Here is a 54984-nt window from a genome sequence, read left to right on the forward strand (position 1 = left end):
GCCGGGAGTATTTCCGGCGCATCAAGCTGGTGTTTGACCGGGAACAAGTGGAAATTCCCTTCCCGCAAATGACCCTGCACCGCGCCTGAATACTGACTAAATCCCGTTGGGCAGCACAATGATGAAACGCAAGCCGCTGGGTTGAACCAACTCAGCGGACAGGGTACCGCGATGCCGCTCAATACCCCGCTTGGCAATGGCCAGACCCAAGCCCTGGCCTGCCTTGTCACCGTGCTTGAAGAAGGGATCAAAAATCTTCGAAAGCAACTCAGAGGGTACACCTGGCCCACGGTCTTCTATGGACACCGTCAAGCCTGTTGGATGGGCCGCAACGGCCACCAGAATGGTTTGACCAGCACAGCTGTGTTTGATGGCATTGCGTAAAATGTTGTCAAAACTGCGCATGAGCAGCTCCGGTTCACACGGGGCAGTCCAGTGTTCAACCGCGTTGTTGTACAGCACTTCCACGCCATGGGACCCCGCCTCAAACCGGGCATCTTCCACCACCTGGGTCAGCAGCTCCATCACATCCTGCTCTGCTTCGGGCTCACCCTGTGAGCCTGAATCCAGTCGAGACAAGCGCAGCAATTCATCAATCAAGTTGTCCAACCGCTCTGCCTCCAACTCAATGCGGCTCAAGCTTTGTTCCAGTTGTGCCGGGTTTTGCCGAGCCAAACCAGTGGCCAAATTCAGGCGGGCCAGTGGCGAACGCAACTCATGCGACACATCATGCAGCAGTGCCTTTTGTTGATTGATGCGCAACTGCAGTTCATGGGCCATCAAATCGAAGCCTTGCAGGAGTTGCCCAACCTCGTCGCCTTTGCCAGCGCTGTGTTTGCCATCGGTCAGCCGAACACCGAGGTCACCGGCCGATGCGGCACGAAACGCTTTTCGCAGTCGGGTTAATGGTCGACTGAAGTAATACGCCAATACCCCAGCAAACAACATGCTGGCCACAAACACCACCAGCCAATTCACCCACGGCATGGGTGGCAACAAGGGGGGCTCTGGTTTTTTTCGAGGCTTGGCCACATCGCCTGGCACGGGTGGCTTGGGTTTGGGAATGAACAACACCCAGCGTGTTTGATCGGGGTCGGTGGTGACCACGATGCCCGATTCCTCCAAGTCACCGGCGTCCAGCGCCTTTTGTACGCGCGCCTGCAACTCGGCGGGTACGGCCCGGTCCAGCAGTTCCTCACCATCTTCACTCACCGCGTACACCGGCACTGGGCCGCCGGTGCGATGGTGGTTGCGGGTCAGCAATTCTTTCAGCGCATCGGGCCCTTTGCCCTCCAGCACTGCCTGGGTGGACTCCAACAAAAACTGGGCGCGTGGACCTTCGGCCAGATCACGAAGGGATGGATCTTCCCGCAAGGCATGCAACACCACGCCGGTAAGCCCGGCGGCCACAAACAGACACAACCAGAAGGCAAGAAAAAATTTCCAGAACAGGGTGCGCATGGGGGGTGCTGTGCCTTTAGCGCAAGCTGAGCTGGTAACCTTGCCCGCGAATGGTGTGCAGCGCCAACACGCTGTCAGTGGCATTCAGGTTCAGCTTGTTTCGCAGCGCGCTCATGTGTACGTCAATGCTGCGGTCAAAACGCTCCAGCTTGCGGCCCAACCCTTGCTCGCACAGCAGGGCTTTGCTGACCACTTCGCCAGCGTGACTCATCAGCACCTCGAGTACATTGAACTCGGCACTGGTCAACTCCACGGGCTCTTCATTCAGGCTGGCTTTCCGTTTGCTGGAATCCAGGCTCAAGGGGCCAAGCGTGCGGGCAACCCGTGCAGTGGTGCTGTTGGACGACTCGGCAGTTCGGCGCAAAATGGCCCGAATGCGGGCCACAATTTCCCGGGGCATGCAGGGTTTGGGCACATAATCGTCAGCCCCCAGCTCCAGCCCCACAATTCGATCGATATTGTCGCCGCGGGCGGTCAGCATCAACACCGGTACTTCACTGCTTTGACGCAAGGTTTTCAGGGTGTCCAAACCATTTTGCTCACGCATCATGACATCCAGCACCACCAGGTCAACGCCGCCTTGCTGAATCCGGTTCAACCCATCCAGTGGGTTAGCACAATGTTCCGCATCAAACCCTTCACCACGCAGGTATTCACACAGCAATGTGCCCAGTTCAATGTCGTCGTCAATGTGGAGAATGCAAGTCATGGGGCTTCAAACGCGTCAACCAATGCCCACAGTGTACCGTTGGAAAGGAAGTGGCCCCAAGCTGCACCCTGGCGGGTTTACTTTTCTTTACCCGCTTGATGGCCTGCTTTACAGGCCTGGTGTGCAAGATGGGCACCGTGATGCAGTTGCATCCATTGCATGAACAACACAAGGAGTAATGCACATGACCACACGCGTTGAACACACCAACACTCGCCATGTATACCGATGGCTGGCCGCCAGTGCGTTCGCCCTGGCTTTGCCCTGGGGAGCAGCCCAGGCAGCAACTCCCAACGCTGGAGACGCCACTGCTGCCCCTCCACCGCCCCACGAGATGCGGGGTGGCCCTGGGCATGGACCAGAGCGACGTGAACACGGCCCCATGGCCATGCTCAAAAAGCTGAACCTGACCCCGGAGCAAGATACACAGGTTAAGCAGATTCTGGACAAACAGCATGCCCGGATGGAGGGACGACGCGAAGCCCACAAAGCCCACCATGCTGAGATGCGGGCCTTGGTGGAAAGCGACACCTTCGACCAAGCCAAAGCGACCCGACTCATTCAGCAACAACAGCAGCAGGAGCTGAATGACCGGCTGGCCATGTTGCAAACCCAGCATGATATTTACAAGGTATTGACGCCAGAGCAGCGCAGCAAACTGAAAGCACTGGAAGAGCGCCGCGAGCAGCGCTGGAAAGATCGTGATGCGAAAAAACCAGCGAAATAACTCGCCACTTTTTATGGGTTGTCACACTCTCCTCAACCCATGAAAAAACCCCGAGAGGCACAAGGCCTTTCGGGGTTTTGTTCTTTGCAATGCCAGATGTGATTAGCGCGGCAATACAGTGGCACCCATCAGGTATTGGTCGACCTCGCGAGCAGCCTGACGGCCTTCGCGAATGGCCCACACCACCAGCGACTGGCCGCGGCGCATGTCGCCCGCTGCAAACACCTTGTCCACGTTGGTGCGGTAGCAGCCTTCACCATCGGTGGTGGCTTTGGCGTTGCCCCGGTTGTCTTTCTCGACACCGAAGGCTTCCAGCACGCTCTTGGCGGGGTTGGTAAAGCCCATGGCAAACAGCACCAGGTCGGCGGCAATTTCAAATTCGCTGCCAGCCACTTCCTGCATTTTCATTTGGCCGGTGGCTTCGTCCTTCACCCATTCCACTTTGGCGCACAGGGCGGCTTTCACATTGCCTTTGCCGTCATCGATGAACTTCTTGGTGGTCACAGCGAAATCGCGCTGAACACCTTCTTCGTGGGAAGACGAGGTGCGCATTTTCATGGGCCAGTAAGGCCACACCAACGGCTTGTTTTCATGCTCGGGGGGCTGGGGCATCAGTTCAATCTGCACCACTTGCTTGGCACCATGGCGGTTGGACGTTCCCACACAGTCGGAACCGGTGTCACCACCGCCAATCACGAGCACGTTTTTCTTGGTGGCCAGAATTTGGTCTTTCAGCTTGTCACCGGCATTCACGCGGTTTTGCAGGGGCAGGAATTCCATGGCGAAGTGCACGCCATTCAATTCACGGCCAGGCACGGGCAAATCGCGCGGCACTTCAGAACCACCGGTGAGAATCACCGCATCGAACTGCTTCATCAGTTCTTTGGGGCTGATGCTTTCTTTGGCCAGGTTGGCAATGCCACCTTCCACCAGTTTTTCGCCCACAAACACGCTGGTCTTGAAGGTCACGCCTTCGGCTTCCATTTGCTTGACGCGGCGGTCAATGTGGCTCTTCTCCATTTTGAAGTCGGGAATGCCATAGCGCAGCAAGCCACCGATGCGGTCGTTCTTTTCAAACACGGTCACGTCATGACCCACGCGGGCCAACTGCTGGGCAGCGGCCATGCCGGCAGGCCCGGAGCCCACCACAGCCACTTTCTTGCCGGTTTTTGCAGCAGCCGGCTGGGGCACCACCCAACCATTGGACCAACCCTTGTCGATAATCGCATGCTCAATCGACTTGATGCCCACGGGTGCCTCGTGAATGCCCAACGTACAGGCGGCTTCGCAGGGTGCTGGGCAAATGCGGCCGGTGAACTCGGGGAAGTTGTTGGTGGAATGCAGCGTGTTGAGCGCATTCTGCCAATCCTGCTTGAACACCAGGTCGTTGAAGTCGGGAATGATGTTGTTGACCGGACAACCGTTATTGCAAAACGGAATGCCGCAGTCCATGCAGCGTGCGCCCTGCACTTTGGCTTGTTCGTCGGTCAGCGTCAGCACAAATTCCTTGTAGTGCTTCACGCGCGCCTGGGGAGCCTCGTATTGCTCCTCCTGGCGTTCAAATTCCATAAAACCGGTGACTTTTCCCATTTCTTAAATCCTCATAAACAGGCAATCTGCCCCGTTGTTCTTCAAGCGGCCACTTTGGCGCCAGACTGCGCTGCCACATAGAGCTCTTTCAGTGCGCGGCGGTATTCGGTCGGGAATACCTTGACGAACTTCTTGCGCTCTGTGGCCCAGTTGTCCAGGATGTCCTTGGCGCGCGGGCTGCCGGTGTAGCGGGCATGGCGTTCAATCAAGCCTTTCAGGATGGCTTCGTCGGTTTGACGTTCTGCTCCCCGGGCCACGCTGTGCCAAATTTCCTTGTCGCCCTTGGCTTCCTGCTCACTGGCGGTTTGCACACCTTCCAGCTCCACCTGCGCCATGTTGCAGCGCTTGGCGAACAAGCCATCGATGTCGTAGACGTAGGCCAAGCCACCGCTCATGCCCGCAGCAAAGTTGCGGCCAGTTTGGCCCAACACCACCACGGTACCGCCGGTCATGTATTCACAACCATGATCGCCAGTGCCTTCAATCACGGCCGCAGCACCCGAGTTGCGCACGGCAAAACGCTCGCCAGCCACACCACTCAGGAATGCTTCACCCGCAATGGCGCCGTACAGCACGGTGTTGCCCACAATCATGTTCTCGAAGCTTTCGCCGCGGAAGTCGTTGGTGGGGCGCACAATGATGCGACCACCCGACAGGCCCTTGCCCACGTAGTCGTTGCCTTCACCCACCAGGTCGGCGGTAATGCCGTGGGCCAGGAAGGCACCGAAGGACTGCCCGGCTGTGCCGGTGAACTGGATGTGGATGGTGTCGTCGGGCAACCCTTCATGGCCATAACGCTTGGCCACTTCACCCGACAACATGGCACCGGCGGTGCGGTTCACGTTCTTGATCGGGGTAATGAAGGAAACCTTCTCGCCCTTGTCCAGCGCGGGTTTGGCTTGTGCAATCAGCTTCTGGTCCAGGGCCTTGTCCAAGCCATGGTCCTGCGTGCCCGTGTGGCGCAGGGGTTCGGTGGTGCCGGTGGGCACCCACAGCAGGCGGCTGAAATCCAGACCCTTGGCTTTCCAGTGGGAAATGCCCTTCTTCATGTCCAGCAGGTCGGCACGGCCAATCAGCTCTTCAAAGCTGCGAATGCCCAGCTGCGCCATGATTTCGCGCACTTCATTGGCCACGAAGAAGAAGTAATTCACCACGTGCTCGGGCTTGCCGGTGAACTTCTTGCGAAGCTCGGGGTTTTGTGTGGCCACGCCCACGGGGCAGGTGTTCAGGTGGCACTTGCGCATCATGATGCAGCCTTCCACCACCAGCGGTGCGGTGGCAAAGCCAAATTCATCGGCACCCAACATGGCACCAATCACCACGTCACGGCCGGTTTTCATCTGGCCGTCCACTTGCACGCGAATGCGTCCGCGCAGGCCGTTCAGCACCAGGGTTTGCTGGGTTTCAGCCAGGCCGAGTTCCCAGTTGGTACCGGCATGCTTAATAGAAGACACTGGCGATGCACCGGTACCACCGTCCTGACCCGCGATCACCACGTGATCGGCCTTGGCCTTGGACACACCAGCAGCAATCGTACCCACACCCACTTCCGACACCAACTTCACAGACACGGAGGCTGCTGGGTTCACGTTTTTCAGGTCGTGAATCAGCTGGGCCAAGTCTTCAATCGAATAAATGTCGTGGTGCGGTGGTGGGGAAATGAGGCCCACGCCAGGCACGGAGTAACGCAGCTTGCCGATGTAGTCGGACACTTTGCCACCGGGCAACTGACCGCCTTCACCAGGCTTGGCACCCTGGGCCATCTTGATCTGGATTTGATCGGCCGAAGTCAGGTATTCGGCGGTTACACCGAAACGACCGGAGGCCACCTGCTTGATGCGCGAACGCAGGCTATCACCTTTCTTCAAGGGGAAGTCAGCCACCACCACATCGCCCAGCTCGCTCTTCAGCGTAGCGCCTTCGGCAATGGGGCCATTGCCTGGACCAAACTTTTCCAGACCCGCACGCAGCTCGGTGCGGTAACGCTTGGCGTCCTCGCCACCTTCACCGGTGTTGCTCTTGCCGCCGATGCGGTTCATGGCCACAGCCAGTGTGGAGTGTGCTTCGGTTGAAATAGAACCCAGCGACATGGCGCCGGTTGCAAAGCGCTTCACAATCTCTTCAGCCGATTCCACTTCTTCAATCGGAATGGCTTTGGCGGCGTCCACACGGAATTCAAACAGACCACGCAGCGTCATGTGGCGCTTGCTTTGGTCGTTGATGATTTGCGCGTATTCCTTGTAGGTGTTGTAAGTGCCGCTGCGTGTGGAGTGCTGCAATTTGGCAATGGCATCGGGGGTCCACATGTGCTCTTCACCCCGGGTACGCCAGGCGTATTCGCCACCGGCGTCCAGCGCGCCAGCCAACACGGGGTCGGGGCTGAAAGCGGCCTGGTGAATGCGGATGGCTTCCTCGGCCACTTCAAACACACCAATGCCTTCCACCTTGGTGGGTGTGCCGGCAAAGTAGGCGTCGATGAAGGCTTGGTTCAAACCCACCGCTTCAAAAATTTGCGCGCCGGTGTAGCTCATGTAGGTGGAAATGCCCATCTTGGACATCACCTTCATCAAGCCCTTGCCCACCGCCTTGATGTAGTTGTACACGGCCTTCTCGGGGCTCAGGTCGCCAGTCAAGCCCTTGCTCATGTCGGCAATGGTTTCCATGGCCAAATAGGGGTGCACGGCTTCGGCGCCGTAACCGGCCAGCAATGCAAAGTGGTGTACTTCGCGGGCAGAACCGGTTTCAACCACCAGGCCGGTGGACGTGCGCTGGCCTACTTTGACGAGGTGCTGGTGAATGGCCGATGTGGCCAACAAGGCGGGAATGGCGACGTGGTCACGGTCCACCAGACGGTCGGAAATGATCAGGATGTTGGCACCGTTGTTCACGGCGTCGCGCGCTTCGGCACACAGGGAAGCCAAACGGGCCTCAATGCCTTCCTTGCCCCAGGCCACGGGGTAGCAAATGTTGAGTTCATGGCTCTTGAACTTGCCGCCCGTGAACTGCTCGATGTTACGGATTTTGGCCATGTCCTTGGAGGTGAGCACAGGCTGGCCCACTTCCAATCGCATCGGCGGGTTGATGTTGTTCAGGTCCAGCAGGTTGGGCTTGGGCCCAATGAAGCTGTTCAAGCTCATCACGAGGTTTTCGCGGATCGGGTCGATCGGCGGGTTGGTCACCTGGGCAAACAACTGCTTGAAGTAGTTATACAGGGGCTTGAGCTTGTTGGACATGACGGCCAGCGGGCTGTCGTTGCCCATGGAACCGGTGGCTTCTTCAGCCGACACCAGCATGGGCGCCATCAGGAACTTCAGGTCTTCCTGGGTGTAGCCAAACGCTTGCTGGCGGTCCAGCAGGCTTTCACGCGGCTGTACAGGCTCGGGTTGGCCTTCCACTTCATCCAGCTTCACGCGGATGGTGTCAATCCACTGCTTGTAGGGCTTGGACGACGCGAGCTGATTTTTCAGTTCGTCGTCGTTGATGATGCGGCCGGCTTCCATGTCGATGAGGAACATTTTGCCGGGCTGCAGGCGCCACTTCTTGACGATTTTGCTTTCGGGAATCGACAGGGTGCCAGACTCTGAAGCCATCACCACCAGGTCGTCTTCGGTCACGATATAACGGGCGGGGCGCAGGCCGTTGCGGTCCAGCGTGGCACCAATCTGCTTGCCGTCGGTGAAGGCCAGGGCGGCGGGGCCGTCCCAAGGTTCCATCATGGCCGCGTGGTATTCATAGAAGGCGCGACGGTTGTCGTCCATCAGGGTGTGCTGTTCCCAAGCCTCAGGCACCATCATCATCATGGCCTGTGCAATGGGGTAGCCAGCCATGACCAACAGTTCCAAGCAGTTGTCGAAACAGGCGGTGTCGGACTGGCCCTCAAAAATCAGCGGGTAGAGTTTTTGCAGGTCATCGCCCAACACGGCGCTCTTCATCACGCCTTCACGGGCGCGCATCCAGTTGAAGTTGCCCTTCACGGTGTTGATTTCACCGTTGTGGGCCAGCATGCGGTAGGGGTGGGCCAATGGCCATTCGGGGAATGTGTTGGTCGAGAAGCGCTGGTGAACCAGGGCCAGGGCTGACACGCAGCGGGCATCTTGCAGGTCGAGGTAGTACTCGCCCACCTGGTTGGCCAGCAGCAGGCCCTTGTACACAATGGTGCGGGCGCTCATGGAGGGGGTGAAATATTCGGTGCCGTGGGCCAGGTTCAGGGCCTTGATGGCGTGCACGGCGCGCTTGCGGATCACATACAGTTTGCGCTCCAGGGCATCGGTCACCATGATGTCGCGGCCACGGCCAACAAACACCTGGCGAATCACCGGCTCTTTGGCGCGCACGGTGGGGCTCATGGGCATGTCAGCATTCACCGGCACATCACGCCAGCCCAACAACACCTGGCCTTCGGCCTTGATGGCGCGCTCCATTTCCTGTTCGCAGGCGATGCGGGACGCGGTTTCTTTCGGCAGGAACAACATGCCCACGCCGTATTCACCGGCTGGTGGCAGTGTCACGCCCTGCTTGGCCATTTCTTCGCGGAAGAAGGCATCAGGAATTTGAATCAGGATACCGGCACCGTCGCCCATCAATGGGTCGGCACCCACGGCGCCCCGGTGGTCCAAGTTTTCCAGAATTTTCAGGCCACTGGCGATGATGTCGTGGGTCTTCTTGCCCTTGATGTGGGCCACAAAGCCCACGCCGCACGCGTCGTGTTCGTATTCTTTGGAGTACAGGCCGTGTTGTTCGGCTGCCTGGCGAATGTCTTGCATGTGCAATCTCCGGAATGCGGAGGACTGTTCGCCGGCCTGAAATGGGTGAGGCGCAACAAATCCCCATGAAATTCAGGGTCTTTGACCCAAGTGAACACGCACTGTACTGCAGTGCGGCATGCAGATCAAGGAAAATAAATGGGGTCTGACCCCATTTTAGAACCCCCACCCCAATTTATAAAATTTAATTGGGGACAGACCATTGAAAAATGCACACTATTCGTGCATTCAGCGCACAGATTCGGCCTTGGGGGGTCGTCCGCGCGGCCGCGGGCGGGCCGAGCGGTTGGCCAAAAGGTCCACCTGCTGGAAAAAGGCGTCGTCACTCCACAACCAGCCTTTGTGAATGCACTCGCTCAGCTCGCGCTGGTCCCTCTCGGAAAACCCCTGCTCACTGAACTGGCGGTATCGGCTTTGGCGTTCAAATGGCGTATTGCCCAATGCCCAGTAACTGGGCAAATCGGCCAGCCAAGCTTCATTCACCACGCCGGCATGGGCGGCATAGCTGCTCCAGGGGTAGGTGGCCAGGTCTAGGGTTTGATGCACCCGCAGGGCCAACTGCTCGACAAACAGGCAGGCCTTCAAACTGCGGGACCCCGGCTGCACCACGGTGGACTTGAACCGGGGCTCCCACACGGGGCCACCCAATGCTGGCTGTGCGTCTTTGATGACTGGCGAAAAATGCCGATTGAGGTTTTGCACAAACCGACCGGCCTGTTGGGCATCATTGACCTGCAGCATGACCATGGCACCCACGGTGGCCAAACCATAGGCATGCACCTGCACACCCTCTTCCCGTGCACTCACCGGCAGGCGGTCGCGAAAAAAGGCAAAGGCCTCGCGGGTTTTGAATACATCCTGTCCACCCACGCCCTGCAGCTCCAACACCACTGGGCACTCCGGGATGAAAAGACGAGCCTGCCGGGCCATGGGCGTTGCGGCCGGTTTAGCCAGGCAGGCCAGGCACCGACAGGCGCTGGTGTTCTTTCATGGCATAGCGGTCAGTCATGCCAGCAATGTAATCGGCAATGGCGCGGGGCGCATCGGTTTGGGCGCGCTGGAAAAACTGTGGGGGCAGCAGACGCGGGTCTTCCATGAAGGTGGCAAACAGGTCTTGCACCACCCGCCGCGCTTTCATGGTTGCGCGCAACACCTGGTAATGCTGGTACAGGCTTTTGCGCAAAAAAGCTTTCAACTCGCGATTGAGCTCGGCCATCTCATCGCTGAAGCCGATGAGTGCTGGGGCTTGCTGAACATCGGCCACGCAAGTGGGCTGGTGCTGTTGAATGCGTCGGTCCGACTCGGCCAACAGGTCGGACACCAAGGCATTGATGACCCCGCGCACGGTTTCGTGAATGAGACGTCGGCCTTCCAGCTTGGGATGACGTACCAACACGCGGTCCAGGTGCAACTTGAACAGACGCACCTCGGCACACTGTTCCAGTGAGATGAGGCCTGAACGCAGCCCATCGTCAATGTCGTGGTTGTTGTAGGCAATTTCATCGGCCAGGTTGGTGACCTGCGCTTCCAGCACGGGGCGGCGGTTGTCCAGAAAGCGCTTGGCCACATCACCCAAACGCTCGGCATTGGGGCGGCTGCAGTGCTTCAAAATGCTTTCGCGGGTTTCAAAACACAGGTTCAACCCGTTGAAGCTGGCGTACTTTTCTTCCAGGTCATCCACCACCCGCAGGCTTTGCAGGTTGTGCTCAAACCCACCGTGGGGCTGCATGCAGTCGTTGAGCGCGTCCTGCCCGGCATGGCCAAACGGGGTGTGGCCAAGGTCGTGCGCCAGGGCAACCGCTTCGGTCAATTCCTCATTCAGGCCCAGGTTGCGGGCAATGCTGCGGGCCAGTTGGGCCACTTCCAGACTATGGGTGAGGCGGGTGCGGTACAAGTCGCCCTCGGTGTTGACAAACACCTGGGTTTTGTATTCCAACCGGCGAAATGCTGCGCTGTGAATGATGCGGTCGCGATCGCGTTCAAACTCGGTGCGGCCAAACGGCGGCTCCTCATTGTGCACACGGCCTTTGGTGTTGGCCGACGACACCGCATAGGGCGCCAGGTTGCGCTCAAAGTCCAGCATGGCGGCCTCGCACGTCCATCAATCTCCTGCACCCAGCTCAAGCAGGGTTTGCCGCACCAGCGCTTCGTCGGCAGGTGATGTGTTGGCTTTGCCCAGGCCATTGAGCAACACGTATTTAATGGCACCGGCGTCGTTCTTCTTGTCGTGCGCCATCAATTCCATGAATTTGTTCACGCCCAGTTTGGGCGGCATGGCGGGCAGGCGGGCCTGAATGACCACCTTTTTCAACCGGGCCGACTCCTCGGCACTCAAACGCCCCATGCGTTTGCACAACTCGGCGGCAATCACCATGCCGCAGCCCACCGCCTCGCCGTGGTACCACTGGCCGTAACCCATGCCGGCTTCAATGGCATGGCCAAAGGTGTGGCCAAAATTCAGAATGGCACGCAAACCACCTTCGCGTTCGTCTTTGGACACCACATCGGCCTTGATTTCGCAACTGCGCTTGACCACCAGCGCCAACAATTCTGCATCGCGGTTCAACAGGGCGGGCATGTTCTGCTCCACCACGTCCAAATACGCCGTGTCGGCAATCGCGCCATGCTTGATGATCTCTGCCAATCCACAGCTCAGCTCACGGTCCGGCAATGTATTCAGGGTTGCAATGTCGGTGATCACCAGTTGGGGCTGGTAAAAAGCCCCGATCATGTTTTTGCCCAGCGGGTGGTTGATGCCCGTTTTACCGCCCACCGAACTGTCCACCTGGCTGAGCAAGGTGGTGGGTACCTGGATAAACGGAATCCCACGCATGAAGGCTGATGCAGCAAAACCGCCCATGTCGCCAATCACGCCGCCGCCCAAGGCCACCAGCACGGTTTTGCGGTCACAGTGGTGTTGCAACAGTGCATCAAATACCCGTTGCAGGGTGGGCCAGTCCTTGTATTCTTCCCCGTCAGGCAAGGTCACCGTGTGCACTGCTTTGGCCCCGGCCTCCCGCAAGGTTGCATTCAGGCGGTCGGCATACAGAGGGCCCACCGTGGTGTTGGTGCACACCATCACCGTTCGACCGCTCACGACGGGCGCAAACAGTTCAGCACGGGCCAGAAGGCCGTTGCCAATGTGTATGGGGTAGCTGCGATCCCCAAGGTCCACGTTCAAACTGTGCATGCTCATTTGCTTCCCACGGGGCTGCTGGATTTGTCCAAACCCACAGCCTGACAGATTTTTCCCACCAGTTGCGACACCGGCTGACGACCGGTTTCGACCACCACGTCGGCCACTGACTTGTACAAGGGCAGGCGCAGGGCCAACAACTCTTCGATTTTTTTGCGCGGGTTGGGCCCTTGCAGAAGAGGCCTATTTTTATCCAAACGGGTGCGCTGGTAAAGTTCGCCTGCTGAGGCGCTCAAATACACCACGGCGCCGACCCGCTTGAGGGTAGTGCGGTTTTCCTCGGCCAGCACGATGCCTCCACCAGTGGCCACGACCAGACCGGCACGCCCTTCCAGGCCCGTCAACACATGGCTTTCGCGGCGGCGAAAGCCGGCCTCACCCTCGATTTCAAAGATGGTGGGAATGCTGACCCCGGTCTGCTGTTCAATCAGGTGGTCGGTGTCCACAAATTCCCAAGACAGATGTTTGGCCAAGGCCTTGCCGACTGTGCTTTTGCCGGCACCCATCATGCCCACTAGCACAATGCATGGATTAGACACTTCATCAAATATTGATCGTCAATCAATGCATTGTACGGGAAAGCAAGCGATCAGGAGTCTTGCAGCACCACGGGGGTCAAGAAGATGAGCAGTTCCGCCCGGCGCTTGCTGCTGGTGGTTCCCTTGAACAATTGGCCCAGCAGGGGCACATCGCCCAAGCCAGGTACCTTGTCATTCTTGGTGTTGTCCTCTTCCTCAAAAATGCCGCCCAACACCACCGTACCACCATCGCTGACCAGCACTTTGGTTTTCACCCGACGGGTGTTGATGGCTGGGCCGTTGGCCGTGGTCACACCCACGGAATCTTTGGACACATTGACCTCCAGCAGGATGGTGCCATCGGGTGAGATCTGTGGTGTGACGTCCAGCTTCAGGTTGGCCTGCTTGAACTCAACGGCCGTGGCACCGCTGCTGGTGGCAATTTGGTATGGAATTTCGGTGCCCTGTTCAATCAGCGCGGGCTCCTTGTTGGAGGTGATGACACGCGGGTTGGACACGGTGCGAACCCTGTCCTCACTTTCCAACGCTCGAAGCTGCAGATTGATCAAGCGTGTGGAGGCCTTGTTGTACAAGGTGTAGGCCAACACATTCCCGGCCTCGGAGCCACTGTCGATGAACCCCTTTTTGCCAAAAATGTCACCAATGTCGCCAAATGCCTTGGCGCGGCTATCTGTGGCCCGCACGCGCGCACCCAACTCGCGCGACACGGTGGTATCGGCCAATACCACCTTGGCCTCGATCATCACCTGTTTCACCGGTTTGTCCATGCTCTGGATGATGGCGCGAATTCGCTCGATCCGGCTCGGGGTGTCCTGTATGAAAATCTGGCTGGTCCGCTCATCGGACAAAATAGTGCCTCGCGATGAGAGCAGCTTGGAGTCTTTGGACTTGATGATGTTCACCACCTCCGCCGTTTTTTGGTAACTCACCAGAAAACTGCGGGACACCAGTGGCTCCATGTCATCCTGCGCGCGCCGGTTGGCGGCTTCCAGCTGATCGGCTCCAGCATCTGTGGGATTGGACACCAGCAACACATTGCCCGACTGACTGGAAATCAAACCCTTTGAACGCAGCACGATGTCCAGTGCCTGGTCCCATGGCACATCTTTCAGGTGCACCGTCACCTTGCCTTGAACGGCATCACTGACGACCAGGTTCATCTTGGTGAACTCAGCAAACACCTGCAGCACCGTGCGAATGTCAGCCTCTTTGAAATCCAGGCTGATCGGTCGACCAGTGTAACGTGCAAGCAAGCTATTCAATTCACTGGCCGGTGTGACAGTGGGTTTGCCAGACACTGCACCCCCCACCGAGGGGTTGGTGCCTTCGGCGGCCACGTGAACAGGCTTGAAAACAATGTCCAACTGCGCGCCCTGCTGGCGCAGTTGGTGCTGCACGCCAGCGCCGCGAAGCTGCAACGTCAGGGCCTCATCACCAGTCTGGATTTGCACTTGACCGATGCGCCCGGAGGGCGAGTTGCCGGGCTGCAGGCCAGTCGCCTTGGCCATGGAAACCAACGGAAAGCGGAACCGATAGCGGTCCTGCTTGATGAAAGTGTCCAGCTTCACGTCGCTGCGGTCAAAGTCCAGGCGCAACACATCCGACTCACCTTCCGTCAACCAGCTTGCTGCCTGCAACAGAACACTTTGCGGACGGTCCAGCGCCTGTTTGCCCAAGGCTTTGGCTACAACAGGCTTTAACTGGCTGTCGTCGGCCAGGTTTGAACCCAGCTCGGTGCCAGGAACAAACGGCCGAGGCCCCCGAAACACCAGTTTCAGGTCTGTCGGGCTGTCCGACTTGGTGACCGTGTAGCGATTGTTCATGCCAATCACCAAGCGGCTTTGACCCTCGGTATCCATCCACTGAAGACTGCTCAACCGGCTGTCTTTGGGCAAGCTGGGCGATGCCACCGCATGTTGAATGGGCTCCAGAAACTGAATCACCTGCCGATCCGGATTGCCGATCTGAAACATCCGAACGGCCTTTCCCAACCCGTCAGAGAATGTCAGAGTGACCACCGTGTGGTCTGGGGTCTCCTCCAGGTCCAGGCGTTGAACGGTGGCTGCAAGTGCAGCGGGTGCCCAGATCAAACCAGCGGCACAACACCACAACAACAGGGTTTTCCGGATTGCCTTGATGGAACAGGTTGGCATGTTTAGTCCTCGTTGGGTGTGGGTGTGTTCAAGTACAGGGTGACCGGTCGGTTGGTATCCGTGGGGGTGATGGGCGACAACACCACGCGTGCGTCATCCACTTTGTCGACACGCCACTGCTGGTCCAGCACAGCACCCACGGCCACCACCTGTTCCCGGGTACCATCATTCAAAATCGCCACACGCTTCATGCCTGCGCCAATCAGACCCGTCATGGTCCACTTCGAAGCACCAGGCCCGGCGGTTGAAGCAACCACCCGGTCACCTTTGAGGGATTGCTCCAGCAAACGGCCATCAATGGCTGGAAGCGGGGGTTTGGGTGGCGGGGTATAGCGCAACGTACTGGGGTCGGGTGCCTGGTAGGACTGACTGCGAACCAGCCGCTGCTCAATCACTTGCATTTTCTCGGCATGCAAAGCAGCCGGGCTGTCGGCGATGCCAAGCCAGGGACTGATCAAAAAGCCAATCAGCAGGTCCAACACCCAAAAACCGGAATCAGTGTTGATCATGTGAACTCTCCGGCTTGTCCTGCGTTGGCACCAACTGGGCGTAGGCATTCAGAACGCCACTAAGAACCCAGGATTTTTCAGTGGAACGCCACTGCAACTCAAATGAATCCAGATTGGCCTGCCGCGTCATGCTGGCCACCAGATTCGGAAACCTGGACATGGCACGCCCAGAACCCGACACGCCCACCTTGACCGGTACCACGCGCATTACATCGAGATTTTTCGCCTCTGTCGGTTCAAATTCGGCCAGTTTTAATTCACTGCCCTGCACCGTGGCATTGAGTCGAGACAGGAAAATCGTCAGCTCTTTGTCGTCAGGCAATGATTTCTGAAGCGCGGGGATTTCCACGCGAAGTTTTGCCAGTTCGTCTTCAATGGTGGGCTGCTCCACCAGCAAGGCCGATTGTTTTTCCAGTTGACTCACCAGGTCGGCAATGGCCTGCTGGTTCAGCGCCGACTGCTCCAGTTGTCCGCGCCACAAGGCCACATACAACAGCACGAGCAACACCAGTGCGGTGACCGCAACCGCCTTCCTGCGCCGGCGGGGCTGAAGCAGGTGGATGGTTTGCCAGACGTGGGCCAGTCTATCGGTTGTTGGGTGTGGCATCCGCAAGCTCCTGTGCTGGTGGCGATGCTGAACTGGGCGAACTCAGGTGCATCTTCATGTCAAATTCATGGCGATTACCATCCACCGACGGACCGTCCAAACCTGTTTGGCGAAGCCTGACCACTTCGACCTGTGTAAACAGTCCGCGACGCATTTCCAGCTGGTGAACCCAGGCGGTAAAGCTGGTGATGGACGCCGTGGTGCCAGACACCTGCAACCAACCATCCTGAAATGTGATCTTGCCCACCTCGGTGGTCTCGGGAAATCCATTCTCCAGCGCAGACACCATCACACTGGCCAGCATCGCCTTGTCCTGCACGGACCGGAGAGCCAACACCTGCTCGCGCAGCTTCTTCAGCTCGGCTTTCATGGCCTCCACGCGGCTCACGCGTTGCGCAATTTTCTGCTGCGTGTCACGCAGTCGGTCCTGATAAGCCTGTTGTTCATCCAGCTGCGAAGACATCCAATGACTCACCCCGGCCAATGCGGACACCACCAAGGCCAGGCTCACGAACATCTCGGCCATTACCCGCCGACGTAGGCGGTTCATGCTGCCTTGCCGGTAGGGATACAAATTGAAAACAATCAAGCGCATGGCAAGGCCTCCAATGCACCAAATGGCATCACATCCTCATGCCAGTGCGCCTGCAATTCGCGACGGGGCGGTGAATTGACCCACAACGCAGACAGCACCGCGCTTCGGCGAACAATCACCTCCACCCCTTTGGACGCCATCAACTCGCCACCGAGGATCAGGCGGGGGGGCAGTGCGTCGCTGGCCGCATGGTCCCTGCTCCAAATCGACACCAGTTTTTCCATGGCAGACACGGCCTGTACGGCAGAAAAACCCTCCTCGCTGGCATCGGCCGATTCGTGCAGCAACAGGCCTTCGCTGTAAACCCGAAGGGCAATTCGGTGGGCCCATAGTTGACCATGCAATAAAATGGTTCCGTCGGCTGCGTCGGCCTGGTCCCGAAGCGTTTGCAGATAACCATTCAAACCCGCCAAGGTGTTGGCGGTAACGCCGAAGCACTCCAGCTTGAGTTGCTTGCAGGCCTGCTGAACCTGCGCGATATACCGCTGGTCAATACCGGCAACCGCCAGGCTCATGGACCCATCATTCAACATCGCTTTGGTTTGCCAGTCATACGCCATGGACACTGCCGCATCTCCAACCACGGTGTCCAGCAAGTCCTCAATCTGGAAGCGGATAGACTGCTCGCTGTCGTCCTGGCGTGTCTGAATCTCACCAAAGTAAACCCAGTTGTCGGGCAGCCCGATCACCACACCTTCCGGCTTTGGGGTGGCCTGGCCCAAGGAACCGATCACCCGGCGCAACAGCGTGGTCATGAGCTCCCCATTCAGATCGCCCTCGGCCGTCTGCAGGGCCAGGGCCATGGACTCTCGACCGCTGGCGTGAATGGACTCAAACCGGTAAACGCCGCCGCGGGTTGCGACACGGCCGCACACCCAACGCACAGATGACTCGTCCACGCAAATGGACAGGGCCGTCCGCGTGCGGGAACGTGACCAGTTGCTGAATTGCAACAATGCACTGGGTAATGGAATGCGCATACAAAGGACACCTGAAATAGCCGTATCCACAGCGTAGGACCAAGCGCAGCACGTTCAAACCCTCAAGTGAGGGTCCAACCGCAAGGGGGAGGGGCTGGAGTCCCCCTTCAGGTTTTGAATGATTTTGAGGGCTACAATGTGGGCTCCTTTATCCACAAGAAGCCAATCCACTGTGGTTACCACCAAAAAGAACAAGGTTGCCTTGCGCAACAAGGGTTTTATTGCAACCGGCCTGCTGATCCTAGCAGGGCTTGCCGCAGCAGGGGCCCTGTTGCTGGGTGTTGCCCTGTCCATGATCTTCCCCAAACTGCCATCCCTGGACAGCCTGACCGACTATCGACCCAAGGTTCCACTGCGTGTGGTCACCAGCGACGGCGTACTGGTTGCTGAGTTCGGTGAAGAACGCCGCCGCCCGGTTAGCATCAGCCAAGTTCCCCTCATCATGCAGCAGGCCATTTTGGCCGCTGAAGACGACCGGTTTTACCAGCACGGCGGCATCGACTTCATGGGCGTGGCCCGTGCCATGGTCACCAACCTCGTGACCGGAGGACGTGCTCAAGGCGCCAGCACCATCACCATGCAGGTGGCGCGCAACTTCTTCCTGACCCGCGAAAAAACCTGGACTCGAAAACTGTACGAGGTGCTGCTCTCCTACAAGATTGAAAGCAAGCTGACCAAAGACCAGATTCTCGAGCTGTACATCAACCAGATTTACCTGGGTCAACGGGCGTATGGCTTTCAAGCCGCTGCACAGGTGTACTACGGCAAACGGCTTCAGGACATCAACGCCGCCGAGGCAGCCATGCTGGCAGGCTTGCCCAAAGCGCCGTCGGCCTACAACCCCATCGTGAACCCCAAACGCGCTCGAGTACGGCAAGAGTACGTGCTGCGCCGCATGCACGACCTGAATTACCTAAATGACGTCCAGTACAAACAAGCGGTGGACTACCAACTGGTGTTGCGCAACCGCAAAAATGGCGACGACCCTGATGCGCCCAGCGATGTGGCCAATGCCGACTACGCAGCCGAAATGGCCCGCCAGGCTGCCGTCGAAATTTTCGGTGAAGATGCATATACATCTGGCGTGACGGTCACCACCACCTTGATTTCTGACGAGCAACGCGCAGCCCGCCGTGCACTGCGCAACACCGTGATGGACTATGAGCTGCGTCAGTATTTCCGTGGTCCAGAGGGCTTTATGGAATTACCGGCCGATCCGGCTCAGGCCGAAGATGTGATTGCCGATGGCATTGGTGACTATCCAGACTACGGCTTCCTGGAAAGTGCCGTGATCCTGTCAGCTGATGCGAAAGAAGTGGTGCTGTCCCAAGGCCATGGCGAAACCATCAAACTGAGTGGCGCCAGCCTGAAACCCGCAGAAAGCTGGCTCAATGAGCGAGCCCCAGCCAACAAACGCTTGAAGCGGGGTGCAGTGGTTCGTTTGCTCAAGCGCAAAGACCAGCCCATCATGTTGACGCAACTGCCGGAAGTAGAGGCCGCTTTCGTATCGGTCAACCCGCACGACGGGGCCATTCGTGCATTGGTTGGCGGCTTTGAATTCTCCCGCAACAAGTTCAACCACGTCACGCAATCCACACGCCAGCCAGGCTCATCGTTCAAGCCTTTTGTGTATTCCGCCTCACTGGAAAAAGGCGTGATGATGACCACCATCGTCAACGATGCACCGATTTTCGTACCGGCCGATGTTCCCGGCGGGCAGGACTGGAGTCCCAAAAACTACGATGGCAAATACGATGGCCCCATGCAGTTGAAAGACGGCCTGGCCAAATCCAAAAACATGGTGTCCATCCGGGTGCTGCAAAAAATCACCCCGCAATATGCGCAAAAGTGGGCCATGAACTTCGGCTTTCCCGAGTCGGCAGTTCCCCCCTACCTCACCATGGCTTTGGGTGCTGTCACTACAAACCCTTTGCAGCTGGCCAATGCCTATGCCGTGTTCGCCAACGGGGGCTATCGCATCAATCCGTATCTCATCGAGAAAATCACCGATGGCAGCGGCCGCGTGGTTGCCCGCGCCAAACCCGCAGTGGCCGGTGAAGAGGCCAACCGCGCCATCGACGAGCGCAATGCTTTTGTGATGAACCGCCTGCTTCGCGGCGTGGTGGAACGTGGCACGGCCACCCGTGCACGCGCACTGAACCGCAACGACATTGTTGGCAAAACCGGTACCACCAACGACAGCCACGACGCTTGGTTTGCAGGCTTCAACAAAGACATCGTGGGAATTGCTTGGGTGGGCTATGACCAGCCCCGCAACCTGGGTGCCCGAGAAACCGGTGGTGGCCTGGCACTGCCCATGTGGATTGATTACATGAAGGTTGCCCTCACCCACTCACCAGAAACCCCGCTGGTGGTACCACCGGGTGTTGAGCAAATCAACGGCGATTACTATTTCAGTGAATTCACGCCGGGCAACGGTGGCATTGCACGGATTGACGCTGCGGGTGGCGAAACCGGTGGTGAAGGTGGTGATGTACCCGGCCTCTTCAACTTCCTGAAAGGCTTGGGCAATGTGTTCAGCGGTGACGGAGCCCCAGCCAAACCCATCGGCAACACCGGTGGTGATGGCACGGTTATTCCTGCGCCAGAGCCTGCTCGCCCCAAAAACCAGCAAAGCCAACAACAGCCGAAAGACGAGATTGAGCGCCTATTCGGCAATCGGTAAACGCTGGGCCAATCAGGCCATGGGCGGGCAGCTCACACCGATCTGCCCGCTCAGCAGTTCCACAAAATGCACCGGGAAGGGCTTGGCGGTTTTGGTATCCAGCCACTGGCCATTGTTGTGCACGTAGTGAAAACCACCAGCGCGGGCGGCGAGCCACAATTCATGGTTGGCCACCTGGCTGTTCAAAATCATCTTGCCATGGGCCTCAAAATCCAGGGTCAGCACATTGCCGGAGCGGCTTGAATCCGCATCCAGATCGAGTGCATCCACCAGAGATTCAATATACTCTTCCACTTGAATGAGCGTGGAATCCACCAAGGCCTGGAACTCAGTATCTGTCATGAAAACATCACCTTTGATTGTTGCGCGTCGCGCCCTCTTGATGCCCGTGTTGGTGCCAATCCTGGCTGCGCTTGCACTAACCGCCTGCGGTCAGCGTGGCCCATTGATGCTGCCCCAACCGCCAGCCCCCCTGCCCAAACCAGCCGGGTACGACAAGGCACAGCAACAACCGGCACCGCAACCGGCACAAACCCCTGCGCAACAATAAACCCACGGGGCCCCATGCCCCGTTACCGTTCGAGATTCTACCGTGACCGACACCACCGTAAACCCCAGTAGCCTGTCTGATCAACTGCAAACAGATTCTTCCGGGCAACTCACCTTCGAAGGCGCAGCCTTGAACAGCCTGGCAGCACAGTTTGGCACACCGCTGTATGTGTACTCTGCACAGGCCATTCGCAGCGCGTACCAAAGCTATGCCAAAGCCTGCGAAGGCCTGGCCGACGTCACCATTTGCTACGCCATCAAAGCCAACTCCAACATCCACATACTGAAGTTGCTCGCCGATGAAGGTGCAGGCTTCGACCTGGTGTCTGCAGGTGAACTTGCGCGCGTGCTGGCCGCTGGTGGCAACCCAGCCAAAGCCGTGTTTGCGGGTGTAGGCAAGTCGGTGGATGAAATTGAATACGCGCTGAAGGCGGGCGTGGGTTGTTTCAACGTGGAGTCAGCCGCCGAGATGGTGCGCATTGGTGAGGTTGCACAGCGTCTTCAAATCAAGGCCAATGTGTCGGTGCGCGTCAATCCCGATGTGGATGCCAAAACCCACCCCTATATTTCCACTGGCCTGAAAGAAAACAAGTTTGGTGTGTCCATGGCGGCTGCGCCGGTTGTCTACGCCCATGCCCATCAACACCCCTGGTTGTCGGTGCACGGCATCGACTGCCACATTGGCTCACAACTGACCGATGCCAGCCCCTACTTCGATGCGCTGGACCGTGTGCTGGCGCTGCTGGACCAATTGGCTGCACAAGGCATTGTGGTCAACCACCTTGACCTGGGAGGCGGTATTGGCATTCGCTACCGCGATGAAACACCTCCGAAACCCGCCGATGTGTTGCCCAAGCTGATTGCCCGGGTCAAGACTTGGGCCACAGCACAAGGCCGCAGCATGCCCAGCTTGTCGTTTGAGCCCGGACGATCCATCGTGGGCAATGCCGGTGTGTTGCTGACCGAAGTCGAGTTCCTCAAAGAAAACGAAGGCAAGCATTTCGCGATTGTGGACGCCGCCATGAACGACCTCATGCGCCCGGCCATGTACGAAGCCTTTCATGGTGTGGTGGCCGTGAAACCCAACCCGACTGCCCAAGCCAACACCTACGACGTGGTGGGCCCCGTGTGTGAGTCAGGCGATTGGCTGGCCCGCAACCGTGAACTGGCGATTGAACAAGGCGATGTGCTCGCCATTCTGTCAGCTGGGGCCTATGGTCAAACCATGGCCTCCAACTACAACAGCCGTGGCCGCGCAGCCGAAGTGTTGGTGGAAAACGGCCAGGCCCGGCTTATTCGCCGGCGGGAGACGATTGAAGACCTGCTGCGCCCCGAGCAGGACGTTTAAGCCACCACAAGCGCAAACCCAGCAACACCCCCAGCACGGCTGCATAGCTCAGCGGCCGTGCAAGCAGGTTTTTATCCATCTTCAACCACGTGAAATGCAGCACGGCCAGGGGCACGGCCAAGTACACCGCGCGGTGCAACACCTTCCACCGGGCAGCGCCCAAACGCTTCACCACGCGTCTCGGTGAAGTGCAGGCCAATACCAACAACAGCGTGAATGCAGCCATGCCCAACATCACATACGGGCGTTTCACCAAGTCGGCCAGCAGCTCACTCCACAGCAGGCTGCGGTCCAGCACCGCATAAATCAGCACGTGCAAGGCCGCATACGCAAAGCCAAACAAGCCCAGGGTGCGCCGCAGGGGCGCCACAAAACCCCAACCGGTCCATTGACGCAACGGCGTCACCGCCAGCGAAGCCAGCAGCAGGATCAAGGCCCAACTGCCGGTTTCATGCTCCAGCGTTTCCACCGGGTTGGCACCCAGTTCAATCGCCAAGGCTTTGGCCATCAGCCAGGCCAAGGGCAGGCTGACCAACACCCAAACCAGGCGGCGCAGCGTTTGGGGTTGTCGCCACTGGTTTAAAACCATTTCTTCAAATCCAGCCCGGCGTACAAACCCTGCACGGCTTCAGCATAGCCATTGAACAACTCTGTTTTTCGGCGGGGTGCAAACAGGCCGCCCAAGGCGCCCTCACCCAAACGCCGCTCGGTGGCCTGGCTCCAGCGGGGGTGGTCCACCATCGGGTTCACATTCGAGAAAAAACCATACTCACGGGGTGCGCTGTCATTCCAGCTGGTCGGCGGTTGCTTCTCGGTCAAGCGTATGCGCACAATCGACTTGATGCTCTTGAAACCATACTTCCAGGGCAGCACCATGCGAATCGGCGCGCCCGACTGGTTGGGCAACACCTTGCCATATTGCCCAAAGGTGAGCAGTGCCAACTCGTGCATGGCTTCGTCCATCCGCAGGCCCTCTTTGTACGGCCAGTCCAGCACCGGCGAGCGCAAACCTGGCATTTGCTGCGGGTCGGCCAGGGTTTCAAAGGCCACAAACTTGGCGCGCGAATTGGGCTCGACCGCCTTCAATAACCGCGACAACGGGTAACCAATCCACGGCACCACCACCGACCAGGCTTCCACACAGCGAAACTTGTAAATCCGCTCTTCCATCGGCGCCAACTTCAACAGATCTTCAATCGCAAAAGTGCGGGGCCTGTTGCACTCGCCCTCCACCACCACGCTCCACGGCCGGGTTTTCAGGCTCAGCGCATGGCGGGCCGGGTCCGACTTATCGGTGCCAAATTCATAGAAGTTGTTGTAGGTGGTCACCAGCGATGAATCCGTCACTTTTTCCAACGTGGCCCACCGGTTGTTTTTGGTCGCGGGCAAATCGGCGCATTCCGCCAAGGCCACAGACCCGGCAATTTTCACTTCAGCACGTGCCACAGTCGCAGCACCCAGGGCACCCACAACTGCCGCACCCACTCGACCGGCAGCAGCCAAGCCTTCCAAGGGCCCAGCCACCGAACCCGCCCCCAGCGCCTGAATCAGTTTGCGCCGTTGATTGAACACCGCTTCCGGCGTCACATCGTTGTCGCGGTATTTGTCCCAATCGGATCGTCGAAAAGCCATGAAAAACCCCCAAGTCTGTTTGTCAGCACTTGGGGGTTAGTCTATTGCATCGGCAATTCGTTCAGCCCATGCAGGCCGGTTTTACAACTCGCCGTAGGAATGCAAACCTGACAGGAACATGTTCACGCCCAAAAAGGCAAACCCAGTCACCAGCAAACCCACCAGTGCCCAGTAGGAGGCCACCACACCGCGCAGGCCCTTGACCAACCGCATGTGCAGCCAGGCAGCATAGTTCAACCACACCACCAAAGCCCAGGTTTCCTTGGGGTCCCATTGCCAATACGCACCCCACGCTTCCGCAGCCCACAAGGCTCCGAGAATCGTCGCCACCGTGAAGAATGCAAAGCCCACGGCGATGGACTTGTACATCACATCATCGAGCACTTCCAGCGAGGGCAAGGCTTCGGCAATCCGCTTGCGCGCCAGCAAAATACCGCCCACCACCACACAACCCACACCAAAGTATGCGGCCCAATAAATGGGCAAACCACCACTGCGGAACACCAGCGGCTCCAGGAACATCAACACGCCCAGTGCCGCAGTGGGCGCCAGTGCTTTGATGCTGGATGCCTGCGCATGCACCTTCAGCAGGTAGGCAAAAGCCACCATGGCCGCCAGCGAAAATGTGCCGTAGCCGATGAAGTTCGCCGGCACGTGGATTTTCATCCACCAGCTTTGAAGGGCTGGCACCAACGGCTGAATGGCATAGGCCTGGCGCTCAACACCATACCAAGCCAAAAAGCCCACCGCCGCCACCACCACCAGCAATACGAAAGCACCCAACTGGCGTGTTTTGTACACCTGCTCGTAATACAGGTAATACAAGCCGGTAATCAGCGAAAACAGCACAAACACTTCATACAGGTTGGACACGGGAATGTGGCCCACATCCGGGCCGATCAGGTAGCTTTCATACCAGCGTACGAACAAGCCGGCAAAACCCATGGCGACCGCGCCCCAGGTGGTGGCTGTACCCACAAACGATGCTGTGGGTGACTTGCCCAGCAAGCCAATCCAGTAAGAAGCTGTCGCAATCACAAACAGCACCCCCATCCACAAAATCGCCGACTGGCTGGACAAGAGGTATTTCAGGAAGAACTTGCGCTCTGCAGCAGCCAACTCACCGCCATAACTGGCGATCGACAGCAACGCCATGGCTGCCACCGCCACCATCAGCACTTTCAGCGAGCTCCAGCGGTAGGCCATGTAGGCCGCCACCGGCACAACGCTCCACAAAATGCCAATTTCGTAATAGTCCATGAAGGCTTTGTATTGCTCTGTGGCGTATCCGGCCGCAGCCACCAACAGCGCTGTAAACAACCAGTCAGTCCAGTGCAGCGGCTTTGAAAACCAGCCTGCCTTGCGCGTTGGCGTTACACCCTGACCATCGACTGTCGGTGCGCGTTCCACCCATGTTGAACTCATGACAACCCTTCTCCCTTCAATCCATGCACCGCTGTGGGTGTATCCGCTTTGGCGCGGGCATTCAATTCGCTGACCATCTGGCCAAATTCTTTTTCAAAGTCGAGCGTGCGGCGTGTGGTCGACATGCCCATCATCACTTTCGAACCCTGCTCTGCCGGTGTGACCCAGAAAAACACCCGGCGTTCACGAATGTAGAACATTGAAAATACGCCGATGACCAAAAACAGACAACCGGCATACACCACCCACTGCCCCGGGGCTTTGGCCACCTGGAAGACACTGGCCTTCACTTCCTTGAACTGATCGAGCTGAAACATCACCGGTGCGCCGTACAGCGACAAGTCCGACAAGGCAATTTGCGCATCCTGCACAAAACGGCCATGCACCTCATTGGGCTCGGCACGCGGCAAACCAGCCCGTTCACGGGACAGTTCGTACACTTCCCACATGGCCCCCTGCAGCAGGCGAATAATCACGTCGCTGGCTTTTTCACGCTCGGCCTCGGGCACAGTCTGCTCAATGAACTGGGCAATGGCGGTCAAGCCTGCCACACCACCTTGCGTGCCCGCAAACCGGTCCAGTGCGCGCTTGGCGCTCTCAGCCACACTGTTGACCAAATCGGCCGACTCACCCCGCTTTCCAAAGGCCTGCTCTGCAAATCGCCGGGCGGCCTCTTTGCGCACACCCTCATTTTGCAAAGCCGCCCGCAAGCGCATAAAACCGTCCAACTGGCCTTGGTCATCCACCGGCAACCGCAGGTATTTGAATGAATCTGCCGGGGTATCGCGCACACCGGTCAGGTAATAACGCCCACCATCCAGCGACACGGGCAACATGTAGTTGTGAAACTCCCGGGCCTGCCCTGATGCATCTCGCAGCTTGTAGGTGATGGCTGGGCCAATGTTGGTCGGCCGTGTGGCCGAGTGGCCTTTCACACCGGGGCCCAACACACTGGCCAGGTTGTCCTTGAAAGGCTTCATGCCATCGCGGGTATCCTTCAGCGCAGCCTCGACGGCCTCTTTGGAATTGTCGGTGGGCATTTGCTCCACATTGATGGCTTTGAATCCCGCAAATTCCATTTTGTACGGCAGGTTCAGCGGCCCCAGGTTGGTGGACGTGCCCACCGTGCCTTCCAGGTCCACCCGGTAATCACGGTCACCGGTCAAGGGAATGCCCTTCAATTGCAGCTGGGTGCCTCCATCGTCAAAACTGGACTGATACACCGTCACGCCTTTGTAAATCAGCGGCTTGTTCACCTCAATGGTGGCATCAAAGCGGGCCTTGGTGGCAGGGTCAAACACCTGCACATCGCTGGCGAACAGCTTGGGCATGCCTGTGCTGTAAAAGTCGATGCGGAACTGCTTCAGCGTGAGTTCAAACGGCAGGTCCTGAATCAACAACCCATGGTCGGTGTTCAACACCGCCACGCGGCTGGTTTCTCCTTCCGGCAACAGCAAGTTGGCCCGGTAGCTGGGGTTGGCTGTGCCCAAACGCGACGCCTCGGGAATGCCCGATGAAATGGCCTCGCCACCCACTGGCTGCTTGCCCAGCGCCCACACCGCCACCTTCAAGGGCACGCCGCTGTCCAACAAACCACCCACGCAAATGACAATAATCGCCATGTGCGTGGCAATGTAACCAAACCGGTTACCACTGCCCGCCTTGGCCGCCACCAGGGTTCCATGGCCGCGTGTATCCAGCTTGACCTTGAAACCCTTGTGGGTCAGCCACTCCGACACAATGCCCGGCAGGGCTTGGGCGCTCTCGGCGAATTGCCCTTCCCAGCGGTGGGCAAATGCCTTCAAGCTGCCCTCGCGCAGGTTTTCGCGGTACACCCGCATCTCGTGGATCATCTTCGGTGTGTTGCGGTACACGCACAGCGAGGTGGACACCACGAGGAATGCCATTACCGCAATAAACCATGGGGCGTTGTAAATCTGGAAAAGGCCCATGGGCTGAAAAAATTCCGCCCAGAATGGCCCAAACTGGTTGACGTAATTCACCCAAGGCTGGTTTTGAGAGACCACCGTGCCAATGGCCGAGGCAATACAAATCAGGGTCAACAGGGAGATGGCAAAGCGCATCGAGCCCAGCAACTCCATCAAGTTCGACCAGAATCCTTGCCTTGTCGGCCGTCGGCTATTCTCGGAAACGTCCACAACCCCGCTCACTCACACTCTCCACACACTGCAAACTTCTGTTGGTTTGGCATGGTCCGGCTGTCTCGCCAGACTCAAAAAAAAGGGGCCTTGCTCAGCCCCTTTTTGACCACCTTGTCATTCAAACGTTCAACGCAAACCGGCAATGTAATCCGACACGGCCTTCATTTCACGGTCCGACAACTTGGTGGCAATCGCAGTCATCTGCTCACTGTTGTGGCGGGTGCCCTCGCGGAAAGCCACCAACTGGCTTTCGGTGTACTGGGCATGCTGACCACCCAGCCGTGGGTACTGGGCAGGAATGCCCGCACCGTTGGGGCTGTGGCAACCGGCACAGGCAGGCACTTTCTTCTCGGCAATGCCGCCGCGGTAAATCTTTTCACCCAAAGCCAGGGTGTCTTTGTTGCGGGCCACACCGGGTTTCATGGTTTGGGCCGACAAATAAGCGGCCACGTTTTTCATGTCTTCGTCGGACAGTTGGGCCGCAAAACCGGCCATCACTGCGTTCTCACGCAGGGCCTTGTCCTGGCCTGGCTGGGCCTTGAAATTGGACAACTGCTTGGCAATGTACTCGGCGTGCTGACCAGCCAGCTTGGGATACAACGCGGCCGAGGCATTGCCATCGGCACCGTGACAGGCTGCACACTGTTGCTCAACAATGGCCTTGCCCTTGTTGGCATCGGGCTTGGCAGCCTTCGCAGGTTCATTGGCCTGAACGGCAGACAGCAGCAAAAAAGAAGCGGCAACCGTGGCGGCAAATCGCGTAATCAACGTCGGCTTGGTCAGCATGTCAAACCCATCAAAAAGTGTTGAAGCGGCAGGAAACCAGCCCTTTTGGGCAAAGTTTTCTACAAACCTCAGATTATAACCACGCAATCTGCGCGTATGCATCTAAAATGATTGCATGACCATCAATTTCCACAACACCCATTTCGAGATTTCCGCCTCGAAAATGAACGAATGCCCGGGCGCCAGCGTTCCGGAAATCGTCTTCGCCGGCCGCTCCAATGCGGGCAAATCCACCGCGATCAACACCCTGTGCAAACAACGCCAACTGGCCTATGCCTCCAAAATGCCGGGGCGCACCCAGTTGCTCAACTTTTTCCATGTGCTGGAACAGGGCGAGGCGATTGCACGCCTGGTCGACCTGCCAGGCTATGGCTTTGCCCAACTGGCTCAAAGCAGCCAAAGCGCCTGGGACCGTGAACTGGGCAGTTACCTGGCCGACCGCATCAGCCTGCGCGGCTGCGTGTTGATTGTGGACGCCCGTCGCGGCCTTCTGGAGTTGGACCACGCGCTCATTCAGTGGGTCAGCCATCGCCAATTGCCGGTGCACATCCTGCTGTCCAAGTCCGACAAATTCAACCGCCAAGAGCAGGTGCTCGCCTTGCGTGCCGCCAACAAAGCGCTGGAGCCCCATCGGGTCAACGGCCATGTCATCACGGTTCAACTGTGGTCGGCACTGAAAAAACAAGGCGTGGACGAATTTGAACGCCAATTGACCCAGTGGATCCGCCCGGTCGATGCTGCCGCAGAACACACCCCAAAGGGAACAACGCCATGACCCAACACCTGCTTCATCGCCCACGGCGGCTGCGTCGCACCGATGCACTGCGGCGCCTGGTGGCTGAACACACGCTGAGCGCCAGCGACTTCATTTACCCCGTGTTTGTACTGCCCGGTCAGCAGCGTCGTGAGGCCGTGGCATCCATGCCAGGGGTCGAACGCCTGTCGCTGGACCTGTTGTTGCACAAAGCCGAAGAATGCCTGCAACTGGGCGTCCCGGTGATGGCCCTGTTTCCAGTCATTGAAACCGAGAAAAAGACCGAAGATGGTCGGGAAGCCACCAACCCCGACGGCCTGGTACCCACTGTCGTGCGGGCCATCAAATCCCGCTTTCCGGAACTGATGCTGCTCACCGATGTGGCGCTCGACCCCTTCACCACCCACGGCCAAGACGGCCTCATCGACAGCACCGGCTATGTGCTGAACGATGAAACCGTGGCCGTGTTGCGCCAACAAGCCCTGGTGCAAGCCGAAGCGGGGGTGGACATTGTTGCCCCCAGCGACATGATGGACGGCCGCATTGGCGCCATTCGCGAAACCCTGGAAGCGCACCGCCTCATCCACACCAGCATCATGGCCTACAGCGCCAAGTACGCCTCGGCTTATTACGGTCCATTCCGCGATGCCGTCGGCTCCAAAGGCAACCTCGGCAAAAGCAACAAAAAGGTGTACCAAATGAACCCGGCCAACAGCGATGAAGCGCTGCTGGAAGTCAGTCTCGACCTCGAGGAAGGAGCCGACATGGTCATGGTTAAACCGGGCCTGCCCTACCTCGACATTGTGCGCCGGGTGAAAGAACAATTTGCACGCCCCACTTTCGCGTACCAAGTCAGCGGCGAATACGCCATGATCAAAGCAGCGGCTCAACATGGTTGGCTAGACGAGCCTGCCGTGGTGCTTGAGACCTTGTTGGCTTTTAAACGGGCTGGGGCCGATGGCATTCTCACTTACTTCGCACTCGACGCTGCGAAGTGGCTGAAACAGGCCTGACACCACCGTGCGCTGGACGCTGTTCACCGCACAGGGGCCCACGCCACTCAGTGAGGCCCCCAGCACCCTGCCACAACCCGGTGTGGATGCAGAGCAGCCATTTTTGTGGCTGGACACCGACCTGGACGAAGAGCTGAGTTGGCTGCCCGCGGTTGAAGCCATCACGGGCCTGCGCATTGACGAACTCCACGTGGAAGACCTCGGCAACCCGCTGCACCCCAGTCACCATGACCGCGGTGAGGGCTACAGCCGTCTAATCCTGCGCACGCTGAGCAACCGGCCCCTGTTCGATGAGGCGCACCGCCTGTCCATCAAAACCCGGCCCAGCTACTTTTTGGTCTTTGACCGCTTGCTGGTCACCCACCGGGCGCGGGACAGTCGCACCTTTCAGTCGGCTGAACACTACCTGACGCAAGTTCGAGAACACCAAACCGGGCTCACTGGTCGAGCTCTACCGGCGGCCGAACAGTTTTTGCAATTCAAAAAACTCCCCAGCAGTCCGGAAGAACTCGCCACCCAGCTCATCAGCAATCTGGTCGACCGCTTCTTGGCGTTTCGGGTTGAGCTGTCGGACCGACTGGAACGCTGGCAGCGGGATTTGCTCAGCCCCCGCAAACGGTTTGAAGATTGGAATGCCTTGCTGGCAGCCCGGGCCGAATTGAACAAGCTGGAGTCCATGGCCGAAGACCACCACGATGCACTGCGCGATTGGTCCGAAGACCTGGAGAAACGTCAAAGCCCCAGCCGGGCCGTGTTGGTGAATTTGGCCGACACCCAAGAACACGTGAAGCGGCTCATCAAACTGGCCGACCGCCTGGGGGCCAACACCGAGGCCGCCGTTCAACTTCATTTTTCGGCGACAGCCCACAAAACCAATGAAATCGTGACGGTGCTGACCATGCTGTCTGCCGTATTCATGCCGCTCACCCTCATCACCGGGCTGTTTGGCATGAATTTCTCCAACATGCCATGGCTGGCAGAGCCCTGGGGGTTCATGGCCTGCATGGGCTTGATGGGCCTGTCCACCATCGCCTCGGTGGTGCTGATTTGGCACATTCGGCGCCAACAACACCTCAAAAAATAAACCAGTTGTTTTACTGCAGTCCGACCAACGGGCGCACGGTGCTCAAGGTGGCCGCAAACTTCTCCGCATTTTGAAAACCGATCACCCGGAATGCATCGGACTGAGCCCCGGCCGGGAAAAACAAAATCGCTGGCGGGCCAAACAACTTGAATTGCTTCATCAATGCCTGGTCAGCCGGCGTGTTGGCGGTCACATCCACCTGCAACAGGCGCACACCGCTCAAGCGTTGCTGCACCGTGGGGTCCACCAAGGTGAACAGTTCAAACTCTTTGCAACTCACACACCAATCGGCATAAAAGTCCAGCATCACCGGCTGCTTGCTTTGCGCAATGGTGGCCAACGCGTTGGCACTGTCCACTCGCTCAAACAGGCTGTGCACAGCGCCGCCCGCTGGCTGGCTTGATGCAGTGACTGTCCGCTGGCCACCCAGCCCTACACCTGCCAAGGGGGTCAGTAAACTTTGGGAACCACTGAACAAACCCACGGCGTAAGCCGATGCAGAAATTGCACTGAGCAAGGCGAATGCTCGGCCCAGCGCCATGGCTGTCAGGCTCATGCTTTGAGCCCGCTCCACACCGCTCCACAACGCAGCCGCCACCAGTGCGCCCAACACAGCCCACAAGGCCATCACCACCGGCACTGGCGTCACGGGTGTGGCTGTCCACACCGCCAAAGCCAGCAGGATAAAACCAAAGGCTGCCGACACCCAACTCATCCACTGGCCCGCTTTGGGCAACACAGTGCCAGCACCCGCAGCAAACAACACCAGTGGCAACCCCATGCCCAGGGCCAGCACAAACAGGGCTGCACCACCCAGCAGAGCATTGCCCGACTGGCCAATGTACAACAGAGCCCCAGCCAAGGGCGGCGCCACACACGGACCGAGCAGCAAGGCAGACAGCATGCCCATCACCAACACGGGCACAAACTGCCCGCCCTGCAAGCGGCCGGTTTTTTCTTGAATCCAACCTTGCAAGCCCGACGGCAACTGCAACGAATAGCCCAACAACAGCGCAACACCCAGGCCCGCCAAAACGGCAGAAAACGACCACAGCACGGGCGGTTGCTGCAAGGCCACCACCAGGCTCTGCCCACTCAGGCCGGCCACCACGCCCAGCACTGCATAGGTCGAGGCCATGCCCACCACATACATCAACGCCAGCAACAAGGGTTTGACTTTACCGGCCGAGGTGGACGCACCACGCCCCACCTGCTGCCCCACCACCAAACTGCTCACAATTGGCAACATGGGCAAAGTACACGGCGTGAAAGCCAGCAGCAAACCCAAGCCGAAGAAGATGGGCAACACCACGGCCGCCGATTGACCGGACAAACGTTGCGCCAAGGAATCGGCCTCATTGGTCGGGTTAACCGGCCCCACATTGGACGGTGACGATCGTGCCATCGCCGATTGTCCATCCGATCCAGGCTCAGCAGCCGTTGATGCCGCACTACCCCCCAACCACGCGCCCAGGGCCTGCTTTCCAGACCCCAAGGCTTTGCCCAACAACCCCCCGCTGGCCAGCGTTAATTCGGTGGGCTGAGGTGGATAGCACAGCCCCGCATCGGCACACCCCTGGCTGATCAACTTCCCCAACGACTGAGGTGTTTGTCCGCTCGGCAATCCTGCCGTAGCCATGGAATACCGAAGCTGAAGATTCAACTCACCGCGCAAGGCTTCAATGTTTTCCTTCAAAAATTCATCGAATTTTTGATCACCCCGAGGCAAATCAACGAAGGCCAGTTCCTGAACACCCGCAGCGGGCTCTAACCTGAAGCGTTCCCGGTACAGGTAATAGCCCTGCGCAACTTCAATTCGCACATCCATGAGGCAGTTTTGACTACAACTCGGGTCTAGCGCACTGACAGTCACTTTAAAGGCCTGTTCTGGCGGCAGGAAATCATCGGCGGCCAGGGCGTTCCCCCCAAACCCCAACAGGCAGAGTATCGCAACCGGCAGCCATGCCACTGTTGCCTTCAACCACTGGCCACGCATCCACACTGCCTGCATATCAAACACCTCGAATCCAATCCAAGTAAGGCGCATGCCCGTCATCCGCCTTCACAAACAACAATTCCGGCAATTCATACGGGTGCAAATCGGTCCAAACCATTTTCATGGCATGCCGCTGCGCATCGGTGCACTTCACCATCAACAACACCTCGGGTGTTGTCTCCAGTTGACCTTGCCACACATAGACCGACCTTGCACCGGGCAGCAGGGTCACACACCGCGCCAACTGTTCCTGCACCAGACGGTGTGCCAAGGTCTGAGCATCCGCCTCATTTCCAACCGTGGTGTAGGCCAGCCAAACTGCCGCACTGTCCATCGGTTCAGCATCACTCATGAACAACACCCCTCTCAGGACACTTTGGCAAAGCGTCGTTCACTCAATTGCACAGCACCCCACATGCCCAATCCGGTATAGACCAACATACCCAACAAAAGTGCCGGCATGGCCGAAAATCGATGATCATGCAAAGCCCGCATGCAATCCACCACCAGGGACAGCGGCAAGCACTGCGCCAACCACTGAAGCCACTCTGGAAACTGACGTCTCGGGAAAAATGCACCCGATAAAAATGTCTGCGGCGTAATAAACAAGGTGAAATAGAACATGAAGAAGTCGTAGCTGGGTGCACGGGCATTCACGCACAAACCCAGTGCGGCATACATCACGCAGGCCAGCGCCAGCAAACACCAGCCCACCAACCAAAACAGGCCATCCCCCACACCCAGCAAAGCCAGCACCACCATCATGCACGCCGTGCTGATGCAGCCTTTGGCCGCCGCCCAAAAGCACTCCCCCAGCACCACTTCGCGCAAACGCACGGGGGTGTTCATGATGGACTGCCAGGTCTTCTGAACCTGCATTCTGGAAAATGCTGAATACAGCGCCTCAAAGGTGGGCGCATTCATTGCGCTGATGCACACTGCACCCACTGCCAAGTATTGCAAATAGGGTTGTCCCTCCACTGTATTGACCAACGAACCCACGCCCAACCCGAAAGCCATGAGTGCCATGACCGGGTCAATCACGTTGGCCATCAGCGACGCAGCAGCCAACTTGCGCCACACCAGGGCATTGCGTCGCCACACCTGCACAATCGCCGAGGCATTCACACCAAACCAACGCTCTAGCATGTCACTCCTCCCCACCCTCGTTGAACTGCCTATCCAGCGCGCGGCCTGTCAAACGGAAAAATACATCTTCCAGATTGCCCGGCCTGAACAAGCACTCCACCTCCGCAGGACGTTCCACCCGAATGCGCTCCAAAGCCCGGCTGGCTGTCTCATTGCGCAAAAACACCATCTCGCCCCGGTGCTCCTGCTCAGTTGCGGCAACACCCAAGCGGTCATTCAAATAGGCTGCAGCACCAGCACCCCACACTTCCAGAACCTGGGTGCCCACATGGGTTTCAATCAATGCCCGAGGCGTGTCCAAGGCCACCACGACACCACCGTTTAACACAGCCACACGGTCTGCCAAACGCTCGGCTTCATCCATGTCATGGGTGGTCAACAAGATCGCCATCCCTTGGCGTTTGAGGGCCAACAAGCCGTCCCACATGCCATGTTTTGCGGTGGGGTCCAGGCCCGTGGTGGGCTCGTCCAGAAACAGCATCTGCGGACCATTGACGAGCGAACGCGCCAGCATCAGTCGGCGTCGCATGCCACCCGACAATGCACTCACTGCATCATCTCGCCGGTCGCTCAAGCGCGCAAAACCCAATAGCTCAATGGCACGCTCACGAAGCACGGCACCTTGCAATGAGAAATACCGACCATACACCTGCAGGTTTTCAATCACGGTGAAGTCCGGGTCCAGGGAGTCGTATTGCGGCACCACGCCGACCTGGGCACGTGCCAAATGCCCCTGAGCCCCCATGTCATACCCCAACAGCTGAACCCGACCTGCCGTCGCAACACTCAAGCCCAGGGCCAGTGACACGGTGGTGGATTTGCCAGCGCCATTGGGACCCAACAGCGCCACACATTCACCACGGTGCACTGCCAGGTTTAGCCCCTTGAGCACTTCCCGGGCACCATACCGCTTGACCACATTGTCCAGTTGCAACACCGGCGGTTGTGCCATGCTATTCATCCATTCAAACATCCATAAAAAATGCCGTGTTGGCTTAACGCTAACACGGCATTCTCATTTTACGGCCTCGCATCACCCCATTTCATTCATCCAGCATGCGCCGCTGGGAATACATCGGAATGTGCCCGGCCCGTAACCGGCAATCGGCTTACGCCTGCTCTTCGGCCACTTCAACCATTTCGGCAGTCTCAGGACGATCCACCAGTTCTACCAAAGCCATCGGCGCGTTGTCGCCCTTGCGGAAACCGAACTTCAGTACGCGCATGTAACCGCCAGGGCGGGTTGCGTAGCGAGGGCCAATTTCCTCAAACAACTTGATCACCATTTCACGGTCGCGCAGACGGGAAAACGCCAAACGCTTGTTGGCCAGCGTGGGGGTCTTACCCAGCGTGATCAGGGGCTCAGCAACCTTGCGCAATTCTTTGGCCTTGGGCAGGGTTGTTTTGATGACTTCGTGCTTGAGCAGAGCATTGGTCAGGTTTCTGAACATGGCCAAACGGTGGCTGCTTGTGCGGTTCAGCTTACGCAATCCGTGACGGTGACGCATTTTTAATATCCTTCAATCAAACAAACGCTAAGCTCAGGGCTTATCGAGACCGGCGGGTGGCCAGTTTTCAAGTTTCATTCCGAGTGTCAGACCACGGGCGGCCAACACCTCCTTGATTTCATTCAGAGACTTGCGACCCAGGTTGGGGGTCTTCAACAGCTCGTTTTCAGTGCGCTGAATCAAGTCACCGATGTAGTAAATGTTTTCAGCTTTCAAGCAGTTGGCTGAACGAACAGTCAGTTCTAGATCATCCACAGGGCGCAGCAGGATTGGATCAACCTGCGGAGCGCGGGATACAGCCTCTGGCTCTGCTGTGTTTTCCAATGCGGCAAAAACAGACAACTGCTCAACCAGAATGCGTGCTGCCAAACGAATGGCTTCTTCAGGCGACAGCACACCGTTGGTATCGATGAACATCACCAAACGATCCAAATCCGTACGTTGTTCAACACGAGCGCTTTCAACCGAGTACGACACCCGCTTCACAGGGCTGAATGAGGCATCCAATACGATGCGACCAATTGCCTTGCTGGGTTCATCTGGAAAACGACGGACTGTCCCAGGAACATAACCACGGCCTTTTTCGACCTTGATCTGCATGTCCAACTTGCCACCTTGCGACAGGTGGGCAATCACGTGATCAGGGTTCAACACCTGCACATCGTGTGGCAACTCAATATCACCGGCAGTTACCACACCTTCCACTTCGCGCTTCAAGGTCACGGTCACCACATCACGCGATTCCAACTTGAATACAATGCCTTTCAAGTTCAGCAGCAAGTCAACGACGTCTTCCTGCACACCATCCAAGGTGGAGTATTCATGGACCACACCCGCAATCGACACTTCCGTGGGGGCATAACCAATCATCGACGACAGTAGAACGCGACGCAGCGCGTTGCCCAGAGTGTGGCCGTAACCACGCTCAAAGGGCTCCATCACAATCTTGGCGGCGCTGTGGCCAACCGACTCCACTTCAACAATGCGAGGCTTCAGCAAACTAGCATTAAACATTCAGAATCCTTGTCAATACCCTCGGCTCGTTACACCGATAAGGCTGGGGACTGTTAACGAACAGATTAGAGACTCAATCAGCGTGAATACAATTCAACGATGAGGCTTTCATTGATTTCCTGAGACAGGTCAGCACGATCCGGCAATGCCTTCAGTGAGCCTTCCAGTTTCTTGGAATCAACCGACAACCAGATGGGGAAACCGTTGGATTCAGCCAGACCCACGGATTCAATAATCCGCGATTGGGTCTTGGACTTGTCGCGCACGGCAACCACGTCGTTCACCTTCACAACGTAAGACGGAATGTTCACGGGCTTGCCGTTCACCAAAATCGCCTTGTGGCTAACCAGCTGACGTGCTTCAGCCCGGGTGGAGCCAAAGCCCATGCGGTAAACCACGTTGTCCAGACGGCTTTCCAACAATTGCAGCAGCGTTTCACCCGTGTTGCCCTTGCGGCGAGAAGCCTCTGCGAAGTAACGGCGGAACTGACGCTCCAGAATGCCGTACATGCGCTTCACTTTTTGCTTTTCACGCAACTGTTGACCGTAGTCAGAGGTACGCGCACCGGAAGTACGGCCATGCTGACCAGGTTTCGAATCGAGTTTGCACTTGGAATCCAGCGCACGGCGTGCGCTCTTCAAACCAAGATCGGTGCCTTCACGGCGAGACAACTTACACTTTGGACCAGTATATTTAGCCACTTGAAAACCTCTTTCATTACGCGACGGTAAAGTCGCCTCAGTCCGCCTGCGCGAACAATGGTCTTAAAAAATCAGATGCGTCGACGCTTGGGAGGACGGCATCCGTTGTGCGGGATTGGGGTGATGTCAGAAATGCTCGTCACCTTGATGCCCAATGCGTTCAGTGCACGAACGCTGGACTCACGGCCTGGGCCTGGTCCTTTGATCAGCACTTCAACAGTCTTAATGCCGCATTCCTGCGCGGCCTTGCCAGCCACTTCCGCAGCCACCTGTGCAGCAAACGGGGTTGACTTGCGTGAACCCTTAAAGCCCTGAGCACCCGATGTGGACCAAGCCAAGGCGTTGCCTTGACGGTCTGTGATGGTGATGATGGTGTTGTTGAACGAAGCGTGTACGTGCGCGATACCGTCAGAGATGTTCTTCTTGACTTTCTTGCGAGCACGGGTGTTTGCGGTACCTTTGGCCATTTGGCAAGTCTTCCTTTAAATCCAGATTATTTCTTCAGGGCGATACCGGCGCGCTTCGGACCCTTGCGAGTGCGAGCGTTGGTACGCGTACGCTGACCACGAACAGGCAAGCCCTTGCGGTGACGGAAACCACGATAGCAGCCCAGGTCCATCAGTCGCTTGATGTTCATGGTGATTTCGCGGCGCAGGTCACCTTCAGTCAGGTACTTGGCCACTTCATCACGCAGCTTTTCCAGATCCGTATCGTCCAGATCCTTCACCTTTTTGTTTTCGGCGATGGAAGTCACTGCACAAATCTTCTTGGCTGTCGAACGACCAATGCCATAAATCGCAGTCAGACCGATCACGGTGTGCTGGTGGCTTGGAATGTTAATACCGGCAATACGAGCCATGGAAATCCCCTTTTATTAACCTTGACGCTGCTTGTGGCGCGCGTCAGAACAAATCACACGGACCACGCCTTTGCGCTTGATCACTTTGCACTTTCTACAAATTTTCTTAACAGAAGCCTGAACTTTCATGGCGAACTCCAAAAAGAACCAAATTACTTGGCTCGAAATACAATTCGTGCCCTGGACAAGTCGTACGGCGTGAGTTCCACCGTCACTTTGTCACCCGGAAGAATACGAATGTAATTCATTCGCATTTTTCCGGAAATATGACCGAGCACCACGTGACCATTTTCCAACTTGACCCGGAAAGTGGCGTTGGGCAGGTTTTCAACCACCTCACCCTGCATTTGGATAACGTCGTCTTTAGACAATCCTTACCTCGTCAAACCGGAGCCCTTGAAACTGGACTTCTTCAAGAGACTTTCATATTGCTGAGACATCACGTAGGCCTGAACCTGTGCCATGAAATCCATCGCAACGACCACAATAATCAGCAGCGATGTGCCACCGAAGTAAAAAGGAACTTTGAAGCCCAGAACCAGAAATTCTGGCAACAAACACACCAAAGTGATGTAAGCGGCACCAACCAGGGTCAGGCGCATCAACACGCGATCGATGTAACGAGAAGTCTGCTCACCAGGGCGAATGCCAGGAAGAAAGGCACCACTCTTTTTCAAATTGTCAGCAGTCTCACGGCTATTGAACACGAGTGCCGTGTAAAAAAAACAGAAAAACACGATCGCGCTGGCGTACAACAACATGTACAGCGGGTGGCCAGGGGACAGTGTTTGCGATACTTCCTTCAGGAATCCAACAACCGCGCCACTGCCGGATCCAAACCAGCTGGTCAGCGTGGCTGGCAATAAAATGATGCTCGAGGCAAAGATCGGCGGAATCACGCCAGCCATGTTCAACTTCAGCGGCAAATGAGAGGTTTGACCCGCATATACCCGATTTCCCACCTGTCGCTTTGCGTAGTTCACGGTAATTTTTCGCTGACCGCGTTCGACGAACACCACCAGATAGGTCACCAACACCGCCAAAACACATACCAGCACGGCGACCAGTGAGCTCATGGCTCCAGTCCGAACCAACTCGAACAATCCACCCAACGCACCGGGCATGCCTGCAGCGATACCGGCAAAAATCAAAATCGAAATTCCGTTACCCAATCCACGCTCGGTGATTTGCTCGCCCAGCCACATCAAGAACATGGTACCGGTCACCAGCGAAACGGCCGTCGTGAACCGGAAAGCCAAACCGGGATCGATTACCAAACCTTTCTGTGACTCCAAGGCAACCGAGATGCCGATTGCCTGAAAAGTGGCCAAAAAGAAGGTGCCGTACCGCGTGTACTGCGTTATCTTTCGCCGACCAGCCTCACCCTCTTTCTTCAAAGTCTCAAGCTGTGGGACCACCACCGACGCCAGCTGCATCACGATCGACGCAGAGATGTAGGGCATGATTCCCAAAGCAAACACCGTGAAGCGGGACAACGCCCCCCCCGAGAACATGTTGAACATGCCGAGGATGCCACCTTGCTGAGTATTGAACAGCTGCTTGAGCTGCACTGGATCAATACCCGGTACCGGCACATGCGCACCGATCCGGTAAACGATCAAGGCGAGCAGCAAAAACACCAAACGCTTACGCAAATCGGTGAATTTGCCAGAGGAAGCCAGAGCTGATGGGTTCAAAGCCACGCGTGTCTCTCTTTAAGCGTTCACTGTTCCACCGGCCGCCTGAATGGCTGCCAATGCACCCTTGGTGGCTTTGATACCGCTCAAAGTAACAGCACGCTTGATTTCGCCAGCCAAAATGACCTTCACCGACTGCGTACCAGCAGGAACGAGGCCAGCTTGCAGCAACGTTAGCAAATCGATTTGGTCAACAGCCAACACATCCAAATCCGTCAAACGAACTTGTGCATTGAACTGTGCAGTGCGAGAAGTAAAGCCACGTTTGGGAAGACGACGATGCATGGGCATCTGACCGCCTTCAAATCCCACTTTGTGGAAACCACCACTGCGGGATTTTTGACCTTTGTGACCACGGCCTGCTGTTTTTCCCCAGCCGGAACCGATACCACGGCCCACACGCTTCTTGGGAAATTTACTGCCTGGTGCTGGAGCAATTGTATTGAGTTCCATTACGCAGCCTCTACTTTCAACAGGTACGACACCTTGTTAATCATTCCACGAACCTCGGGCGTATCAACCAAGATACGACTGTGGTTCAAACGACGCAGACCCAGACCGCGAACGGTGGCACGATGGTCTTCTTTGGTGCCGATAATGCTTTTAACCAGCGTTACCTTGACTTGTGCACTCATGATTAGGCCTCAAACAATTTTTCAACTGAAAGACCGCGCTTGGCAGCGATTTCAGCAGGTGTTTGCAGCTTGGACAGAGCGTCCAGTGTTGCACGCACCAGGTTGTAGGGGTTTGAAGAACCGTGGCTCTTCGCAACAATGTTACGAACGCCAACCACTTCCAAAACAGCGCGCATCGGGCCACCAGCGATCAAACCGGTACCTTCCTGTGCGGGCGCCAAAAACACCTTGGATGCGCCGTGGCGACCTTCAACGGTGTGATGAATAGTGCCGTCACGAAGGGACACCTGCTCCATCTGGCGACGCGCTTGTTCCATGGCCTTCTGAACAGACACCGGCACCTCACGGGACTTGCCCTTGCCCATGCCAACACGGCCATCACCATCACCGACCACCGTCAGCGCTGCGAAACCGAGAATACGACCGCCCTTGACCACTTTGGTCACGCGGTTCACGGCAATCATTTTTTCCTTCAGGCCGTCATCACGGGCCTCTGGAGCCGCATTTTTACCTTGCATTCTTGCCATGATAACCCCTTAGAATTTCAAGCCAGCTTCACGAGCGGCGTCTGCCAACTCTTTCACACGACCATGGTAAGCAAAACCCGACCGGTCAAAAGCAACCGCGGAAATGCCCTTGGCGAGTGCCCGCTTGGCAATTTCCGCACCAACAGCAGCTGCAGCGGCTTTGTTGCCGCCGGTTTTACCCGCCATTGCGGCACGCACTTCTTTGTCCACAGTCGATGCAGAGGCCAACACCTCACCACCGTCTGCAGAATGAATCGCAGCGTAGATGTGAGAATTGGTACGATAGACGCACAGACGGGTTGCACGCGCCAAGGCAATGCGCTTCCGGGTCTGTTTTGCACGACGCAGACGTGCTTCTCTCTTAGTTTCCATGATGGTCCTCTATGCGCCTTACTTCTTCTTGGTCTCTTTAATTACCACGTGCTCGTTCGCATACCGAACACCCTTGCCTTTATAAGGCTCTGGCGGACGGTAGCCGCGAATTTCAGCAGCAGTTTGACCAATCACTTGTTTATCGGCGCCCTTCAAGATAATCTCGGTGGGGGTCGGCGTTTCAGCCTTCACACCCGCGGGCAGTTTGTGAACAACCGGATGGGAGAAACCCAGCGCCAAATTCAGGGAATCGCCCTGGACGGCCGCTTTATAACCCACGCCAACCAGTTGCAACTTGCGCTCGAATCCCTTGCTGACACCCAACACCATGTTGGCCAACAAGGCACGGGCTGTTCCTGCCTGGGCATTGGCTTCGGTGGTGTCTGCAACAGGCTTCACAGACAAAACACCGTCGGCAAAGTTGGCCGCAACCAGCGGATTAACAGACAATTTCAATTCGGCACTACCGCCCTTGACGGATACGTTCTGACCACTGATGGCCACCTGAACGCCGGAAGGTACGGAAATAGGGGCCTTGGCTACACGAGACATGTTCCCTTACTCCTTAAGCCACCAGGCAAATAACTTCGCCGCCAATGCCGGAAGCACGGGCTTTGCGATCAGTCATCACGCCTTTGGATGTCGATACAATGGCAACACCAAGGCCGTTCATGACCTCAGGAATGTCGTCCTTGCCCTTGTAAATGCGAAGACCTGGCTTTGATACGCGCTCGATCTTCTCAATGACTGGGCGACCTGCATAGTATTTCAGCTCAATGCTGAGCACCGGCTTTGCTGCCTCACCCACAACCGAGAAACTCTCGATGTAGCCTTCGTCCTTCAGGACCTTAGCGATTGCCACCTTCAATTTGGAAGAAGGCATTTCAACCGTCGCCTTATCAACGCCTTGCGCATTGCGAATGCGTGTCAGCATGTCGGCGATTGGATCACTCATACTCATATCTGAACCCCTTACCAGCTAGCCTTGGTGATACCAGGAATCTCACCACGCATGGCAATCTCACGGATCTTGTTACGGGCCAAACCGAACATACGGAATGTGCCACGGGGACGACCTGTCAGCTCACAGCGATTGCGCTGACGAGTCGGGCTTGCATTGCGAGGCAGAGCCTGCAGCTTCAAACGCGCTTCGTAACGCTCAGCTTCAGTCACGGACTGATCCTTCACGATCTTATTTAATGCTTCACGCTTCGCCGCATACTTCTTGACCAAGGCTGCACGCTTTTTTTCACGGTTAATCAAAGCCAGTTTTGCCACGTTACACCTCAGTTGCGGAACGGAAACTTGAAAGCGGCCAACAGGGCTTTCGCCTCATCGTTGGTTTTCGCCGTCGTCGTCACACTGATATTCAAACCACGCAGAGCATCGATCTTGTCGTATTCGATCTCAGGGAAAATGATCTGTTCTTTGATACCAATGTTGTAATTGCCACGACCATCGAAGGATTTGCCGGACACGCCACGAAAATCGCGAACGCGAGGAAAAGCCACAGTGATCAATCGATCCAGGAATTCATACATCTTTGGACCACGCAGTGTGACCATGCAGCCCACCGGATAACCCTCACGAATCTTGAAACCTGCAATCGCCTTTTTGGCGCGAGTCACCACAGGCTTTTGACCAGCAATCTTGGTCAAGTCGCCCACAGCGTTTTCAATAATCTTTTTGTCATTCACCGCCTCACCCACACCCATGTTGAGCGTGATCTTCGTGATGCGAGGCACTTCCATGACGGACTTGTAACCAAACTGGCTGGTCAACTGACCCACCACCTCGGTTTTGTAAAACTCTTGGAATCGAGACACGATAAACCCCTCAGTTGGCCAGCTGGGCACCGGTTTTCACCAGAACCCGCACAGACTTGCCATCCACCTGCTTGATCGCAACGCGCGACGGCTTACCTGTTTCTTTGTCAAACAAACTCACGTTGGACTGATGGATGGGCATGGTTTTATCAACCACACCACCGGTCTCGCCCTTCATGGGGTTCGGCTTTTGGTGCTTCTTAACCACATTCACACCCTCAACAAGCAAATGCTCATCGTCGATGCGGGCCAACACAACCCCTTTCTTGCCTTTAAACTTGCCAGTCAACACCAACACTTCGTCGCCTTTGCGGATTTTGTTCATATTGACCTCACAGAACCTCAGGCGCCAAAGACACGATCTTCATGAATTTCTCATTCCGAAGCTCGCGAGTCACTGGGCCAAAAATACGGGTACCGATGGGCTCCAGCTTTGCATTCAGCAAAACGGCCGCATTGGAATCGAATTTGATCAGCGCACCATCTGGGCGACGTACGCCTTTTGCAGTGCGAACTACAACTGCATTGTAAATTTCGCCTTTCTTGACACGGCCACGTGGGGCCGCATCTTTGATGGACACCTTAATGATGTCGCCAATTCCGGCGTAACGGCGCTTGGAACCACCAAGAACCTTGATGCACATGACTGAGCGCGCACCCGTGTTGTCGGCCACATCGAGCCGTGATTGCATTTGTATCATGGATTGTCCTTACCAACTTAGCCGTTTTGGGCAACGCCTAGCGACGTCTTTTGCCATCAACTGCCAGTCTTGGTCCCGCATGGGTTGAAAAGATAGCCTGCAATAATAGCAGGCTTGTACCACTCGATCAAGCGAAAATCAGATGACTTTCGCTTTCTCCAACACTTTTGTCACACTCCAGGATTTTGTCTTGGAAATTGGACGACCTTCTGCGATTTCCACCAAGTCACCTTCAGTCACTTCATTGGATTCATCATGGGCGGTGTATTTGTGGGTTTTGACGACATATTTGCCATACACAGGGTGTTTGATGCGGTTTTCAACGGCAACGACCACAGACTTGGTCATCTTGTCGCTCACCACACGTCCCACCAGCGTACGCTTCAAACTTACTTTGGCTTCGGTGCTCATGCGGACCTCTTCAACTGAGTCATCACTGTCTTCACACGTGCGATGTCTTTACGTACTTTGGACAATTGGGAAGTATTGGACAACTGCTGTGTGGCTACCTGCATGCGCAGGGAAAACTGTGCACGCAGCAGATCCTCCAGCTCCTTGGTCAGTTCTGCTGCACTTTTACTGCGCAATTCAGACGCTTTCATCATTAACCTCCAATCTGACGGGTTACGAACACCGTGCGCAATGGCAACTTGGCTGCGGCCAAGCGGAAAGCTTCCCGAGCGAGTTCTTCACTAACACCATCCATTTCGTAGAGCACCTTGCCGGGCTGAATCTCAGCAACGTAGTACTCCACGTTACCCTTACCATTGCCCATACGAACTTCCGCAGGTTTGTTGGTAATCGGCTTGTCCGGGAACACTCGAATCCAGATTTTCCCGCCACGCTTGATGTGACGAACCATGGCTCGGCGTGCAGATTCGATCTGACGCGCGGTCAATCGGCCACGATCGGTCGATTTCAGTCCGAACTCACCAAAAGAAACATCGGCGCCACGTGTGGCCAGACCGGTGTTGCGGCCCTTGTGCTCTTTTCTATATTTGCGACGTGATGGCTGTAACATCATGCGCTCCTAATTACTGTTCAGCGGAAGATCCAGCGGATGCTTCCTCTTTGTTGGAACCACTTGCACCATCTTTACGAGGCTTGCGGGCACCCGTTGGACGAGATGATGGACGGCGTGGACGACGCTCTTCTTTTTCCTGCTCAACCGGCGCAGCAGCCACTTCACCGCGACCCAGGTTATCGCCTTTATAAACCCAGACTTTAATCCCGATGATGCCGTAGGTGGTCGCAGCTTCGCTAGTTGCGTAGTCGATATCAGCGCGCAGGGTATGCAAAGGCACACGACCTTCGCGATACCATTCTGTACGGGCGATTTCAATGCCGTTCAATCGGCCGGACGACATGATCTTGATACCTTGGGCGCCCATGCGCATGGCGTTTTGCATCGCCCGCTTCATGGCACGGCGGAACATGATGCGCCGCTCGAGCTGCTGGGAAATACCGTCTGCGATCAATTGCGCATCAATCTCCGGCTTGCGAACTTCTTCGATGTTCACATGCACAGGTACACCGACCAACTTTTGGAGGCTGTTCTTCAAGACCTCAATGTCTTCACCTTTCTTGCCAATCACCACACCCGGGCGAGCCGAATAAATGGTTACACGGGCATTCTTTGCAGGACGCTCGATCAGCACACGCGCGACAGAGGCGTTCTTCAGTTTCTTTTTCAGGTAATCGCGGACTTGAATGTCCTCGATCAACATTTGAGAAAACTCACGGTTGGACGCATACCAGCGAGAGGCCCAGTTACGAGAAACTGCCAGGCGAAAACCGGTTGGGTTAATTTTCTGACCCATGAAACCCCCTTAATTACCAACCGTCACATAAATGTGACTGGTCTTCTTAGTAATACGATTGCCACGGCCTTTCGCGCGGGCTGTGAAGCGCTTGAGCACGGGACCCTCTTCAACGTAGATGGTCTTGACTTTCAGCTCATCCACATCCGCACCATCATTGTGCTCCGCGTTGGCGATCGCGCTCTCCAGTACTTTCTTGACAATGAAAGCGGCCTTTTGAGGAGAGAAGGTCAGGATATTGAGCGCCTGATCCACTTTCTTACCGCGGATCAGGTCAGCAACCTGGCGACCGCGCTGTGGCGACATGCGCACACCTTTCAAAATTGCACGAGTTTCCATGTTATCCCCTTATCGCTTGGCCTTCTTGTCAGCCGCGTGCCCCTTGAAAGTGCGGGTGAGCGCAAATTCGCCGAGTTTGTGACCAACCATGTTTTCGTTGACATACACAGGCACATGTTGCTTACCGTTGTGTACTGCAATGGTCAGACCGATGAACTCTGGGAGCACGGTCGAACGACGGGACCAGGTTTTAATTGGACGCTTGTCCTTGGATGCAACTGCAGCCTCCACCTTTTTGATCAAGTGGGCGTCGCAGAAAGGACCTTTTTTCAATGAACGAGACATATTTGCTTACCCCACTTAGCGCTTGTGACGACGCTGAACGATCATGGTATCGGTGCGCTTGTTGGAGCGTGTGCGGTAGCCCTTTGTTGGCTGACCCCAAGGGCTCACTGGCACACGACCTTCACCGGTCTTGCCCTCACCACCACCGTGCGGGTGGTCGATCGGGTTCATGGCTGTACCGCGAACAGTCGGGCGAATGCCCTTCCAACGCACAGCACCTGCCTTACCAATTTTGCGAAGGCTGTTTTCCTCGTTGCTGACCTCACCAATGGTGGCCCGGCATTCAATGTGAACACGCCGAATTTCACCGGAGCGCAGACGCATCTGAGCGTAGGTGCCTTCTCGGGCCATCAACATGGCAGAACCACCAGCAGAGCGCGCCAGCTGCGCCCCTTTGCCGGGCAACATTTCTACGCAATGCACTGTGGTACCCACGGGAATGTTGCGAATGGGCAATGTGTTACCCACTTTGATCGGCGCTTCGGAACCATTCAACAGGGTTTGACCCACCTGCAGACCACGCGGCGCGATGATATAGGAACGCTGACCGTCGGCATAGCAGATCAGGGCAATGTGCGCAGTACGGTTCGGATCGTATTCGATCCGCTCAACCTTCGCAGGAATACCATCCTTGTTGCGCTTGAAGTCAACCAGGCGATAGTGCTGCTTGTGGCCGCCACCCTTGTGCCGAGTGGTGATGTGACCATTGTTGTTGCGGCCGGAGGTTTTGGACTGCGACTCGAGCAATGGCGCATAGGCTTCGCCCTTGTGCAGGTGCGGATGCACCACCTTGACCACACCACGACGACCGGGGGACGTTGGTTTGAGTTTAATCAATGGCATGTTACGCAGCCTCCGAGAAATTGATTTCCTGACCGGCTTTCAGTGCAACATAGGCCTTGCGGACGTCTGAACGACGACCCATGGTGCGACCAAACCGCTTTTGCTTGCCGGCTTGATTGATCACGCGCACAGCCTCAACTTCAACCTTGAACAGCAACTCAACTGCCGCCTTGATCTCATCTTTGGTTGCAGTGGAGCACACCTTAAAAGCCACTTGCTCATGCTTGTCAGCCAGCATGGTGCTCTTTTCAGACACGATGGGGGCCAACAGAATTTTCATCAGACGCTGGGTGTTCATGCGTACATCTCCTGCAGTTTGTCCAGCGCAGCACGAGTCACCACCACCTTCTTGAAGTAAATCAAGGAGAGCGGGTCGGCATAACGAGGCTCAACAATCGCCACGTTGGGCAGGTTACGAGAAGCGAGATACAGGTTTTCGTCTACGGAATCAACGATGATCAACACAGACTCAAAACCCATGCTCTTGATCTTTTGATCCAGCAATTTGGTCTTGGGCGCTTCAAGTTGCATAGAATCCACAACCACCAGGCGCTCTTCACGACCCAACTGAGACAAGATGGAGCAAACGCCAGCACGGAACATTTTCTTGTTCAGCTTCTGGGTGAAATTTTCTTCCGGACGGTTCGGGAAAATCTGACCGCCTCCGCGCCACAAAGGGCTAGACACAGCACCCACACGGGCACGACCGGTCCCTTTCTGCTTCCAAGGCTTGCGCGTGGAAGCGCGAACTTCAGAGCGGTCTTTTTGAGCACGCGTGCCTTGACGCGCGTTGGCCTGATACGCGACCACCAACTGATGAATCAGCGGCTCGTTGTATTCACGACCAAAAACCACATCGGACACCTGAACAGTTTGAGAGGCCTGCCCAGAATCGCCAATTACTTTCAATTCCATCAGGTTCTCCTTATGCCTTGGCCTTGACAGCCGGCTTGACCAGCAACTCACCGCCCTTGGAACCCGGAACAGCACCCTTGATCAGGAGCAGACCGCGCTCTGCGTCCACGCGAACCACTTCCAGGTTTTGCGTGGTGCGGTTGACATTACCCAATTGACCGGCCATGCGCTTACCAGGAAACACACGACCCGGATCCTGGGCCATACCAATCGAACCAGGCGCGTTGTGTGACACGGAGTTACCGTGAGATGCACGCTGTGAACTGAAATGGTGACGCTTGATGGAACCTGAAAAGCCCTTACCCTGGGTCACACCGCTAACATCCACCTTTTGACCAACGGAAAAAATTTCCACAGATACAGGCGCACCAACTTGCAACTCGGCAAGCTTTGCGGCATCGACGGTGAACTCAACCAAGGAAGAGGCGGCTTCGATGGAAGCCTTGGCATAGTGACCCGCTTGCGCCTTGGCCACACGGGTGGGGCGACGGGATCCGTAGGCCAGCTGAACAGCTGTGTAGCCGTCCGTTTCAATCGTTTTGAGCTGCGCAACGCGGTTAGACGACACATCAACAACAGTGACGGGCACCGAGACACCCGCTTCCGTAAAGATGCGCATCATGCCGATCTTGCGACCAATAAGGCCTAGACTCATGATTTCTCCAATTTCGGCTGCGATTGGCCGAATGATAAAATTCTCTTGAACTTACCTTTTTTAAGGTAAGCCCATGAGTATATTCACAAATCGAATTTACTGCAACTGTTTTACTGCAACTTAATTTCGACGTCCACACCAGCTGGCAAATCCAGTTTCATCAGCGCATCCACGGTTTTGTCGGTGGGGTCCACAATATCCATCAGACGCTGATGCGTGCGAATTTCGAATTGGTCGCGGGATGTTTTATTAACGTGGGGGGAACGCAGAATGTCGAAGCGCTTCATGCGAGTGGGCAGGGGCACTGGGCCCTTCACAACCGCACCGGTGCGCTTGGCAGTCTCAACGATCTCCAGCGCGGACTGGTCGATCAGTTTGTAATCAAACGCCTTCAGGCGGATGCGAATTTTCTGGTTGTTCATGTTGAATCCTAAAGAGCACAGAGTGTGACCGCTACACGCAGCTCACCTCAAAAAAGCCGGCGATTCCAAAGAGGAGTCGCCGGAGTCTACCTTTACTTCGTAATCTTGGCAACCACGCCGGCGCCCACTGTGCGGCCGCCTTCACGGATCGCAAAGCGCAGACCTTCTTCCATCGCGATCGGGGCAATCAGCTCCACGTTGATGGACACGTTGTCACCTGGCAACACCATCTCTTTGTCAGCTGGCAGGCTGATCGAGCCAGTCACGTCCGTTGTACGGAAGTAGAACTGGGGACGGTAGTTGTTGAAGAATGGTGTGTGACGACCGCCTTCTTCCTTGGACAGCACATACACCTCAGCGGTGAAGCCTGTGTGTGGCTTGATTGAACCGGGCTTGCACAGCACTTGGCCACGCTCCACTTCTTCACGCTTGGTACCGCGCAGCAGTACACCCACGTTGTCGCCCGCTTGACCTTGGTCCAGCAGCTTGCGGAACATTTCCACACCAGTACAAGTGGTCTTGACCGTGTCTTTGATACCCACGATTTCGATTTCTTCGCCAACCTTCACAACGCCACGCTCGATACGGCCTGTTACCACGGTACCGCGACCGGAGATGGAGAACACGTCTTCGATGGGCATCAGGAATGCGCCGTCCACCGCACGCTCGGGCGTGGGGATGTAGCTATCCAGGGCTGCGGCCAGGGCCTTGATGGCACCTTCGCCCAGCTCGCCCGCGTCGCCTTCCAGGGCCAGCTTGGCCGAACCCTTGATAATGGGCACGTCGTCGCCTGGGAAGTCATAGGAAGACAGCAATTCGCGCACTTCCATTTCAACCAGTTCCAGCAGCTCGGCGTCGTCCACCATGTCGCACTTGTTCAGGAACACGATGATGTAAGGAACACCCACCTGGCGGGCCAGCAGGATGTGCTCACGAGTCTGGGGCATGGGGCCGTCAGCGGCCGAGCACACCAGAATCGCGCCGTCCATCTGCGCTGCACCAGTAATCATGTTCTTTACATAGTCAGCGTGACCTGGACAGTCCACGTGGGCGTAGTGACGTGTTTCTGTCTCGTACTCAACGTGTGCTGTGTTGATGGTAATACCACGGGCCTTTTCTTCAGGAGCCGCATCAATCTGGTCGTAACCCTTGGCTTCACCACCAATCAGGCGCGCCAACACCGTTGTGATCGCCGCTGTCAGTGTCGTCTTGCCATGGTCCACGTGACCAATCGTTCCAACGTTTACGTGCGGCTTCTTACGCTCAAACTTTTCTTTTGCCATTGCAAATACCTCTCGATTCTTTAGATGTCAATTACTTGGCGCGGGCGCTGATCACAGCGTCTGCAACGTTCTTGGGCGCTTCGGAATAGTGCTTGAATTCCATGGTGTAGGTTGCGCGACCCTGCGTCAGCGAACGCAGTGTTGTGGCGTAACCGAACATTTCAGCCAACGGCACTTCAGCTTTGATCGCCTTGCCGCCACCCACCATGTCGTCCATTCCCTGAACCACACCACGACGTGAGGACAAGTCGCCCATCACGGTACCGGCGTAGTCTTCCGGTGTTTCCACTTCCACAGCCATCATCGGTTCCAGCAGAACTGGGCTGGCTCGACGCATACCTTCCTTGAAACCCATGGAGGCAGCAATCTTGAAAGCCTGTTCGTTGGAGTCCACGTCGTGGTAGGAACCGAAGTGCAAAGCCACTTTCACGTCAACCACTGGGTAACCGGCCAACACGCCGTTGGACAGGGATTCTTCAATACCCTTTTGAACGGCGGGGATGTATTCGCGGGGAACCACACCACCTTTGATCTCGTCCAGGAACTCAAAGCCCTTGCCTGCTTCGTTGGGTTCAACACGCAGAACAACATGACCGTACTGACCACGACCACCAGACTGACGAACGAACTTGCCTTCCACTTCCTTGACGGAATTGCGAATGGTTTCGCGGTAAGCCACCTGTGGCTTACCCACGTTGGCTTCAACGCCAAATTCGCGCTTCATTCGGTCGATAATAATTTCCAGGTGCAATTCGCCCATACCGGCGATGATGGTCTGACCGGATTCTTCGTCAGTGCGCACACGGAAAGAAGGATCTTCTGCTGCCAAACGGCCCAGTGCGATACCCATCTTTTCCTGGTCAGCCTTGGTTTTGGGCTCCACGGCCTGTGCAATCACAGGCTCGGGGAACACCATGCGCTCCAAGGTGATGATGGCGGAAGGATCACACAGGGTTTCACCGGTGGTCACTTCTTTCAAGCCCACACAAGCAGCGATGTCACCCGCGCGAATTTCTTCCACTTCCTGACGGTTGTTGGCGTGCATCTGAACGATACGGCCGATGCGCTCTTTCTTGCCCTTGACCGGGTTGTAGACGGAGTCGCCCTTGTTGAGCACACCGGAATACACGCGCACGAAGGTCAGTTGACCCACGAATGGGTCAGTCATCAACTTGAACGCCAAAGCGGACAGCTTTTCTTCGTCGCTGGCTTGACGGGATACAGGCTGCTCGTCCTCGTCCATACCAGACACGGGTGGAATATCCACTGGGGACGGCAGGAATTCAATCACAGCGTCCAGCATGCGCTGAACACCCTTGTTCTTGAATGCGGTACCGCACAGCATGGGCTGAATTTCAGTGGAGATGGTGCGCGTACGCAAGCCGAGCTTGATCTCGTCTTCGGACAGATCACCTTCTTCCAGGTACTTGTTCATCAGGTCTTCGGATGCTTCTGCAGCAGCCTCAACCATTTCGCTGCGCCACTTGGTGGCATCTGCCTGCAAGTGCGCAGGGATGTCACGGTATTCGAACTTCATGCCCTGAGAGGCTTCGTCCCAAATGATGGCTTTCATCTTGATCAGGTCCACCACGCCTTCGAAGTTGTCTTCGGCGCCGATGGGGATCACGATGGGCACTGGATTGGCACGCAGGCGCAACTTCATCTGGTCATAAACCTTGAAGAAGTTGGCACCCGTGCGGTCCATTTTGTTCACAAAGGCCAAACGCGGCACTTTGTACTTGTTGGCCTGACGCCACACGGTTTCAGACTGGGGCTGAACACCACCCACCGCGCAATACACCATACAGGCACCATCCAGCACACGCATGGAACGCTCTACTTCGATCGTGAAGTCCACGTGCCCGGGGGTGTCAATGATGTTGAAACGGTGTTCTGCGAAGTTCATGTCCATGCCCTTCCAGAAGCAAGTGGTTGCAGCGGACGTGATGGTAATACCACGCTCCTGCTCTTGTTCCATCCAGTCCATGGTGGCCGCACCGTCATGCACTTCACCGATTTTGTGGTTTACGCCGGTGTAGTACAGAATACGTTCGGTCGTGGTGGTCTTTCCGGCGTCAATGTGCGCCGAAATACCAATGTTGCGATATCGCTCAATGGGCGTCTTACGAGCCATTTGCTACTCCAGAGAAATTTAGAATCGGAAATGCGAGAATGCCTTGTTGGCTTCAGCCATGCGGTGTACTTCATCGCGCTTCTTCATCGCGCCACCACGGCCTTCTGCAGCTTCCAACAATTCGCCAGCCAGGCGCAGATCCATCGATTTTTCACTGCGCTTCTTGGCGGCTTCACGAACCCAACGCATGGCCAGCGCCAGACGACGGGAGGGACGAACTTCCACCGGAACTTGGTAGTTCGCACCGCCCACACGGCGGGACTTCACTTCAACAACAGGTTTCACGTTGTTGATGGCTGAGTTGAACACTTCGAGAGGGTCTTTGCCGGCCTTGGTGGAGATGCTGTCAAAAGCACCGTACACAATGCGCTCAGCAACCGCTTTCTTGCCAGAGAGCATGATCACGTTCATGAACTTGGCAACTTCGGTGCTTTGAAACTTTGGATCTGGCAGCACTTCTCTGCGCTGCACTTCGCGACGACGTGGCATTTTCTATTCCTTTATCTTCAGCGCGGGCCTACAAGCCCACTATTGCATCTGCTTACTCGACCCACCCATGTGGGCCGCACGGAATGCGGTTGATTTTAAAGCGGGGCGGTGACGCCTGTGTTGAACACAGACATTACTTCTTGGCGCCGCCACCTGCTTTGGGACGCTTGCTACCGTACTTGGAGCGCGCCTGTTTACGATCTTTAACGCCCTGCAGGTCCAGAGAACCGCGAACGATGTGGTAACGCACACCGGGCAAATCCTTCACACGACCACCGCGGATCAGCACCACGGAGTGTTCCTGCAGGTTGTGGCCTTCACCACCGATGTAGGAAATCACTTCGAAGCCGTTGGTCAGGCGCACTTTGGCAACCTTACGCAGCGCAGAGTTTGGTTTTTTGGGAGTGGTAGTGTAAACACGTGTGCAAACACCACGCTTCTGGGGGCAATTCTCCAGTGCGGGGCTTTTGCTTTTCGCAGTCACACTGGTGCGGGGCTTCCGCACAAGTTGATTGATTGTTGGCATAGTTCCAGTTCCGGTTTAGAAAAAACAAAAGGGCTACGGGCGAGCCCGCAGCCATTTGAGCCCGCGATTGTATTCCAAAACACAATCGCGGGTCAATCTTTCAGGGGGCTTATTTCAAGCCCCGATTTGTAGCCCGCTCAAGGACTTAGCCTTGAGCAGTGCCGTGAACTCAGCTTTCGTCAGAGCCCTCGGCTGCAGGCATGTTGAACAGCGCTTCGGCCTGTGCACGTGGATCCTGCTCGGCTTCCAACATGCGCAATTCTTCGGCCTCGCGGCTTTCCTTGTCCTTGCGAGCCTTGTGATAGGCCAAACCCGTACCTGCGGGGATCAGTCGACCCACAATCACGTTTTCTTTCAGACCCCGCAAATCGTCGCGTTTGCCCATGATGGCCGCTTCGGTCAGTACGCGGGTGGTTTCCTGGAAGGACGCCGCGGAGATGAACGAATCGGTGGACAGCGAAGCTTTGGTAATACCCAGCAAGATGTTTTGGTAGGTGGCTTCCCGTTTGTTCTCAGAACGCATTTTGTCGTTGGCATCCAACAGTTCGGAACGCTCAACCTGCTCACCGGGAATGAACCCGGTTTCGCCGGCATCGTCCACGACCACACGGCGCAACATCTGACGAACAATCACTTCAATGTGTTTGTCGTTGATCTTCACACCCTGCAAGCGATACACGTCCTGCACTTCGTCCACGATGTAACGCGCCAAGGCTTCGATGCCCAAGAGGCGCAGAATGTCGTGCGGATCGGCTGGACCGTCCACAATCGATTCGCCCTTGTTCACCACTTGACCGTCGTGTACCAAAACGTGCTTGTCTTTGGGGATCAGGAACTCGTGAGAGACGCCGTCGAGGTCGGTGATGACTAGACGCTGCTTGCCCTTGGTGTCTTTACCGAAGGAAACCGTACCGGTGACTTCGGCCAACATGCCGGCGTCTTTCGGGGAACGGGCTTCAAACAGCTCGGCCACACGCGGCAGACCACCGGTAATGTCACGGGTCTTCTGGCTTTCCTGTG

The 54984-nt window shown here is 56.7% G+C and carries 66 protein-coding genes (2 of these 66 cut by a window edge); 9 read left to right on the forward strand and 57 right to left on the reverse strand.

Annotation, left to right across the window (positions count from 1 at the left end):
* Nucleotides 1–89, forward strand: the 3' portion of a protein-coding gene (locus tag NQT62_RS02440; RefSeq protein WP_256762976.1) for a mechanosensitive ion channel family protein. It extends 766 nt beyond the left edge of the window; 89 of the gene's 855 nt are visible here — the last part of the coding sequence; its start codon lies beyond the left edge, outside the window; its stop codon occupies nt 87–89.
* A 7-nt stretch (nt 90–96) separates the two neighbouring features.
* On the opposite strand, the gene NQT62_RS02445 is transcribed toward NQT62_RS02440, so the two are convergent.
* Nucleotides 97–1461 carry a sensor histidine kinase gene (locus NQT62_RS02445; RefSeq protein ID WP_256762977.1) on the reverse strand — a complete coding sequence of 455 codons (1365 nt, stop codon included), beginning with the start codon at nt 1459–1461 and terminating at the stop codon, nt 97–99.
* A 16-nt stretch (nt 1462–1477) separates the two neighbouring features.
* Nucleotides 1478–2170: a response regulator transcription factor gene (locus NQT62_RS02450; protein WP_256762978.1), complete on the reverse strand. Its 693-nt coding sequence runs from the start codon at nt 2168–2170 to the stop codon at nt 1478–1480.
* A gap of 50 nt (nt 2171–2220) precedes the next feature.
* On the opposite strand from NQT62_RS02450, the gene NQT62_RS02455 reads away from it, so the two are divergent.
* Together NQT62_RS02455 and NQT62_RS02460 are read left to right on the forward strand one after the other, a co-directional pair.
* On the forward strand, nt 2221–2349 hold the full coding sequence (locus NQT62_RS02455; protein ID WP_256762979.1) for a hypothetical protein: 129 nt from the start codon (nt 2221–2223) through the stop codon (nt 2347–2349).
* Nucleotides 2350–2354: 5 nt separating this feature from the next.
* Nucleotides 2355–2897, forward strand: coding sequence for a Spy/CpxP family protein refolding chaperone (locus tag NQT62_RS02460; protein WP_256762980.1), 543 nt, complete (start codon nt 2355–2357; stop codon nt 2895–2897).
* Nucleotides 2898–2999: 102 nt separating this feature from the next.
* Here NQT62_RS02460 and NQT62_RS02465 read toward each other — a convergent pair whose 3' ends face one another.
* The 11 genes from NQT62_RS02465 to NQT62_RS02515 all read right to left on the reverse strand — a co-directional run bounded on the left by NQT62_RS02465 (nt 3000) and on the right by NQT62_RS02515 (nt 17829).
* Complete coding sequence (locus tag NQT62_RS02465) at nt 3000–4487, reverse strand: glutamate synthase subunit beta (RefSeq protein ID WP_256762981.1); 1488 nt, start codon at nt 4485–4487, stop codon at nt 3000–3002.
* Nucleotides 4488–4528: 41 nt separating this feature from the next.
* Nucleotides 4529–9250, reverse strand: coding sequence for a glutamate synthase-related protein (locus tag NQT62_RS02470; protein WP_256762983.1), 4722 nt, complete (start codon nt 9248–9250; stop codon nt 4529–4531).
* 228 nt (nt 9251–9478) lie between these two features.
* The gene (locus NQT62_RS02475) at nt 9479–10180 is read right to left on the reverse strand and encodes a hypothetical protein (protein WP_256762984.1); all 702 of its coding nucleotides are present in this window, start codon (nt 10178–10180) and stop codon (nt 9479–9481) included.
* Between the two features lie 16 nt (nt 10181–10196).
* Nucleotides 10197–11333, reverse strand: coding sequence for a deoxyguanosinetriphosphate triphosphohydrolase (locus tag NQT62_RS02480; RefSeq protein ID WP_256762985.1), 1137 nt, complete (start codon nt 11331–11333; stop codon nt 10197–10199).
* A gap of 18 nt (nt 11334–11351) precedes the next feature.
* Nucleotides 11352–12440, reverse strand: a complete 1089-nt coding sequence (aroB, locus tag NQT62_RS02485; protein ID WP_256762986.1) for a 3-dehydroquinate synthase — start codon at nt 12438–12440, stop codon at nt 11352–11354.
* 2 nt (nt 12441–12442) lie between these two features.
* The gene (locus NQT62_RS02490) at nt 12443–12955 is read right to left on the reverse strand and encodes a shikimate kinase (protein WP_256762987.1); all 513 of its coding nucleotides are present in this window, start codon (nt 12953–12955) and stop codon (nt 12443–12445) included.
* Between the two features lie 80 nt (nt 12956–13035).
* Nucleotides 13036–15138, reverse strand: a complete 2103-nt coding sequence (locus NQT62_RS02495; RefSeq protein ID WP_256762988.1) for a type IV pilus secretin PilQ — start codon at nt 15136–15138, stop codon at nt 13036–13038.
* Between the two features lie 2 nt (nt 15139–15140).
* Complete coding sequence (locus NQT62_RS02500; protein WP_256762989.1) at nt 15141–15647, reverse strand: hypothetical protein; 507 nt, start codon at nt 15645–15647, stop codon at nt 15141–15143.
* Nucleotides 15634–16254 (reverse strand): type 4a pilus biogenesis protein PilO, encoded by a 621-nt coding sequence (pilO, locus tag NQT62_RS02505; protein WP_256762991.1) that lies wholly within the window; start codon nt 16252–16254, stop codon nt 15634–15636. The genes NQT62_RS02500 and pilO overlap by 14 nt, the downstream gene beginning before the upstream one ends.
* Entirely contained in the window at nt 16232–16849 is a 618-nt protein-coding gene (locus NQT62_RS02510) for a PilN domain-containing protein (protein WP_256762993.1), read from the reverse strand. The genes pilO and NQT62_RS02510 overlap by 23 nt, the downstream gene beginning before the upstream one ends.
* On the reverse strand, nt 16840–17829 hold the full coding sequence (locus tag NQT62_RS02515; protein ID WP_256762994.1) for a hypothetical protein: 990 nt from the start codon (nt 17827–17829) through the stop codon (nt 16840–16842). Before NQT62_RS02515 ends, NQT62_RS02510 begins: the two co-directional genes overlap by 10 nt.
* A 136-nt stretch (nt 17830–17965) precedes the next feature.
* On the opposite strand from NQT62_RS02515, the gene NQT62_RS02520 reads away from it, so the two are divergent.
* The gene (locus NQT62_RS02520; protein WP_370569115.1) at nt 17966–20515 is read left to right on the forward strand and encodes a penicillin-binding protein 1A; all 2550 of its coding nucleotides are present in this window, start codon (nt 17966–17968) and stop codon (nt 20513–20515) included.
* A gap of 12 nt (nt 20516–20527) precedes the next feature.
* Here the strand turns inward: NQT62_RS02520 and cyaY are convergent, their stop codons facing one another.
* Entirely contained in the window at nt 20528–20857 is a 330-nt protein-coding gene (gene cyaY, locus NQT62_RS02525; RefSeq protein ID WP_256762996.1) for an iron donor protein CyaY, read from the reverse strand.
* On the opposite strand from cyaY, the gene lptM reads away from it, so the two are divergent.
* Nucleotides 20856–21065: an LPS translocon maturation chaperone LptM gene (lptM, locus tag NQT62_RS02530; protein ID WP_256762997.1), complete on the forward strand. Its 210-nt coding sequence runs from the start codon at nt 20856–20858 to the stop codon at nt 21063–21065. The two genes, cyaY and lptM, sit on opposite strands and share 2 nt — an antisense overlap.
* A gap of 42 nt (nt 21066–21107) precedes the next feature.
* A complete protein-coding gene (gene lysA, locus NQT62_RS02535; protein ID WP_370569116.1) occupies nt 21108–22412 on the forward strand; it encodes a diaminopimelate decarboxylase in 1305 nt (434 codons plus the stop codon).
* Here lysA and msrQ read toward each other — a convergent pair.
* The 5 genes from msrQ to NQT62_RS02560 all read right to left on the reverse strand — a co-directional run bounded on the left by msrQ (nt 22357) and on the right by NQT62_RS02560 (nt 28417).
* Complete coding sequence (gene msrQ, locus NQT62_RS02540; protein WP_256762998.1) at nt 22357–23001, reverse strand: protein-methionine-sulfoxide reductase heme-binding subunit MsrQ; 645 nt, start codon at nt 22999–23001, stop codon at nt 22357–22359. The two genes, lysA and msrQ, sit on opposite strands and share 56 nt — an antisense overlap.
* Nucleotides 22992–24044 (reverse strand): protein-methionine-sulfoxide reductase catalytic subunit MsrP, encoded by a 1053-nt coding sequence (gene msrP, locus NQT62_RS02545; protein WP_256762999.1) that lies wholly within the window; start codon nt 24042–24044, stop codon nt 22992–22994. The genes msrQ and msrP overlap by 10 nt, the downstream gene beginning before the upstream one ends.
* 81 nt (nt 24045–24125) lie before the next feature.
* Nucleotides 24126–25469 carry a c-type cytochrome biogenesis protein CcsB gene (gene ccsB, locus NQT62_RS02550; RefSeq protein WP_256763001.1) on the reverse strand — a complete coding sequence of 448 codons (1344 nt, stop codon included), beginning with the start codon at nt 25467–25469 and terminating at the stop codon, nt 24126–24128.
* Nucleotides 25466–27571: a cytochrome c biogenesis protein ResB gene (locus tag NQT62_RS02555; RefSeq protein ID WP_256763524.1), complete on the reverse strand. Its 2106-nt coding sequence runs from the start codon at nt 27569–27571 to the stop codon at nt 25466–25468. Before NQT62_RS02555 ends, ccsB begins: the two co-directional genes overlap by 4 nt.
* Nucleotides 27572–27757: 186 nt before the next feature.
* A complete protein-coding gene (locus NQT62_RS02560) occupies nt 27758–28417 on the reverse strand; it encodes a c-type cytochrome (RefSeq protein ID WP_256763002.1) in 660 nt (219 codons plus the stop codon).
* A gap of 115 nt (nt 28418–28532) precedes the next feature.
* Between NQT62_RS02560 and yihA the strand changes: the two genes are divergently transcribed.
* Genes yihA through NQT62_RS02575 form a run of 3 tightly spaced genes read left to right on the forward strand, consistent with a single transcriptional unit; the run spans nt 28533 to nt 31268 of the window.
* Nucleotides 28533–29192 (forward strand): ribosome biogenesis GTP-binding protein YihA/YsxC, encoded by a 660-nt coding sequence (yihA, locus tag NQT62_RS02565; RefSeq protein ID WP_256763003.1) that lies wholly within the window; start codon nt 28533–28535, stop codon nt 29190–29192.
* Nucleotides 29189–30184, forward strand: a complete 996-nt coding sequence (gene hemB, locus NQT62_RS02570; protein WP_256763004.1) for a porphobilinogen synthase — start codon at nt 29189–29191, stop codon at nt 30182–30184. The genes yihA and hemB overlap by 4 nt, the downstream gene beginning before the upstream one ends.
* A 7-nt stretch (nt 30185–30191) precedes the next feature.
* Nucleotides 30192–31268 (forward strand): magnesium transporter CorA family protein, encoded by a 1077-nt coding sequence (locus NQT62_RS02575; protein ID WP_256763005.1) that lies wholly within the window; start codon nt 30192–30194, stop codon nt 31266–31268.
* A gap of 10 nt (nt 31269–31278) precedes the next feature.
* On the opposite strand, the gene dsbD is transcribed toward NQT62_RS02575, so the two are convergent.
* The 38 genes from dsbD to rpoC all read right to left on the reverse strand — a co-directional run.
* The gene (dsbD, locus tag NQT62_RS02580; protein ID WP_256763006.1) at nt 31279–33315 is read right to left on the reverse strand and encodes a protein-disulfide reductase DsbD; all 2037 of its coding nucleotides are present in this window, start codon (nt 33313–33315) and stop codon (nt 31279–31281) included.
* On the reverse strand, nt 33281–33616 hold the full coding sequence (gene cutA, locus NQT62_RS02585; protein ID WP_256763007.1) for a divalent-cation tolerance protein CutA: 336 nt from the start codon (nt 33614–33616) through the stop codon (nt 33281–33283). The genes dsbD and cutA overlap by 35 nt, the downstream gene beginning before the upstream one ends.
* Before the next feature lie 14 nt (nt 33617–33630).
* Nucleotides 33631–34413: an ABC transporter permease gene (locus tag NQT62_RS02590; RefSeq protein ID WP_256763008.1), complete on the reverse strand. Its 783-nt coding sequence runs from the start codon at nt 34411–34413 to the stop codon at nt 33631–33633.
* A 1-nt stretch (nt 34414) separates the two neighbouring features.
* Entirely contained in the window at nt 34415–35365 is a 951-nt protein-coding gene (locus NQT62_RS02595; RefSeq protein ID WP_256763009.1) for an ATP-binding cassette domain-containing protein, read from the reverse strand.
* A 157-nt stretch (nt 35366–35522) separates the two neighbouring features.
* Nucleotides 35523–35921, reverse strand: coding sequence for a 50S ribosomal protein L17 (gene rplQ, locus NQT62_RS02600; RefSeq protein ID WP_256763011.1), 399 nt, complete (start codon nt 35919–35921; stop codon nt 35523–35525).
* 33 nt (nt 35922–35954) lie between these two features.
* On the reverse strand, nt 35955–36935 hold the full coding sequence (locus tag NQT62_RS02605; RefSeq protein ID WP_256763012.1) for a DNA-directed RNA polymerase subunit alpha: 981 nt from the start codon (nt 36933–36935) through the stop codon (nt 35955–35957).
* 77 nt (nt 36936–37012) lie between these two features.
* Entirely contained in the window at nt 37013–37636 is a 624-nt protein-coding gene (gene rpsD / locus NQT62_RS02610; RefSeq protein ID WP_256763013.1) for a 30S ribosomal protein S4, read from the reverse strand.
* Nucleotides 37637–37707: 71 nt separating this feature from the next.
* On the reverse strand, nt 37708–38103 hold the full coding sequence (gene rpsK, locus NQT62_RS02615) for a 30S ribosomal protein S11 (RefSeq protein WP_256763014.1): 396 nt from the start codon (nt 38101–38103) through the stop codon (nt 37708–37710).
* A 26-nt stretch (nt 38104–38129) separates the two neighbouring features.
* Nucleotides 38130–38495: a 30S ribosomal protein S13 gene (gene rpsM, locus NQT62_RS02620; protein ID WP_256763015.1), complete on the reverse strand. Its 366-nt coding sequence runs from the start codon at nt 38493–38495 to the stop codon at nt 38130–38132.
* Nucleotides 38496–38510: 15 nt separating this feature from the next.
* Nucleotides 38511–38624 carry a 50S ribosomal protein L36 gene (rpmJ, locus tag NQT62_RS02625; protein WP_256763017.1) on the reverse strand — a complete coding sequence of 38 codons (114 nt, stop codon included), beginning with the start codon at nt 38622–38624 and terminating at the stop codon, nt 38511–38513.
* A 23-nt stretch (nt 38625–38647) separates the two neighbouring features.
* The gene (infA, locus tag NQT62_RS02630; protein WP_008249415.1) at nt 38648–38866 is read right to left on the reverse strand and encodes a translation initiation factor IF-1; all 219 of its coding nucleotides are present in this window, start codon (nt 38864–38866) and stop codon (nt 38648–38650) included.
* Nucleotides 38867–38869: 3 nt separating this feature from the next.
* Nucleotides 38870–40192, reverse strand: coding sequence for a preprotein translocase subunit SecY (gene secY, locus NQT62_RS02635; RefSeq protein ID WP_306173549.1), 1323 nt, complete (start codon nt 40190–40192; stop codon nt 38870–38872).
* Between the two features lie 18 nt (nt 40193–40210).
* A complete protein-coding gene (gene rplO / locus NQT62_RS02640; RefSeq protein WP_256763020.1) occupies nt 40211–40645 on the reverse strand; it encodes a 50S ribosomal protein L15 in 435 nt (144 codons plus the stop codon).
* Complete coding sequence (gene rpmD / locus NQT62_RS02645; protein WP_306173512.1) at nt 40645–40827, reverse strand: 50S ribosomal protein L30; 183 nt, start codon at nt 40825–40827, stop codon at nt 40645–40647. Before rpmD ends, rplO begins: the two co-directional genes overlap by 1 nt.
* A 2-nt stretch (nt 40828–40829) precedes the next feature.
* Nucleotides 40830–41354, reverse strand: coding sequence for a 30S ribosomal protein S5 (gene rpsE / locus NQT62_RS02650; RefSeq protein ID WP_370569117.1), 525 nt, complete (start codon nt 41352–41354; stop codon nt 40830–40832).
* Nucleotides 41355–41363: 9 nt separating this feature from the next.
* Complete coding sequence (rplR, locus tag NQT62_RS02655) at nt 41364–41726, reverse strand: 50S ribosomal protein L18 (protein ID WP_256763021.1); 363 nt, start codon at nt 41724–41726, stop codon at nt 41364–41366.
* A gap of 18 nt (nt 41727–41744) precedes the next feature.
* Nucleotides 41745–42278 (reverse strand): 50S ribosomal protein L6, encoded by a 534-nt coding sequence (gene rplF / locus NQT62_RS02660; protein WP_256763022.1) that lies wholly within the window; start codon nt 42276–42278, stop codon nt 41745–41747.
* A 13-nt stretch (nt 42279–42291) separates the two neighbouring features.
* Nucleotides 42292–42687, reverse strand: a complete 396-nt coding sequence (gene rpsH, locus NQT62_RS02665; protein WP_256763023.1) for a 30S ribosomal protein S8 — start codon at nt 42685–42687, stop codon at nt 42292–42294.
* Between the two features lie 11 nt (nt 42688–42698).
* On the reverse strand, nt 42699–43004 hold the full coding sequence (gene rpsN, locus NQT62_RS02670; RefSeq protein WP_256763024.1) for a 30S ribosomal protein S14: 306 nt from the start codon (nt 43002–43004) through the stop codon (nt 42699–42701).
* An 8-nt stretch (nt 43005–43012) separates the two neighbouring features.
* Nucleotides 43013–43552 carry a 50S ribosomal protein L5 gene (gene rplE, locus NQT62_RS02675; RefSeq protein ID WP_256763025.1) on the reverse strand — a complete coding sequence of 180 codons (540 nt, stop codon included), beginning with the start codon at nt 43550–43552 and terminating at the stop codon, nt 43013–43015.
* 10 nt (nt 43553–43562) lie between these two features.
* A complete protein-coding gene (gene rplX / locus NQT62_RS02680) occupies nt 43563–43877 on the reverse strand; it encodes a 50S ribosomal protein L24 (protein ID WP_256763026.1) in 315 nt (104 codons plus the stop codon).
* Between the two features lie 7 nt (nt 43878–43884).
* A complete protein-coding gene (gene rplN, locus NQT62_RS02685; protein ID WP_008253348.1) occupies nt 43885–44253 on the reverse strand; it encodes a 50S ribosomal protein L14 in 369 nt (122 codons plus the stop codon).
* 138 nt (nt 44254–44391) lie between these two features.
* Entirely contained in the window at nt 44392–44664 is a 273-nt protein-coding gene (rpsQ, locus tag NQT62_RS02690; RefSeq protein WP_256763028.1) for a 30S ribosomal protein S17, read from the reverse strand.
* On the reverse strand, nt 44661–44855 hold the full coding sequence (gene rpmC / locus NQT62_RS02695; protein WP_256763527.1) for a 50S ribosomal protein L29: 195 nt from the start codon (nt 44853–44855) through the stop codon (nt 44661–44663). Before rpmC ends, rpsQ begins: the two co-directional genes overlap by 4 nt.
* Before the next feature lie 2 nt (nt 44856–44857).
* Nucleotides 44858–45274 (reverse strand): 50S ribosomal protein L16, encoded by a 417-nt coding sequence (rplP, locus tag NQT62_RS02700; RefSeq protein ID WP_256763528.1) that lies wholly within the window; start codon nt 45272–45274, stop codon nt 44858–44860.
* A 13-nt stretch (nt 45275–45287) separates the two neighbouring features.
* Nucleotides 45288–46073, reverse strand: coding sequence for a 30S ribosomal protein S3 (rpsC, locus tag NQT62_RS02705; protein ID WP_256763029.1), 786 nt, complete (start codon nt 46071–46073; stop codon nt 45288–45290).
* 9 nt (nt 46074–46082) lie between these two features.
* Nucleotides 46083–46412: a 50S ribosomal protein L22 gene (gene rplV / locus NQT62_RS02710; RefSeq protein ID WP_256763030.1), complete on the reverse strand. Its 330-nt coding sequence runs from the start codon at nt 46410–46412 to the stop codon at nt 46083–46085.
* Nucleotides 46413–46421: 9 nt separating this feature from the next.
* Entirely contained in the window at nt 46422–46697 is a 276-nt protein-coding gene (gene rpsS / locus NQT62_RS02715) for a 30S ribosomal protein S19 (protein WP_256763031.1), read from the reverse strand.
* Between the two features lie 15 nt (nt 46698–46712).
* The gene (gene rplB / locus NQT62_RS02720) at nt 46713–47540 is read right to left on the reverse strand and encodes a 50S ribosomal protein L2 (protein WP_256763032.1); all 828 of its coding nucleotides are present in this window, start codon (nt 47538–47540) and stop codon (nt 46713–46715) included.
* 1 nt (nt 47541) lies between these two features.
* The gene (gene rplW, locus NQT62_RS02725) at nt 47542–47838 is read right to left on the reverse strand and encodes a 50S ribosomal protein L23 (RefSeq protein WP_256763033.1); all 297 of its coding nucleotides are present in this window, start codon (nt 47836–47838) and stop codon (nt 47542–47544) included.
* Nucleotides 47835–48455: a 50S ribosomal protein L4 gene (gene rplD / locus NQT62_RS02730; RefSeq protein WP_256763034.1), complete on the reverse strand. Its 621-nt coding sequence runs from the start codon at nt 48453–48455 to the stop codon at nt 47835–47837. Before rplD ends, rplW begins: the two co-directional genes overlap by 4 nt.
* Nucleotides 48456–48465: 10 nt before the next feature.
* On the reverse strand, nt 48466–49110 hold the full coding sequence (rplC, locus tag NQT62_RS02735) for a 50S ribosomal protein L3 (RefSeq protein WP_256763035.1): 645 nt from the start codon (nt 49108–49110) through the stop codon (nt 48466–48468).
* Between the two features lie 110 nt (nt 49111–49220).
* Nucleotides 49221–49532, reverse strand: coding sequence for a 30S ribosomal protein S10 (gene rpsJ / locus NQT62_RS02740; RefSeq protein ID WP_256763036.1), 312 nt, complete (start codon nt 49530–49532; stop codon nt 49221–49223).
* Nucleotides 49533–49624: 92 nt separating this feature from the next.
* Nucleotides 49625–50815: an elongation factor Tu gene (gene tuf / locus NQT62_RS02745; protein ID WP_256763037.1), complete on the reverse strand. Its 1191-nt coding sequence runs from the start codon at nt 50813–50815 to the stop codon at nt 49625–49627.
* A 31-nt stretch (nt 50816–50846) separates the two neighbouring features.
* The gene (gene fusA, locus NQT62_RS02750; RefSeq protein WP_256763038.1) at nt 50847–52949 is read right to left on the reverse strand and encodes an elongation factor G; all 2103 of its coding nucleotides are present in this window, start codon (nt 52947–52949) and stop codon (nt 50847–50849) included.
* 18 nt (nt 52950–52967) lie between these two features.
* The gene (gene rpsG, locus NQT62_RS02755; RefSeq protein ID WP_256763039.1) at nt 52968–53438 is read right to left on the reverse strand and encodes a 30S ribosomal protein S7; all 471 of its coding nucleotides are present in this window, start codon (nt 53436–53438) and stop codon (nt 52968–52970) included.
* Nucleotides 53439–53571: 133 nt separating this feature from the next.
* Nucleotides 53572–53964, reverse strand: a complete 393-nt coding sequence (rpsL, locus tag NQT62_RS02760) for a 30S ribosomal protein S12 (protein ID WP_256763040.1) — start codon at nt 53962–53964, stop codon at nt 53572–53574.
* 169 nt (nt 53965–54133) lie between these two features.
* Nucleotides 54134–54984, reverse strand: partial view of a DNA-directed RNA polymerase subunit beta' gene (rpoC, locus tag NQT62_RS02765; RefSeq protein ID WP_256763041.1) — the final stretch only. 3379 nt of this gene lie beyond the right edge of the window; only the last 851 of its 4230 coding nucleotides appear in the window; its start codon lies beyond the right edge, outside the window; its stop codon occupies nt 54134–54136.

The organism is Limnobacter humi (genome assembly GCF_024518835.1).
Classification (GTDB): Bacteria; Pseudomonadota; Gammaproteobacteria; order Burkholderiales; family Burkholderiaceae_B; genus Limnobacter; species Limnobacter humi.

What these genes read in the sequence shown, in the direction of transcription:
- yihA (WP_256763003.1), top strand. Translation starts at nt 28,533, where the DNA reads ATGACCATCAATTTCCACAACACCCATTTCGAGATTTCCGCCTCGAAA.
- rplB (WP_256763032.1), bottom strand. Translation starts at nt 47,540, where the DNA reads ATGCCATTGATTAAACTCAAACCAACGTCCCCCGGTCGTCGTGGTGTG.
- rpsG (WP_256763039.1), bottom strand. Translation starts at nt 53,438, where the DNA reads ATGCCACGTCGTCGCGAAGTGCAGCGCAGAGAAGTGCTGCCAGATCCA.
- rplX (WP_256763026.1), bottom strand. Translation starts at nt 43,877, where the DNA reads ATGAACAAAATCCGCAAAGGCGACGAAGTGTTGGTGTTGACTGGCAAG.
- NQT62_RS02515 (WP_256762994.1), bottom strand. Translation starts at nt 17,829, where the DNA reads ATGCGCATTCCATTACCCAGTGCATTGTTGCAATTCAGCAACTGGTCA.
- rplO (WP_256763020.1), bottom strand. Translation starts at nt 40,645, where the DNA reads ATGGAACTCAATACAATTGCTCCAGCACCAGGCAGTAAATTTCCCAAG.
- rpsQ (WP_256763028.1), bottom strand. Translation starts at nt 44,664, where the DNA reads ATGAGCACCGAAGCCAAAGTAAGTTTGAAGCGTACGCTGGTGGGACGT.
- lptM (WP_256762997.1), top strand. Translation starts at nt 20,856, where the DNA reads ATGAAAACATCACCTTTGATTGTTGCGCGTCGCGCCCTCTTGATGCCC.
- rplD (WP_256763034.1), bottom strand. Translation starts at nt 48,455, where the DNA reads ATGGAATTGAAAGTAATTGGCGATTCTGGGCAGGCCTCTCAAACTGTT.
- rplF (WP_256763022.1), bottom strand. Translation starts at nt 42,278, where the DNA reads ATGTCTCGTGTAGCCAAGGCCCCTATTTCCGTACCTTCCGGCGTTCAG.
- NQT62_RS02560 (WP_256763002.1), bottom strand. Translation starts at nt 28,417, where the DNA reads ATGCTGACCAAGCCGACGTTGATTACGCGATTTGCCGCCACGGTTGCC.
- rplW (WP_256763033.1), bottom strand. Translation starts at nt 47,838, where the DNA reads ATGAACACCCAGCGTCTGATGAAAATTCTGTTGGCCCCCATCGTGTCT.
- NQT62_RS02595 (WP_256763009.1), bottom strand. Translation starts at nt 35,365, where the DNA reads ATGGCACAACCGCCGGTGTTGCAACTGGACAATGTGGTCAAGCGGTAT.
- aroB (WP_256762986.1), bottom strand. Translation starts at nt 12,440, where the DNA reads ATGCACAGTTTGAACGTGGACCTTGGGGATCGCAGCTACCCCATACAC.
- ccsB (WP_256763001.1), bottom strand. Translation starts at nt 25,469, where the DNA reads ATGAGTTCAACATGGGTGGAACGCGCACCGACAGTCGATGGTCAGGGT.
- rplN (WP_008253348.1), bottom strand. Translation starts at nt 44,253, where the DNA reads ATGATACAAATGCAATCACGGCTCGATGTGGCCGACAACACGGGTGCG.
- NQT62_RS02500 (WP_256762989.1), bottom strand. Translation starts at nt 15,647, where the DNA reads ATGATCAACACTGATTCCGGTTTTTGGGTGTTGGACCTGCTGATTGGC.
- hemB (WP_256763004.1), top strand. Translation starts at nt 29,189, where the DNA reads ATGACCCAACACCTGCTTCATCGCCCACGGCGGCTGCGTCGCACCGAT.
- NQT62_RS02465 (WP_256762981.1), bottom strand. Translation starts at nt 4,487, where the DNA reads ATGGGAAAAGTCACCGGTTTTATGGAATTTGAACGCCAGGAGGAGCAA.
- rplP (WP_256763528.1), bottom strand. Translation starts at nt 45,274, where the DNA reads ATGTTACAGCCATCACGTCGCAAATATAGAAAAGAGCACAAGGGCCGC.
- rpmJ (WP_256763017.1), bottom strand. Translation starts at nt 38,624, where the DNA reads ATGAAAGTTCAGGCTTCTGTTAAGAAAATTTGTAGAAAGTGCAAAGTG.
- tuf (WP_256763037.1), bottom strand. Translation starts at nt 50,815, where the DNA reads ATGGCAAAAGAAAAGTTTGAGCGTAAGAAGCCGCACGTAAACGTTGGA.
- NQT62_RS02450 (WP_256762978.1), bottom strand. Translation starts at nt 2,170, where the DNA reads ATGACTTGCATTCTCCACATTGACGACGACATTGAACTGGGCACATTG.
- cutA (WP_256763007.1), bottom strand. Translation starts at nt 33,616, where the DNA reads ATGAGTGATGCTGAACCGATGGACAGTGCGGCAGTTTGGCTGGCCTAC.
- NQT62_RS02445 (WP_256762977.1), bottom strand. Translation starts at nt 1,461, where the DNA reads ATGCGCACCCTGTTCTGGAAATTTTTTCTTGCCTTCTGGTTGTGTCTG.
- rplQ (WP_256763011.1), bottom strand. Translation starts at nt 35,921, where the DNA reads ATGCGTCACCGTCACGGATTGCGTAAGCTGAACCGCACAAGCAGCCAC.
- rplC (WP_256763035.1), bottom strand. Translation starts at nt 49,110, where the DNA reads ATGAGTCTAGGCCTTATTGGTCGCAAGATCGGCATGATGCGCATCTTT.
- NQT62_RS02460 (WP_256762980.1), top strand. Translation starts at nt 2,355, where the DNA reads ATGACCACACGCGTTGAACACACCAACACTCGCCATGTATACCGATGG.
- NQT62_RS02480 (WP_256762985.1), bottom strand. Translation starts at nt 11,333, where the DNA reads ATGCTGGACTTTGAGCGCAACCTGGCGCCCTATGCGGTGTCGTCGGCC.
- NQT62_RS02475 (WP_256762984.1), bottom strand. Translation starts at nt 10,180, where the DNA reads ATGGCCCGGCAGGCTCGTCTTTTCATCCCGGAGTGCCCAGTGGTGTTG.
- rplR (WP_256763021.1), bottom strand. Translation starts at nt 41,726, where the DNA reads ATGGAAACTAAGAGAGAAGCACGTCTGCGTCGTGCAAAACAGACCCGG.
- rpsL (WP_256763040.1), bottom strand. Translation starts at nt 53,964, where the DNA reads ATGCCAACAATCAATCAACTTGTGCGGAAGCCCCGCACCAGTGTGACT.
- NQT62_RS02590 (WP_256763008.1), bottom strand. Translation starts at nt 34,413, where the DNA reads ATGCTAGAGCGTTGGTTTGGTGTGAATGCCTCGGCGATTGTGCAGGTG.
- pilO (WP_256762991.1), bottom strand. Translation starts at nt 16,254, where the DNA reads ATGCCACACCCAACAACCGATAGACTGGCCCACGTCTGGCAAACCATC.
- rpmC (WP_256763527.1), bottom strand. Translation starts at nt 44,855, where the DNA reads ATGAAAGCGTCTGAATTGCGCAGTAAAAGTGCAGCAGAACTGACCAAG.
- rpsM (WP_256763015.1), bottom strand. Translation starts at nt 38,495, where the DNA reads ATGGCTCGTATTGCCGGTATTAACATTCCAAGCCACCAGCACACCGTG.
- cyaY (WP_256762996.1), bottom strand. Translation starts at nt 20,857, where the DNA reads ATGACAGATACTGAGTTCCAGGCCTTGGTGGATTCCACGCTCATTCAA.
- msrP (WP_256762999.1), bottom strand. Translation starts at nt 24,044, where the DNA reads ATGGCTTTTCGACGATCCGATTGGGACAAATACCGCGACAACGATGTG.
- dsbD (WP_256763006.1), bottom strand. Translation starts at nt 33,315, where the DNA reads ATGCGCCTTACTTGGATTGGATTCGAGGTGTTTGATATGCAGGCAGTG.
- NQT62_RS02605 (WP_256763012.1), bottom strand. Translation starts at nt 36,935, where the DNA reads ATGTTTAATGCTAGTTTGCTGAAGCCTCGCATTGTTGAAGTGGAGTCG.
- NQT62_RS02510 (WP_256762993.1), bottom strand. Translation starts at nt 16,849, where the DNA reads ATGCGCTTGATTGTTTTCAATTTGTATCCCTACCGGCAAGGCAGCATG.
- rpsK (WP_256763014.1), bottom strand. Translation starts at nt 38,103, where the DNA reads ATGGCCAAAGGTACCGCAAACACCCGTGCTCGCAAGAAAGTCAAGAAG.
- rplV (WP_256763030.1), bottom strand. Translation starts at nt 46,412, where the DNA reads ATGGAAACTCGTGCAATTTTGAAAGGTGTGCGCATGTCGCCACAGCGC.
- msrQ (WP_256762998.1), bottom strand. Translation starts at nt 23,001, where the DNA reads ATGGTTTTAAACCAGTGGCGACAACCCCAAACGCTGCGCCGCCTGGTT.
- rpsC (WP_256763029.1), bottom strand. Translation starts at nt 46,073, where the DNA reads ATGGGTCAGAAAATTAACCCAACCGGTTTTCGCCTGGCAGTTTCTCGT.
- rpsJ (WP_256763036.1), bottom strand. Translation starts at nt 49,532, where the DNA reads ATGAACAACCAGAAAATTCGCATCCGCCTGAAGGCGTTTGATTACAAA.
- rpsH (WP_256763023.1), bottom strand. Translation starts at nt 42,687, where the DNA reads ATGAGTATGAGTGATCCAATCGCCGACATGCTGACACGCATTCGCAAT.
- rpsE (WP_370569117.1), bottom strand. Translation starts at nt 41,354, where the DNA reads ATGGCAAGAATGCAAGGTAAAAATGCGGCTCCAGAGGCCCGTGATGAC.
- NQT62_RS02490 (WP_256762987.1), bottom strand. Translation starts at nt 12,955, where the DNA reads ATGATGGGTGCCGGCAAAAGCACAGTCGGCAAGGCCTTGGCCAAACAT.
- rpsS (WP_256763031.1), bottom strand. Translation starts at nt 46,697, where the DNA reads ATGTCTCGTTCATTGAAAAAAGGTCCTTTCTGCGACGCCCACTTGATC.
- fusA (WP_256763038.1), bottom strand. Translation starts at nt 52,949, where the DNA reads ATGGCTCGTAAGACGCCCATTGAGCGATATCGCAACATTGGTATTTCG.
- NQT62_RS02495 (WP_256762988.1), bottom strand. Translation starts at nt 15,138, where the DNA reads ATGCCAACCTGTTCCATCAAGGCAATCCGGAAAACCCTGTTGTTGTGG.
- rpmD (WP_306173512.1), bottom strand. Translation starts at nt 40,827, where the DNA reads ATGAGTGCACAAGTCAAGGTAACGCTGGTTAAAAGCATTATCGGCACC.
- NQT62_RS02520 (WP_370569115.1), top strand. Translation starts at nt 17,966, where the DNA reads ATGTGGGCTCCTTTATCCACAAGAAGCCAATCCACTGTGGTTACCACC.
- NQT62_RS02470 (WP_256762983.1), bottom strand. Translation starts at nt 9,250, where the DNA reads ATGCAAGACATTCGCCAGGCAGCCGAACAACACGGCCTGTACTCCAAA.
- NQT62_RS02555 (WP_256763524.1), bottom strand. Translation starts at nt 27,571, where the DNA reads ATGGAGTTGCTGGGCTCGATGCGCTTTGCCATCTCCCTGTTGACCCTG.